This window comes from Streptosporangium sp. NPDC004379, assembly GCF_042873875.1.
Lineage (GTDB): Bacteria > Actinomycetota > Actinomycetes > Streptosporangiales > Streptosporangiaceae > Streptosporangium.
On record NZ_JBIAMC010000006.1, the window covers coordinates 1 to 56435 of the forward strand.

Annotated in this window: 53 protein-coding genes and 2 riboswitches (1 of these 55 running past the window's edge); of the genes, 20 read left to right on the plus strand and 33 right to left on the minus strand. The window is 71.3% G+C overall.

What is annotated here, in order from left to right; genetic code table 11:
• Nucleotides 1-95: 95 nt before the first annotated feature.
• From ACFYSC_RS14480 to ACFYSC_RS14505, 6 genes are all read right to left on the minus strand, one after another.
• Nucleotides 96-377, minus strand: coding sequence for a metal-sensitive transcriptional regulator (locus tag ACFYSC_RS14480; protein WP_362933598.1), 282 nt, complete (start codon nucleotides 375-377; stop codon nucleotides 96-98).
• Between the two features lie 18 nt (nucleotides 378-395).
• Nucleotides 396-1553, minus strand: coding sequence for a glycosyltransferase (locus ACFYSC_RS14485; RefSeq protein WP_389961141.1), 1158 nt, complete (start codon nucleotides 1551-1553; stop codon nucleotides 396-398).
• Nucleotides 1550-2344: a hypothetical protein gene (locus tag ACFYSC_RS14490; protein ID WP_362933592.1), complete on the minus strand. Its 795-nt coding sequence runs from the start codon at nucleotides 2342-2344 to the stop codon at nucleotides 1550-1552. The genes ACFYSC_RS14485 and ACFYSC_RS14490 overlap by 4 nt, the downstream gene beginning before the upstream one ends.
• A 311-nt stretch (nucleotides 2345-2655) precedes the next feature.
• Nucleotides 2656-4830 carry a (Fe-S)-binding protein gene (locus ACFYSC_RS14495; protein ID WP_389961144.1) on the minus strand — a complete coding sequence of 725 codons (2175 nt, stop codon included), beginning with the start codon at nucleotides 4828-4830 and terminating at the stop codon, nucleotides 2656-2658.
• A gap of 161 nt (nucleotides 4831-4991) precedes the next feature.
• Entirely contained in the window at nucleotides 4992-5648 is a 657-nt protein-coding gene (locus ACFYSC_RS14500) for a TetR family transcriptional regulator (protein ID WP_389961146.1), read from the minus strand.
• A gap of 38 nt (nucleotides 5649-5686) precedes the next feature.
• Nucleotides 5687-6499, minus strand: coding sequence for a sugar phosphate isomerase/epimerase family protein (locus tag ACFYSC_RS14505; protein ID WP_389961148.1), 813 nt, complete (start codon nucleotides 6497-6499; stop codon nucleotides 5687-5689).
• A gap of 238 nt (nucleotides 6500-6737) precedes the next feature.
• Between ACFYSC_RS14505 and ACFYSC_RS14510 the strand changes: the two genes are divergently transcribed.
• The 3 genes from ACFYSC_RS14510 (at nucleotide 6738) to trxA (ending at nucleotide 8329) form a co-directional block, all read left to right on the plus strand.
• Nucleotides 6738-7439 carry a class I SAM-dependent methyltransferase gene (locus tag ACFYSC_RS14510; protein WP_389961150.1) on the plus strand — a complete coding sequence of 234 codons (702 nt, stop codon included), beginning with the start codon at nucleotides 6738-6740 and terminating at the stop codon, nucleotides 7437-7439.
• Between the two features lie 183 nt (nucleotides 7440-7622).
• On the plus strand, nucleotides 7623-8018 hold the full coding sequence (locus ACFYSC_RS14515; protein WP_362933577.1) for a MerR family transcriptional regulator: 396 nt from the start codon (nucleotides 7623-7625) through the stop codon (nucleotides 8016-8018).
• Nucleotides 8015-8329, plus strand: coding sequence for a thioredoxin (gene trxA / locus ACFYSC_RS14520; RefSeq protein ID WP_362933574.1), 315 nt, complete (start codon nucleotides 8015-8017; stop codon nucleotides 8327-8329). The genes ACFYSC_RS14515 and trxA overlap by 4 nt, the downstream gene beginning before the upstream one ends.
• A gap of 128 nt (nucleotides 8330-8457) precedes the next feature.
• Here trxA and ACFYSC_RS14525 read toward each other — a convergent pair whose 3' ends face one another.
• Nucleotides 8458-9798, minus strand: a complete 1341-nt coding sequence (locus ACFYSC_RS14525; protein WP_389961153.1) for a hypothetical protein — start codon at nucleotides 9796-9798, stop codon at nucleotides 8458-8460.
• A gap of 137 nt (nucleotides 9799-9935) precedes the next feature.
• On the minus strand, nucleotides 9936-10676 hold the full coding sequence (locus ACFYSC_RS14530) for an SDR family oxidoreductase (protein ID WP_389961155.1): 741 nt from the start codon (nucleotides 10674-10676) through the stop codon (nucleotides 9936-9938).
• A 97-nt stretch (nucleotides 10677-10773) separates the two neighbouring features.
• Here ACFYSC_RS14530 and ACFYSC_RS14535 point away from each other — a divergent pair, with 97 nt between their 5' ends.
• The 3 genes from ACFYSC_RS14535 (at nucleotide 10774) to disA (ending at nucleotide 14093) form a co-directional block, all read left to right on the plus strand.
• Nucleotides 10774-11325 carry a TetR/AcrR family transcriptional regulator gene (locus tag ACFYSC_RS14535; protein ID WP_389961157.1) on the plus strand — a complete coding sequence of 184 codons (552 nt, stop codon included), beginning with the start codon at nucleotides 10774-10776 and terminating at the stop codon, nucleotides 11323-11325.
• Nucleotides 11326-11477: 152 nt separating this feature from the next.
• On the plus strand, nucleotides 11478-12878 hold the full coding sequence (radA, locus tag ACFYSC_RS14540; protein WP_389961159.1) for a DNA repair protein RadA: 1401 nt from the start codon (nucleotides 11478-11480) through the stop codon (nucleotides 12876-12878).
• Nucleotides 12879-13010: 132 nt separating this feature from the next.
• Nucleotides 13011-14093: a DNA integrity scanning diadenylate cyclase DisA gene (gene disA, locus ACFYSC_RS14545; protein ID WP_362933559.1), complete on the plus strand. Its 1083-nt coding sequence runs from the start codon at nucleotides 13011-13013 to the stop codon at nucleotides 14091-14093.
• Nucleotides 14094-14160: 67 nt separating this feature from the next.
• Here disA and ACFYSC_RS14550 read toward each other — a convergent pair whose 3' ends face one another.
• Complete coding sequence (locus ACFYSC_RS14550; RefSeq protein WP_389961162.1) at nucleotides 14161-14847, minus strand: hypothetical protein; 687 nt, start codon at nucleotides 14845-14847, stop codon at nucleotides 14161-14163.
• 229 nt (nucleotides 14848-15076) lie between these two features.
• On the opposite strand from ACFYSC_RS14550, the gene ACFYSC_RS14555 reads away from it, so the two are divergent.
• Nucleotides 15077-15952: an A/G-specific adenine glycosylase gene (locus ACFYSC_RS14555; RefSeq protein WP_389961164.1), complete on the plus strand. Its 876-nt coding sequence runs from the start codon at nucleotides 15077-15079 to the stop codon at nucleotides 15950-15952.
• 212 nt (nucleotides 15953-16164) lie between these two features.
• Here the strand turns inward: ACFYSC_RS14555 and ACFYSC_RS14560 are convergent, their stop codons facing one another.
• From ACFYSC_RS14560 to ACFYSC_RS14580, 5 genes are all read right to left on the minus strand, one after another.
• Entirely contained in the window at nucleotides 16165-17115 is a 951-nt protein-coding gene (locus tag ACFYSC_RS14560) for a TIM barrel protein (RefSeq protein ID WP_389961166.1), read from the minus strand.
• A gap of 420 nt (nucleotides 17116-17535) precedes the next feature.
• Entirely contained in the window at nucleotides 17536-20043 is a 2508-nt protein-coding gene (locus ACFYSC_RS14565) for an ATP-dependent Clp protease ATP-binding subunit (RefSeq protein WP_389961168.1), read from the minus strand.
• Between the two features lie 289 nt (nucleotides 20044-20332).
• A complete protein-coding gene (locus tag ACFYSC_RS14570) occupies nucleotides 20333-20662 on the minus strand; it encodes an Lsr2 family protein (RefSeq protein ID WP_362933544.1) in 330 nt (109 codons plus the stop codon).
• A gap of 1343 nt (nucleotides 20663-22005) precedes the next feature.
• Nucleotides 22006-23403, minus strand: a complete 1398-nt coding sequence (locus ACFYSC_RS14575; RefSeq protein WP_389961170.1) for an RDD family protein — start codon at nucleotides 23401-23403, stop codon at nucleotides 22006-22008.
• A gap of 88 nt (nucleotides 23404-23491) precedes the next feature.
• Nucleotides 23492-24136 carry an amino-acid N-acetyltransferase gene (locus ACFYSC_RS14580; RefSeq protein ID WP_389961172.1) on the minus strand — a complete coding sequence of 215 codons (645 nt, stop codon included), beginning with the start codon at nucleotides 24134-24136 and terminating at the stop codon, nucleotides 23492-23494.
• Nucleotides 24137-24473: 337 nt separating this feature from the next.
• A riboswitch (cyclic di-AMP (ydaO/yuaA leader) is annotated at nucleotides 24474-24627 on the plus strand.
• A 5-nt stretch (nucleotides 24628-24632) separates the two neighbouring features.
• Here ACFYSC_RS14580 and ACFYSC_RS14585 point away from each other — a divergent pair.
• Nucleotides 24633-25682, plus strand: a complete 1050-nt coding sequence (locus ACFYSC_RS14585; RefSeq protein ID WP_389961174.1) for an NlpC/P60 family protein — start codon at nucleotides 24633-24635, stop codon at nucleotides 25680-25682.
• Nucleotides 25683-25872: 190 nt separating this feature from the next.
• Here ACFYSC_RS14585 and ACFYSC_RS14590 read toward each other — a convergent pair whose 3' ends face one another.
• The 4 genes from ACFYSC_RS14590 to ACFYSC_RS14605 form a co-directional block, all read right to left on the minus strand.
• Entirely contained in the window at nucleotides 25873-26121 is a 249-nt protein-coding gene (locus ACFYSC_RS14590) for a LuxR C-terminal-related transcriptional regulator (protein ID WP_179822022.1), read from the minus strand.
• A gap of 677 nt (nucleotides 26122-26798) precedes the next feature.
• Entirely contained in the window at nucleotides 26799-28301 is a 1503-nt protein-coding gene (lysX, locus tag ACFYSC_RS14595; protein ID WP_389961177.1) for a bifunctional lysylphosphatidylglycerol synthetase/lysine--tRNA ligase LysX, read from the minus strand.
• 24 nt (nucleotides 28302-28325) lie between these two features.
• Nucleotides 28326-29108, minus strand: coding sequence for a type III pantothenate kinase (locus ACFYSC_RS14600; protein WP_362933530.1), 783 nt, complete (start codon nucleotides 29106-29108; stop codon nucleotides 28326-28328).
• Nucleotides 29109-29113: 5 nt separating this feature from the next.
• Nucleotides 29114-31663 (minus strand): L-aspartate oxidase, encoded by a 2550-nt coding sequence (locus ACFYSC_RS14605; protein WP_389961179.1) that lies wholly within the window; start codon nucleotides 31661-31663, stop codon nucleotides 29114-29116.
• 207 nt (nucleotides 31664-31870) lie between these two features.
• Between ACFYSC_RS14605 and ACFYSC_RS14610 the strand changes: the two genes are divergently transcribed.
• The 5 genes from ACFYSC_RS14610 to ACFYSC_RS14630 all read left to right on the plus strand — a co-directional run bounded on the left by ACFYSC_RS14610 (nucleotide 31871) and on the right by ACFYSC_RS14630 (nucleotide 35581).
• The gene (locus ACFYSC_RS14610; RefSeq protein ID WP_389961181.1) at nucleotides 31871-32599 is read left to right on the plus strand and encodes an SDR family NAD(P)-dependent oxidoreductase; all 729 of its coding nucleotides are present in this window, start codon (nucleotides 31871-31873) and stop codon (nucleotides 32597-32599) included.
• A 124-nt stretch (nucleotides 32600-32723) separates the two neighbouring features.
• Nucleotides 32724-33335, plus strand: coding sequence for an RNA polymerase sigma factor (locus ACFYSC_RS14615; RefSeq protein WP_389961183.1), 612 nt, complete (start codon nucleotides 32724-32726; stop codon nucleotides 33333-33335).
• A gap of 52 nt (nucleotides 33336-33387) precedes the next feature.
• Nucleotides 33388-34023, plus strand: a complete 636-nt coding sequence (locus ACFYSC_RS14620; RefSeq protein ID WP_389961185.1) for a hypothetical protein — start codon at nucleotides 33388-33390, stop codon at nucleotides 34021-34023.
• Nucleotides 34024-34167: 144 nt separating this feature from the next.
• Nucleotides 34168-35031, plus strand: coding sequence for an alpha/beta fold hydrolase (locus ACFYSC_RS14625; RefSeq protein WP_389961187.1), 864 nt, complete (start codon nucleotides 34168-34170; stop codon nucleotides 35029-35031).
• Nucleotides 35024-35581, plus strand: a complete 558-nt coding sequence (locus ACFYSC_RS14630) for a TetR/AcrR family transcriptional regulator (protein ID WP_389961189.1) — start codon at nucleotides 35024-35026, stop codon at nucleotides 35579-35581. Before ACFYSC_RS14625 ends, ACFYSC_RS14630 begins: the two co-directional genes overlap by 8 nt.
• A 205-nt stretch (nucleotides 35582-35786) precedes the next feature.
• Here the strand turns inward: ACFYSC_RS14630 and panD are convergent, their stop codons facing one another.
• From panD to ACFYSC_RS14645, 3 genes are all read right to left on the minus strand, one after another.
• Complete coding sequence (gene panD / locus ACFYSC_RS14635) at nucleotides 35787-36224, minus strand: aspartate 1-decarboxylase (protein WP_362933509.1); 438 nt, start codon at nucleotides 36222-36224, stop codon at nucleotides 35787-35789.
• A gap of 257 nt (nucleotides 36225-36481) precedes the next feature.
• Nucleotides 36482-37339: a pantoate--beta-alanine ligase gene (gene panC / locus ACFYSC_RS14640; RefSeq protein WP_389961191.1), complete on the minus strand. Its 858-nt coding sequence runs from the start codon at nucleotides 37337-37339 to the stop codon at nucleotides 36482-36484.
• The gene (locus ACFYSC_RS14645) at nucleotides 37330-38220 is read right to left on the minus strand and encodes a Rossmann-like and DUF2520 domain-containing protein (RefSeq protein ID WP_389961193.1); all 891 of its coding nucleotides are present in this window, start codon (nucleotides 38218-38220) and stop codon (nucleotides 37330-37332) included. Before ACFYSC_RS14645 ends, panC begins: the two co-directional genes overlap by 10 nt.
• Before the next feature lie 241 nt (nucleotides 38221-38461).
• Between ACFYSC_RS14645 and ACFYSC_RS14650 the strand changes: the two genes are divergently transcribed.
• Together ACFYSC_RS14650 and ACFYSC_RS14655 are read left to right on the plus strand one after the other, a co-directional pair.
• Entirely contained in the window at nucleotides 38462-39550 is a 1089-nt protein-coding gene (locus ACFYSC_RS14650) for an SAM-dependent methyltransferase (protein WP_389961195.1), read from the plus strand.
• 272 nt (nucleotides 39551-39822) lie between these two features.
• Nucleotides 39823-40326 carry a pyridoxamine 5'-phosphate oxidase family protein gene (locus ACFYSC_RS14655; protein ID WP_389961197.1) on the plus strand — a complete coding sequence of 168 codons (504 nt, stop codon included), beginning with the start codon at nucleotides 39823-39825 and terminating at the stop codon, nucleotides 40324-40326.
• A 26-nt stretch (nucleotides 40327-40352) separates the two neighbouring features.
• Here the strand turns inward: ACFYSC_RS14655 and ACFYSC_RS14660 are convergent, their stop codons facing one another.
• A complete protein-coding gene (locus ACFYSC_RS14660; protein WP_389961199.1) occupies nucleotides 40353-40859 on the minus strand; it encodes a DinB family protein in 507 nt (168 codons plus the stop codon).
• Nucleotides 40860-41250: 391 nt separating this feature from the next.
• On the minus strand, nucleotides 41251-41754 hold the full coding sequence (locus ACFYSC_RS14665; protein ID WP_389961201.1) for a hypothetical protein: 504 nt from the start codon (nucleotides 41752-41754) through the stop codon (nucleotides 41251-41253).
• A gap of 652 nt (nucleotides 41755-42406) precedes the next feature.
• Here ACFYSC_RS14665 and ACFYSC_RS14670 point away from each other — a divergent pair.
• The gene (locus tag ACFYSC_RS14670; protein WP_389961203.1) at nucleotides 42407-42661 is read left to right on the plus strand and encodes a hypothetical protein; all 255 of its coding nucleotides are present in this window, start codon (nucleotides 42407-42409) and stop codon (nucleotides 42659-42661) included.
• A 2-nt stretch (nucleotides 42662-42663) separates the two neighbouring features.
• Here ACFYSC_RS14670 and ACFYSC_RS14675 read toward each other — a convergent pair whose 3' ends face one another.
• Nucleotides 42664-43443: a GntR family transcriptional regulator gene (locus tag ACFYSC_RS14675; protein WP_389961205.1), complete on the minus strand. Its 780-nt coding sequence runs from the start codon at nucleotides 43441-43443 to the stop codon at nucleotides 42664-42666.
• Nucleotides 43444-45154: 1711 nt separating this feature from the next.
• On the opposite strand from ACFYSC_RS14675, the gene ACFYSC_RS14680 reads away from it, so the two are divergent.
• Together ACFYSC_RS14680 and ACFYSC_RS14685 are read left to right on the plus strand one after the other, a co-directional pair.
• Nucleotides 45155-45625 (plus strand): hypothetical protein, encoded by a 471-nt coding sequence (locus ACFYSC_RS14680; protein ID WP_389961207.1) that lies wholly within the window; start codon nucleotides 45155-45157, stop codon nucleotides 45623-45625.
• On the plus strand, nucleotides 45622-45975 hold the full coding sequence (locus ACFYSC_RS14685) for a hypothetical protein (protein WP_389961209.1): 354 nt from the start codon (nucleotides 45622-45624) through the stop codon (nucleotides 45973-45975). The genes ACFYSC_RS14680 and ACFYSC_RS14685 overlap by 4 nt, the downstream gene beginning before the upstream one ends.
• Before the next feature lie 155 nt (nucleotides 45976-46130).
• On the opposite strand, the gene ACFYSC_RS14690 is transcribed toward ACFYSC_RS14685, so the two are convergent.
• Nucleotides 46131-47330, minus strand: a complete 1200-nt coding sequence (locus ACFYSC_RS14690) for a cytochrome P450 (RefSeq protein WP_389961211.1) — start codon at nucleotides 47328-47330, stop codon at nucleotides 46131-46133.
• Between the two features lie 123 nt (nucleotides 47331-47453).
• Nucleotides 47454-47569: riboswitch (SAM riboswitch) on the plus strand.
• A gap of 242 nt (nucleotides 47570-47811) precedes the next feature.
• Between ACFYSC_RS14690 and ACFYSC_RS14695 the strand changes: the two genes are divergently transcribed.
• The gene (locus ACFYSC_RS14695) at nucleotides 47812-49092 is read left to right on the plus strand and encodes an aminotransferase class V-fold PLP-dependent enzyme (protein WP_389961832.1); all 1281 of its coding nucleotides are present in this window, start codon (nucleotides 47812-47814) and stop codon (nucleotides 49090-49092) included.
• Nucleotides 49093-49109: 17 nt separating this feature from the next.
• Complete coding sequence (locus ACFYSC_RS14700; RefSeq protein ID WP_389961213.1) at nucleotides 49110-50336, plus strand: NADH-quinone oxidoreductase subunit D; 1227 nt, start codon at nucleotides 49110-49112, stop codon at nucleotides 50334-50336.
• 145 nt (nucleotides 50337-50481) lie between these two features.
• Here ACFYSC_RS14700 and ACFYSC_RS14705 read toward each other — a convergent pair whose 3' ends face one another.
• The 8 genes from ACFYSC_RS14705 to hpt form a co-directional block, all read right to left on the minus strand.
• Nucleotides 50482-50946 carry a DUF3180 domain-containing protein gene (locus ACFYSC_RS14705; protein ID WP_389961215.1) on the minus strand — a complete coding sequence of 155 codons (465 nt, stop codon included), beginning with the start codon at nucleotides 50944-50946 and terminating at the stop codon, nucleotides 50482-50484.
• Nucleotides 50943-51440, minus strand: coding sequence for a 2-amino-4-hydroxy-6-hydroxymethyldihydropteridine diphosphokinase (gene folK, locus ACFYSC_RS14710; RefSeq protein WP_389961217.1), 498 nt, complete (start codon nucleotides 51438-51440; stop codon nucleotides 50943-50945). Before folK ends, ACFYSC_RS14705 begins: the two co-directional genes overlap by 4 nt.
• Complete coding sequence (folB, locus tag ACFYSC_RS14715; protein ID WP_362933467.1) at nucleotides 51437-51823, minus strand: dihydroneopterin aldolase; 387 nt, start codon at nucleotides 51821-51823, stop codon at nucleotides 51437-51439. Before folB ends, folK begins: the two co-directional genes overlap by 4 nt.
• A complete protein-coding gene (locus ACFYSC_RS14720; protein ID WP_362933464.1) occupies nucleotides 51820-52260 on the minus strand; it encodes a nuclear transport factor 2 family protein in 441 nt (146 codons plus the stop codon). The genes folB and ACFYSC_RS14720 overlap by 4 nt, the downstream gene beginning before the upstream one ends.
• A complete protein-coding gene (folP, locus tag ACFYSC_RS14725) occupies nucleotides 52257-53108 on the minus strand; it encodes a dihydropteroate synthase (RefSeq protein ID WP_389961219.1) in 852 nt (283 codons plus the stop codon). Before folP ends, ACFYSC_RS14720 begins: the two co-directional genes overlap by 4 nt.
• 382 nt (nucleotides 53109-53490) lie before the next feature.
• Entirely contained in the window at nucleotides 53491-54075 is a 585-nt protein-coding gene (gene folE, locus ACFYSC_RS14730) for a GTP cyclohydrolase I FolE (RefSeq protein WP_389961221.1), read from the minus strand.
• A gap of 2 nt (nucleotides 54076-54077) precedes the next feature.
• Complete coding sequence (ftsH, locus tag ACFYSC_RS14735; protein ID WP_389961223.1) at nucleotides 54078-56054, minus strand: ATP-dependent zinc metalloprotease FtsH; 1977 nt, start codon at nucleotides 56052-56054, stop codon at nucleotides 54078-54080.
• A 282-nt stretch (nucleotides 56055-56336) separates the two neighbouring features.
• On the minus strand, nucleotides 56337-56435 hold the 3' portion of the coding sequence (gene hpt, locus ACFYSC_RS14740; RefSeq protein ID WP_389961834.1) for a hypoxanthine phosphoribosyltransferase. It continues 444 nt past the right edge of the window; the window shows 99 of its 543 coding nt (coding positions 445-543); its start codon lies off the right edge, out of view; its stop codon occupies nucleotides 56337-56339.

Below are 56435 nucleotides of genomic sequence, written 5' to 3' on the forward strand. Positions count from 1 at the left end.
GCTACGACAAGCTCGCCGGCCGCTACCTCGCGGGCGTCACCATCGCTTCCCTGCTGCTCTGGCTCCGCCACGCCGAATTATCAGACACGCCTTAGTCACGACCGGACGAGACGGGCGATCGCCGCCGATGCCTCCTTGACCTTCTCCTCCGCCTCGGGTCCCCCGCCGTTGATGGCGTCGGCGACGCAGTGACGGATGTGGTCCTCCAGCAGGCCGAGCGCCACCGCCTGGAGCGCCCGGGTGGCCGCAGAGACCTGCGTCAGGATGTCGATGCAGTAGGAGTCTTCCTCGACCATCCGCTGCAGGCCCCGGATCTGCCCCTCGATCCGCCGCAGGCGGGTCAGGTAGGCCTGCTTGTCTCCGCTGTACCCATGCATGTCCCAACGGTACCCGCGTCAGGCGGGGCGGGCGGCGTCCGCGATCAGTTTCTCCCAGCGCTCGGCCACCGAGGAGGCCCGGTGCGGGGCGGCCGCGGCCAGCGCGCCGGCCGCGAGCTCCCTGCGCCGCCGCTCGTCGTCGATGAGGGCGAGCAGCGCGGACGCGTACGCCCGGACCTCGCTCTCCCCGGCGGATCCGGCGGATCCGGCGGGTTCACGGTCCCCGTTCTCCCCGGCGGGTCCGGCGCCGTCCTGGTCCCCGTCCGCTCCCGGGGGGACCAGCACACCGCTGCGGCCGTCGGTCACGAACTCCCCCGCCCCGCCGGGGCCGTCGAACCCGACCACCGGCACCCCGCTGGCCAGGGCCTCGATCACGGTCATCCCGAGTCCCTCGGTCCTGGCGGTCGTCGCCACGATCGACGCCTTGGCGAACTCTCCGGCGAGGTCGGGGGTGGTGCCCATGAAGTACACGTGGTTGTGCAGGCCCAGTTCGGCGGCCAGGGCGCGCAGCCGCCGGTCCTCCGGGCCCCCGCCGTACAGGCGGAGCCGCCAGTCGGGGCGTTTGTCGGCGACGGTGGCGAACGCGCGGATCAGCAGGTCGTAGGACTTCGCCGGCACCCAGCGTCCGCCCGCCACGACGAGGCGGTTGTCCATCCGCGAGCGCGGCCAGGGGCCGCCGGGAAGCGCGTCCGGGATCACGGTGACCGTGGCCGTCCCCCCGGCCACGTCCTCCCACTCGGCGCGGCCGGCCTCGGTGGCGGCGACGACCGCGTCCAGCCGGGGGTAGAACCGCCTGATCGACGCGACGGCCGGCGGACGGCCCCACTCGCGGGCGATCCGTACGGCGTCGCGGGGCGCGTGCCTGGCCGCCTGGACGCTCAGGCCCGGCCTGGTGCTGATCAGCACGTCGGTCTTGAGGGAGCGCAGCCGCCGCCACAGGGCGACGTCGGTGCGGACCTGTCCCGACGGGAGCAGGTGCCGCACGCCGGGCCGGTCGTCGACCACCCACGACAGCCGCACCCCGGCCCGCACCGGGAAGAACGGCCGCTCCCGATGACGGCGGACGCTGAGGATCTCCACCTCGTGCCGCAGGGAGAGCGCCTCCGCGAGGTTGACGACCGATCGGGCGTCGCCGCGCATGCCGTAGACGGAGGGGACAAGCAGGCAGATCCTCACCCGCCGACCTCGATCCTGAGCTCGTCGTCCAGCGTGTAGCGGGGCCGGATCGGCACCCCGTCGATCCGCGCGGCCGGGTAGTGCAGGCGGCGGCGCTTGCCGTCCACGTCGTCCAGCCAGGATCCCAGTCGGAGCGGCTCGGCCAGGTCGTCCACCTCCAGCGAGGGCTCCCAGGTACCGGGGTGCTCGGGCGCGGCGGCGAGCACGTCGCACAGGGACAGCGCGGCGTGGAAGCGCACCCCCTGGACCGTCGCACCGACCGTCAGCGCGGCGTCGGGCCGGTTGCGGCGAAGCGCGAGCCGCGCCTCGTGCCGTGACTCGTCGTCGTCGAGCCCGGTGAAGGCCAGTACCCCGGTGACCTCGAAGCGCCCCTCCCGGAACCACACCGCCCGCACCTCGGCCGCGGGCGCGGCCCGCTCCACCCGCAGCGCCAGGAACCCGGTGCGGGTGCGGTAGGAACGGTAGGCGAGGGTACGGCGGCCCAGCGCGTAGGTCTCCAGGCGATCGAGGGAGAAACCCGGGTCGACGCTGTGGATCCGGTCGCGCGTCTCGCCGCGTTCGAGGTAGGTGTCCCAGCGGCCGGGATCCAGCGTCAGCGGGGCGAGGGAGACCGCCAGCGTCGCGTCCCGCGTCTCCTCACCGAAGGGCCCCAGCGCCACCCGGCGCTCGGTCCCGGTGGCCCGGTGACGCAGGACCAGGTCGGCGTGGCCGGTGAGCGGGGCGTCGGCGGCCACGCGTAACGAGAGGACGTCGGCCAGCGTGACCTCGGCGTCGGTGACGATGACGCGCATCACTAGCCCCCTCCCGTCGAATGAGCTGTGCGACGTTGAGGTTACCGTGATTTACCCGTTATGTGGAGAAAGAGTTTAGGACCTGATGTCCTTTTCTCACCACCTTGACCGGTTGTCAGTGCGACCGGCAAACACGGACCGTGGTCACGTCGCTCTCAGACGGTGAAGGCCGGAACCCCGCCGGAGCGGGGTCCCGGGCCTCCACGGAGCATGATCCGGAAAGGCCCGGGAGCGTGACCCGGAGTCCCCCGGAGACTCTTCGGAGCGTGACCCGGAACCTCTCCGGAGCCGGAGAACCGCGGCGCCGCGCCTCAGACCGCCGTCCCCGCCGGCTCGGCCGGCGGCTCGGCGGGCTGTCCCTTGATGGACCTGATCAGGAGCTGGGAGACGTCCACGACCTCCAGGCTCTCCTTGGCCTCGCCCGCGTTCTTCTTCTCGTTGATCGAGTCGCCCAGCATGACCAGGCAGAACGGGCAGGCCGTGGAGATGGTGTCGGGGTCGGTGGTCAGCGCCTCGTCCACGCGCTCGGTGTTGATGCGCTTGCCGAGCCGCTCCTCCATCCACATCCGCGCGCCACCGGCGCCGCAGCAGAAACCACGGTCCTTGTGCCGGTGCATCTCCTGGGTCCGCACTCCGGGCACCTTGGCCATGATGTCGCGCGGCTGGGAGTAGACCTTGTTGTGCCGGCCCAGGAAGCAGGGGTCGTGGTAGGTGATCTTCTCGTCGATCGGCGTGACCGGCACCAGCAGGCCCTCGTCCACCAGCCTGGCCAGCAGCTGTGTGTGGTGGACGACCTCGAAGGTCCCGCCGAGCTGCGGGTACTCGTTGGCCAGGGTGTTGAAGCAGTGCGGGCAGGTCGCGACGATCTTCTTGACCCCGGCCTCGTTCAGCGTCTCGATGTTCTGCTTGGCCAGCATGTCGAAGAGGTACTCCATGCCCAGGCGGCGGGCCGGGTCACCGGAGCACGCCTCCATCGGGCCGAGCACGGCGAACTTCACGCCCGCGACGTGCAGCAGCTCCGCGACCGCCTTGGTGGTCTTCTTGGCCCGGTCCTCCAGGGCGCCGGCGCAGCCGACCCAGAAGAGGTACTCGGTGTCCTCGGGCATCTTCTCGTCGACGAGCTGGATCTCGATGGGGTCTTCCTCGCGGGAGGCGAGCTCCTCGATCCAGTCGGCCCGCTTCATCTCGGACATCCCCCAGGGGTTGCCCTTGTTCTCCAGGTTGCGGACCATGACGCCGGCCTCGGTGGGGAAGTTGGACTCCACCATCGCCTGGTAGCGGCGCATGTCGAGGATGTGGTCGATGTGCTCGATGTCCACCGGGCACTGCTCGACGCAGGCGCCGCAGTTGGTGCAGGACCACAGCACGTCCGGGTGGATGACGCCGTCCTCGCCGACCAGCGGCTTGTCCAGCAGGGCGAGCACGTCCTCGTGCAGGTCGGCGCGCTGCTCCTCGGTCGCCATGAGGTAGGGAGCGATCTTGAAGGCGTGGTCGCGCTGGTCGAGGATCAGCATCTTCGGCGACAGCGGCTTGTCGGTGTTCCAGGCCGGGCACTGCGACTGGCAGCGGCCGCACTCGGTGCAGGTGTAGAAGTCGAGGAAGCCCTTCCAGCCGACGTCCTTGATGCTGCCGCGGCCCAGCCGGTCACCGTCGAGGTCCTCGTCCTCGAAGTCGACGACCTGGCCGTCGATCCGCAGCGGCTGGGCGGGGCCGTTGCCGTCGGGGCGGCGGGAGAACATCACGTTCAGCGGCGCGGTGAAGATGTGCAGGTGCTTGGAGTTCACCACGATGACGAGGAACACCAGCATGACGCCGATGTGCAGCAGCAGCCCGACGCCCTCCAGCACCTCGTTGGCCGTTTCGCCCAGCGGCCGCAGCAGCGCGGCGGCCGCCTCGGAGGCGAACGCCCCGGAGGCGTAGGGCAGGTTGCCGGTGTTGAAGGCGGCGCCACGGAAGAGGAACATCGTCCAGATCACGTTGAAGATCATGAAGAGGACGAGCCAGGCGCCGCCGAGGTGCGAGCCGGAGAAACGCGACTTGCGGCCGAGCTTCCTGGGGGAGTTCCTGATCCGGATGACCGTGAAGGCCACCAGCCCGAGCAGGGCGGCGACCGCGATGAAGTCCTGCAGGAAGCCCAGGACGGGCCAGGTCCCGATGAGGGGGATGTGGAAGTCCGGCCTGCCGGTGACGCCGCCCTGGATCAGCGCGCCGTACGCCTCCAGGTAGACGGTGGCCAGGATGAAGAACGCCCACATGACGAAGAAGTGGGCGGTGCCCGACGGGGTCCACTTCAGCAGCTTCTTCTGCCCGAAGACCTCGACGAGCTGGGCCTTGATCTCCGCGCCCACGTTGTTCCTGGCGTACTCGATCCGTTCGGGCGCGGGTGGCCCGACGGTGGCGAGGTTGTACAGGAACAGCACGCGACGCGCGGCGAGCGTGACCGCGACGGCTGTCATGACCAGCCCGATGACCGCTACCCAGAGCACGGGGTCCTCCCACAGACGGCGTTGGCTGCCAGCGTACGACCGCCGGTCATCCACGGTGACGACGGGTTACCACAGATCCTACCCATCGGTAACATGTTGTCGGTCCCGGACCCGCGGCGACCGTGGCCACCATACGGTCAATCCGCGTCCAGAACAATGCTCTACGCAAGTGTCGGGCGAGCCGGTCGGTCCTCGTCCAGATACCGCTGGATCGTCGGCGCGAACAGCGCGACCAGCTCCTCGACCCCGGCCGAGGCGAGCGGATCGAGCCGCAGCACATGCCGCATCACGATCAGGCCGAACATCTGGGAGAAGGCCGCCTCCATCCGGATCCGCGGAATGCCGAGACCCCGGGCGGCCCGATCCAGCAGCTCCTCGGTGAAGAACTCCCGCACCGTGGCGGCCACCTGGTCGTTGGTCATCGCGGTGCGGATCATGGCCAGCAGCGGCTGGCGCGCCTCCGGGTCCGCGGTCAGCCCCAGGACGAACCGGACGATCCGCTCGCCGACCTCCCCGCGCGGCCCGCCGACGAGGACGGGGACGACCTCCTCGGGGTTCATCGGCAGGTCCATGACGGCGACGAAGACCCCCGCCTTGCTCGTGAAGTAGTGGTGGACCAGCGCCGGGTCCACCCCCGCCTGCCGGGCGATGCCCCGGACGGTCGTCCGGTCGAACCCCTTCTCCGCGAAGATCTGGCGCGCGGCCGCCAGGATCTGCCCCCGGGTGTCGGCCGACCCCGGCCTGCGCCCCGGACGCCGCCTGACCGCCGCCGCGTCCGCCACGCCGCCCTCACCGCCGGCGCGTCCCGCGCCCTCCACGCCCATGTCCTCGCGCCCTCCGCCCGGCCCCGCGCCCCTCAGGCCTTCGAGGGCGCGGCGAGGTGGCGGCGGGCGAAGGCCAGCGCCTCGGTGAGGTCGTCGATCCGCTCGGTACGGCTGGCCGCCTTGCGCGTGTTGATCTCCAGCACCACCAGGCCGCCGAAGCCGCCGGCCGACAGGCGCTCCAGGATCGGCGCGCACGGCTGGGTCCCCCGGCCGGGGACCAGGTGCTCGTCCTTGTTCGCCACCCCGAGCCCGTCGGCGAGGTGCAGGTGCGCGATCCGGTCGCCGAGCTTGCCGAACATCTCCATGGCGTCGACACCGGACACCGCCGTGTGCGACAGGTCCAGGGTCACCTGGGGGAAGTCGTAGTCGACCGGGTTCCAGCCCGGCGAGTAGGGGACCACCTCGTTGCCCCGGGCCCGCAGCGGGAACATGTTCTCCACCGCGAAGACGACGTCGGTCTCATCGCGCATCCGGGCCAGGCCGATCTCGAAGTCACGCGCGTAGTCGCGCTGCCAGCGGAACGGCGGATGCACCACGACCGTCCGCGCCCCGACCCGCTCGGCGGCCCGCTGCGCCCGCTGGAGCTTGGCCCAGGGGTCCTTGCCCCACACCCGCTGGGTCACCAGCAGGCAGGGGGCGTGGATGGCCAGGATCGGCAGCTGGTAGTGGTCGGACAGACGCTCCAGGACGTCGACGTCCTGGCTCACGGGGTCGGCGCCCACCATGATCTCGACACCGTCGTATCCGAGACGCGCGGCCAGCTCGAAGGCGTCCGGGGTGCGTTCTGGGTAAACCGACGCGGTGGACAAAGCGATCTTCGCACTGGGTTCCCGGACAACGCTCATCTGTCTTTCCCTCCGGCTCGGAGCTCGCGGAGCTCGCGCGAACGGGCGTCGCGGCGTCCGCCGGTCCGCACGTCCACCGGGGTCTCCGGGCCGCCTGCCCGGGACGCGCGCGGGCCTGCCTCCCCGCGCCCGGTGTCCCGTCCGCTTCGCTCGCTCACCTTGCCAGCCTAAGCGCGCCGGGCGACCTGTGGAGTCGGCCTCGCGGATGCGACGGAGAACACACCGCTACCGTGAACGCATGCCCAGGCCGTTGAGGGGCGTCGTCCCCAGCCCGAACATCTGGAACACCCCGCACGTCTACGAGCTGGAGAACCGCGCCGTGGACCCGGAGGGGCGCGCCGAGGCGGCGATGGCCGCCATCCGGCCGTGGGACGGCGCGACGGTCCTCGACATCGGCTGCGGAACCGGCTACCACCTGCCCTCCCTGGCGGCCACGGCCTCCCGCGTGATCGGCGTCGAGCCGCACGAGGGACTCGCCCGGCTCGCCCGCCGCCGCTGCCGGGCCCTGCCCGGCGTCGAGGTCCACGTGGCCGCCGCCCAGGACCTGCCGCTCCCGGACGCGTCGGTGGACGTCGCCTTCGCCCGCTGGGCGTACTTCTTCGGCCCCGGCTGCGAGCCCGGCCTCGCCGAGCTCTCCCGCGTCGTACGGCGGGGCGGCGCGGCCTTCGTCATCGACCTGGACGCCGGCCGCGGCGCGTTCGGCCGCTGGTTCGGCCGGTCGGTCCCCGCCGGCTACTCCGCCGAGGCCGTCGAACGCTTCTGGACCCGCCAGGGATGGCAGAGCAGGCCGCTGGACCTGCGCATGTCCTTCGAGCGCCGCGCCGACCTGGAGGCGGTGCTGCGCATCGAGTTCACCCCCGAGGTCGCCGCTCAGGCCATCGCCGAGACCCCCGGTCTGGAGATCGACTACCCCAACGTGCTGCGCTGGCGGCGTTTCTGACCCCTGGCCGGTGAGAACGAGGAGTGAGACCTCGGCGGGACCGGCCCCGTGCCGGAACGGGAACCACGACGGAACGGGAACCGTGACCGAACGGAGGCGGGGAACCGGGATGGGATCGCCCGCCGTACGGCTTGACCTTGACGCTGACGTCAACGCCTACCGTGACGGGGTGAGGAGGTCCGGATGCGGATCGGAGAGCTCGCCAGACGTGCCGGGGTCAGCACCCGGGCACTGCGCTACTACGAGCAGCAGGGGCTGATCACCGCGCGACGCGCGGCCAACGGCTACCGCGAGTACAGCGAGGCGGACCTGCGACTGGTCACCGAGATCAGGTCGCTGCTCACCGTCGGCTTCACGCTGGAGGACGCCCGGCCGTTCGTGGCGTGCCTGCGGGCCGGGCACGAGTCGGGGGCTTCGTGCCCGGAGTCGGTGGAGGTCTACCGGCGCAAGCTGACCGAGATCGACGACGAGATCCGCACGCTGCTCACGCGCCGGGCCGAGGTGGCCGCCCAGCTCGGCGCGGCGTGCCCGGGATGCATGTTCGGGCCGCCTCCCGACCGGAACGAGGGAGAATCATGATCAATCTGACCGCCGACAACTTCGCCGAGCAGGTGCTGGAGAGCGACAAGCCCGTCCTGGTGGACTTCTGGGCCGAGTGGTGCCCGCCGTGCCGGATGATCGCGCCGGTCCTGGAGCAGATCGAGGCCGAGTACGGCGACCGCCTCACGATCGCCAAGCTGAACTCCGACGAACACCCGGAGATCGCGGCCCGCTACGGCGTCACGGGCCTGCCCACGCTCAACCTCTACAGGGGCGGCGAGGTGGTCCGGCAGATCGTGGGCGCCAAGCCCAAGCGCCTCCTCCTCGCCGACCTGGAGGGCCACATCTGACCCGTTCATCGCGTTCCGCGGGGCCGTCACGACCGGGGCGGCCCCGCGCGCCGGGCGGCCCCGCGCGCCGGGCGGCTCAGCGCAGGCGGACGGCTCAGCGGGACAGGTGACTCGGCGGGCCGGATGACTCAGCGCCGCGTCCAGATCCAGGCCTCGCTGTCCTCGTCGTAGTCCGGGTTGCCGCCGACCGCGACCATCAGGTCGCCGTCCGGGGACCGCGCGAGGTCGTTCACGACGGGGCCCGGCTGGGTGCCGGGCGTCCTTCCGTACGTCCAGACCGCGCCGTCGAAGTGGAGGATCGTCCTTTCCCCGTCGTCCTCGTTCCCGTCCCCGATGCCCCGGCTCTCGCCTCCGGCCCAGATCCCGCCGCGCCCGTCGGACTCCAGGGCGGTGAGGCGCGTGTCCTCCGGGAGCGGTCCGGCCGTGCTCCACCGGCTCCCGTCCCAGCGCAGCAGGAGCTGATGCCTCTCGCTGTCGGACACCTCGGCCGTGCCCAGCGCCCACGCCTCGTCCGGTGACACCGCGAGCACGCGGTCCAGGACCGTGCCCCGCGCGCCCGGCACGGGCGGCGCCGGCACGGGATCCCACCGCTCCCCCGCCCAGTGCATGATCATGGCCTGGCCGCCCGTCCGGCCCACGGCCCACGCGTCGCGGGGCGACGGCGCGCCGAGATCGTTCACCTCCGCGCCGGGCGGCAGCGGGAGCTCCGACCAGGCCGAGCCGTCCCACCGGCCGAGGAACGGGCGTGCGGGGTCGCCCCGGGTCGTGCCGGCCACCCACACGTCGCGCGGTCCCGCGACGGCCGCGGCCCGCAACCAGAGCCCGCCGGCCCCGGCCGTGCCGTTCGTGCCCGCCGTACCGTTCGTGCCCGCCGTACCGTTCGTGCCCGCCGTACCGCCCGGGCCGTTCGTACCGGGGCCGGCCGTACCGTCTGTGCCGTCTGTGCCGTCTGTGCCGGCCGTACCGTTCGCACCGGGGCGGGCCGTACCGTCGGTGCGGGCCAGGCCGCCCCGGGGGGCCCACCCGGCGCCCGTCCAGCGCCAGGCGCGCGCGTCGTCGGCGAACACCCACAGGTCGTCGCGGGACGACGCCGCCAGCAACCGGAAGCGGACCTCCTCCGACGCCCTGACGGGCGGGGCCACCTCGCGCCAGGCACGGCCGTCCCAGCGGGTGATCAGGGTGTCGCCCTCGTCCACCCCGCCGACCGCCCAGGCGTCGTCGGCGGCGAACGCCACCGTGCTCGTCATCGACCCGCCCCGCTCGCTCACCGGGGTCTGGGCCCACGGGGGCGCGGAAGGGTCGGGCGACGGCGACGCGACCTCGGTCCACGGGGCCGCCGTCACGCCGGGCGAGCCCCGGCCCGAGCCGGTCGCGCCGGGCGTCTCCCCGGCCGAGGGCCGCCGGTCGGCCGAACCGCACGCCGCCAGCAGCACGACCAACGTCACGATCGTCACCAACCGTCCGGACATGGCCAGATCGTACGCGCCGCCACCCGGCCGCGGCAGCCCCGGCCGTACGGGACCGGTCCGGACGCGGGGCGGCCACGTGGAGCACCCTCCCGAAGGGCGGTCCCAGGCGGAGCCTGTCCGGACGCGGGGCGGCCGGCTCAGCCCTGGACCGTCGGACGGATGACGATCTCACCGATCTCCACGTCACGCGGCTGCTCGACGGCGAAGGCCACGGCGCGGGCGACGGCTTCCGGCGCGATGGCGTACCGGTCCATGTTGCGGCGGATCTCCTCGCGGATCCCGGGGTCGTCGATGGAGCCGGCGAGTTCCGTGCGCACGTAGCCCGGGGAGACCGCCGTCGTCCGCAGCACGCCGTCGGTCGACTCCTGCCGCAGCCCTTCCAGGAGGGTGCGCACGGCGTTCTTGGTCGCGGCGTAGACCGCCATCGTGGGCGTGATCTTCAACCCGGCCGTCGACACCGTGGTCACGAGGTGGCCCTGCCCCTGCTCGCGGAACACCGGCAGCGCGGCGGCGATGCCGTGCAGCACGCCGCGCAGGTTGACGTCGATCATGGCCGACCAGCCGGCCACGTCCAGGTCGGCCACGGGACCGATCCTGCTGATTCCGGCATTGCCCACCAGCACGTCGAGCCGTCCGAACTCCGCCACGGCCAGGCCGACGAGCCGTTCGAGGTCCTCGCGGGCGGTGACGTCGACGGCGAGGGTGACGGCGCGCCCGCCACGGGCGCGGATCTCCCGGGCGATCGCGTCGAGCCGGTCCGTCCGCCGCGCGCCGAGCACGACGGCGGCGCCCCGCTCGGCGAGCAGGCGCGCGGTGGCCTCGCCGATCCCGCTGCTCGCCCCGGTGATGGCCACGACCCTGCCCCTGATGGCTGACATGGGATTTCCTCCGCAATAAAATGGACACGTGTCCGCTTGGATGCCCCCACCGTAACGGACACGTGTCCGCTTAGCCAATCCGTCCTGCGGAGGACCGATGAACGCACCCCGTCGCCGAGCCGACGCCACCGAGAACCGCGCGCGGATCCTCCAGGCCGCACGAGAGGTCGTCGCGAACGCGGACGAGGTGAGGCTCAACGAGATCGCCAAGCGGGCGGGCGTCGGCCAGGGAACCCTCTACCGCCACTTCCCGACCCGGGAGGCCCTGCTCGCCGAGGTCTACCGCAAGGACGTTGACGACCTCGTGGCCGCCGCGCCGGAACTGCTCGCCGCGCACCCGCCGCTTCCCGCCCTGGCCGGCTGGCTGGACCGGGTGGCCGAGTACGCGAAGGTCAAGCGCGAGGTGTTCGCGGCCGTCGAGGTGGGGGTGTGGCAGGACCTGTCCGCGCACAGCCTCGGCCCGATCGGCGAGGCCCTGACCACGCTCCTCGACGCGGGCAAGGCGGAGGGCGTCGTCCGCCCCGACGTGGACGCCCGTGACGTCATCCTGCTCATCGGCTGCCTGACCCGCCTGGAACCCGCGGAGTGGGACACCCGCGCCCACCGACTCCTGGGCGTCGTCCTCGACGGCCTGCGCCGTCACGCCTGAGCGGGCCCACGGCCGGACGCCTCCCGCACCCGGCGGAACCGCTCCCGCACCCGGCGGCGGCGCCGCTCCCGCCGACCACGGCGAAGCCGCTCCCGTACGGCGCGTGCCGCGGACGGGTGAAAGTTGTCGGTCGATGCCGGTAGCGTGCGGCCATGGCTAAGAAGGTCGGCTATCGCTGTGGTGAGTGCGGTTGGCAGACCGCCAAGTGGGTGGGTCGCTGCGGTGAGTGCCAGGCCTGGGGCACCGTCGAGGAGGAGAACGCGCGTGCCGGCGTGCACGTGGCCTCCGCCGGTGCGGTGTCGTCCCCGGCCGTCCCGATCGGGCAGGTCAAGGCCGAGGTGGCGCACGCCCGCGGCACCGGCGTCTCCGAGCTCGACCGGGTGCTCGGCGGCGGCGTGGTGCCCGGCGCGGTGATCCTGCTGGCCGGGGAGCCCGGCATCGGCAAGTCCACGCTCCTGCTCGACGCCGCGGCGAAGATGGCCAGGCAGCAGACCGTGCTGTACGTCACGGGAGAGGAGTCCGCCGCCCAGGTTCGGGTCCGGGCCGACCGGATCGGGGCGATCCAGGAGCACCTCTACCTCGCGGCCGAGACCGACCTGGGAGCGCTGGTCACGCACGTCGAGAAGGTCCGTCCCGACCTGCTCGTCGTCGACTCGGTGCAGACCATCGGCTCGGCTCAGGCCACCGGCGTCCCCGGCGGCGTCACCCAGGTCAGGGAGGTCGCGGGCAACCTCGTCCGGCTGGCCAAGGAGCGCGGCATGTCCACGGTCCTGGTCGGCCACGTCACCAAGGAGGGCTCGATCGCGGGCCCCCGCACGCTGGAGCACCTGGTCGACGTCGTGCTCCATTTCGAGGGCGACCGCCACTCCCGGCTCCGCATGGTCCGCGCGATCAAGAACCGCTACGGCCCCGTCGACGAGGTCGGCTGCTTCGACCTGCACGAGGACGGCATCGAGGGCATAGCCGACGCCAGCGGCCTGTTCGTCTCCCACCGCACCGACCCCGTGCCCGGCACCTGCGTCACCGTCACCCTGGAGGGCACCCGGCCGCTGCCCGCCGAGGTCCAGGCCCTCGTCGCCCGGACCGAGGCCCAGCAGCCGCGCCGCTCCACCTCCGGGCTCGACGCCTACCGCGTCACGATGGTGCTGGCCGTGCTGGAGCGGCGGCTCAACGCCAAGCTGGGCGGCTGCGACGTCTTCACCGCCACCGTGGGCGGCATCAAGCTCAACGACCCGGCGATCGACCTGTCGGTGATGCTCGCGGTGGCGAGCGCGGCCGGAGACAAGGCGCTGCCACCCGGGCTGGTCGTGATGGGAGAGGTGGGCCTGGCCGGGGAGCTGCGCCCGGTGCGCGACGTACGGCGCCGCCTGTCGGAGGCCGCCCGGCTGGGCTTCACCCGCGCCCTCGTCCCGGCCGGTTCCCTGGACAGCGGGCGGCGCAAGGGCGCGGACCGCTCCCTCGTCCCGGTCGGCGGCCGGGCCGCGGGCTTCGCGCCCGGCTTCGACGTCATCGAGGCGGAGAACGTCTGGGACGCCCTCACCCACGTCACCTGAGGCTCCCTCGCGGCCTCCACCTGAGGCTTCGGTGCGGGCCGGTGCCTGAGGCCCCCGGTGAGGACCCGCATCCCGGGTTCCGGAGAGGCTTCGTGGGTAAGCTGGGGCTGACGCGCAGACCACGGGGGTCAAGTGGCAACGACGTACAAAGGACTGGACGAGCGCCGCAGAGCCGTCCTGGCCGCCGTCGCACCGGGCACCGCCCTCCGCGACGGCCTGGAGCGCATCCTGCGCGGTCAGACGGGCGGCCTGATCGTGCTGGGCTACGACCGCACGGTCGAGGAGATCTGCAGTGGCGGCTTCGAGCTCGACGTCGAGTTCTCCGCGACGCGGCTGCGTGAGCTGGCCAAGATGGACGGCGCCATCGTGCTCAACTCCGGTGATCTGCGGATCGTCCGCGCGGCCGTGCACCTGATGCCCGACCCGTCCCTCCCGACCGACGAGTCCGGCACCCGGCACCGCACCGCCCAGCGGGTGGCCGTGCAGACGTCCCTGCCGGTGATCACCCTCAGCAAGTCCATGCGGATCATCGCCCTCTACCTCGACGGCGTCCGCTACGTGCTGGAGGAGTCCGCGGCGATCCTCTCCCGGGCCAACCAGGCCCTGGCCACGCTGGAGCGCTACAAGCACCGCCTGGACGAGGTCTCCGGCACGCTCTCGGCCCTGGAGATCGAGGACCTGGTGACGGTCCGCGACGTCGCGGTGGTCGCCCAGCGCCTGGAGATGGTCCGGCGCATCTCCGAGGAGATCGCCGGATACGTCGTCGAGCTCGGTACCGACGGCCGCCTGCTCTCCCTGCAGTTCGACGAGCTGGTGGCCGGCACCGAGACCGACCGCGAGCTGATCGTGCGCGACTACCTCCCCACGGGGGGCCGCCGGCGCGGGTTCGCCGAGGCCCTGCACGACCTCGACGAGCTCTCCTCCAGCGACCTGCTCGACCTCTCCGTCGTCGCGCGGGTCCTCGGCCACCCGGGCAGCGACGCCCTGGACGCCTCGGTGAGCCCCCGGGGCTACCGCCTGCTGGCCAAGGTCCCCCGGCTGCCGGGCACGGTCGTCGACCGCCTGGTCGACCAGTTCGGCAGCCTGCAGAAGCTCCTGGCCGCCAGCATCGGCGACCTCCAGGAGGTGGGCGGCGTCGGTGAGGCGCGGGCCCGTCACATCCGCGAGGGCCTCTCCCGCCTCGCCGAATCCTCCATCCTGGAGCGCTACGTCTGACGCCGTCCTGGAGCCGTCCTGGAGCCCTACGGCTGACGCTTCTCCGTCGCCCCAGGACACTTCTCCGTCACCTCAGGTGGAAGACCGTCCTGTCGCCCCTGAGGCCCGGGGTGCCGACCGCGGCGACGTACGTGCCCGGCCGGGCCACGGCGCCCGCGGCCGCGCACTCCGTGTCCGACCGCCGACGGTCCCAGACGACCTCCCGGACGTACGGCACGCCCCGCTCCAGCCGGTGGAAGTCGTCGGTCCCGCCGCTGACGCAGTCGGCTGAGGACCACACCCGGTCGGCGCCGGAGGTGATCCGCACCTCCATCGCCCGCGGCCCGACGTCGGCCCGGCACGACGCCTCGCCGGTGTTGACGAGGGTGAGCAGGAACCTCGGCCGATCGCCCGGCCCGTAGATCTCCCCCGTCCCGCGCACGCTCAGCACGAGATCGGCCGGGGAGCAGGAGCCGCCGGGCCTCCCGTCCGCCGCGGCCGAGGACGACGGCGACGCGTACGGAGACGGAGACGGTGATGGTGGGGACGGTGTTCCCGGGGAGGAGGTGACCGTCACGGTCGGCAGCGCGGCCGACACCGCGTCCGGACCGGCCGGCCGGTCGGCCGCGCCTTCCTTCCGTGGGCGCTCCGGCTTGCTCGACGAGCAGGCCCAGGCCACGACGGCGACCACCACGAGCACGCCGATGAGCGCGACCACCCGGCGCCGCCAGTAGACGTCCGCCCCTATTCCGCTACGGAAAGTGTCCGGGTCCATGCGTACAGTATGGGGACCCCCGATGGAGCGGCAGGGGCGACCCGCCGCTGTCCCGCGTTTCACGTCGCCGGGAATCAGGAAGGCGACCCCGGGAGGCAGGGAGGCGGTGACGGGAGGCAGGCAGAGGGCCGCGGGAGACAGGCACGCGGACGCAGGCACGCGGACGTGGGAAGCGGGCAAGGGGCCGCGGGGGTGAGCGGGGGTCGTCGTCCCGCACTATCGTCGAGGCGTGCCCGAGTCGAACCCTCTCCTGGACCCCGTGCTCGGCTGGTACGCCGACCACGCCCGCGATCTTCCCTGGCGGGCCCCCGGGGCCTCCCCCTGGTCGATCCTGGTCAGCGAGATCATGCTGCAGCAGACGCCCGTGGTCCGGGTGCTGCCCGTCTGGACCGAGTGGATGGAGCGCTGGCCCACGCCCGCCGCGCTCGCCAAGGAGTCCGCGGGCGAGGCCGTACGCCACTGGGGGCGCCTCGGCTACCCGCGCCGCGCCCTCAACCTGCACGCCTGCGCGCGGGCGATCACCGATCGGCACGGCGGGGAGGTGCCGTCGGACCACGCCACCCTGCTGGCGCTGCCGGGCGTCGGCGAGTACACCGCGGCCGCGGTGGCCAGCTTCGCCTTCGGGGGCCGCCACGCGGTCCTGGACACCAACGTCAGGCGGGTCCTGGCGCGGGCCGTGCGTGGTGAGGAGTATCCGCCGAAGGCGACCACGCCGCCCGAGCGCAGGCTCGCCGAGTCGCTGCTGCCCGGCCCGGACGAGGCGCCCGTCTGGGCGGTCGCCGTCATGGAGCTGGGCGCGCTGGTCTGCACGGCCCGAGCCCCGCGCTGCGCCGACTGCCCGGTCAGCGCGCTGTGCGCCTGGCGTCTGGCGGGCAAGCCGCCCTACGACGGGCCCGCCCGCCGGGGGCAGTCCTACGCGGGCACCGACCGCCAGTGCCGGGGACGACTGCTGGCGGTCCTGCGCCAGGCCCACGGCCCGGTCCCCAAGACCGCCCTGGACGCGGTCTGGGAGAACGACACGCAGCGGGAGCGCGCCTTGGACGGCCTCGTCGCCGACGGCCTGGCCGAGGTCCTGGACGACGGCACCTACCGCCTGCCCGGCTGAACCGCCGACCGGCCGGAGCCGGTCGGCGACGCCGGCCGAGCTGACCGGGCAGGCGGAGACGGTGGGGCCGGTGGAGCCGGTGGAGCCGACCTGTGTGGAACGGCCGGCGCGGGAGGCGCCGGGACCGGGAGACCCGCCGGGTCCGATGGGGTTCGGACGGATTCGGACGGGAGCCCGGCGGGATCCGGACGGGACGGCTTCCCGGACGGCCCTCAGGCGGCCAGGCGCAGGCCGAGCGCGGTGAGGTTGGTGCGAGCCCAGTCGAGCTCGTCGGCGAGCGCGGTGACCAGCGCGCCGGGACCCTTGGCGCGGACCGGAACGGCCAGGTCGTGGGTCTCGACCTCGATGTGGGCGGTGCCGTTCACCGCGCCGGAGAGCATCGCGGTGAGGGTGTCCTCCAGGACCGGGCGGGTGCTCGGAAGCTCCCGGCAGGCGTCGCTCACGTGGTTGTGGACGTGACCGAGCTTCACCACCGGAGCGCCGGCGGCGGCCAGGCCGCGCAGCGCCATGCCCGGCTCCTCGGAGCCACCGGCGAGGTGGCAGGCGTCCAGGCAGACGCCGAGGTGCTCGGAGTCGATGTCGCAGACCCGGTCGAGGGCCTGCTTGGTGGTCTCCAGCACGCACCCGGGCCACGGCTCGAAGCCGACCCTGATCGTCTTGCCGGTGACGCTGTACAGGCCGCGCAGCTCACGCGAGAGGCGCTCCAGGCGGCGGGTGGCGATCGCGTGCAGGTCGGACGGCCAGTCGCGGCGCCAGCCGATGGGGATGGTGGAGATGCTGCCGAAGCGGACGTCCTCCGGGAGCAGGAAGGCCAGGATCTTGGCCAGCGCCATCGTGTAGCGGTAGCGCTCGGGCTTGGCCCAGTCGGGACCGGGGGCCTCATGGTTGCGCCCGCCGGTGCCGTTGAGGCCGACGACCTCCAGGCCGCGCTCCTCCAGCGAGCGGCGCAGCCGTACCAGTTCGATCCGGTCGGCGATGAGATGGTCGGCCACCGCCGGCGACAGCCAGAGGCCGACGCCCATCCGGTCGACGCCCAGGCGCTTGCGCACCGGGACCGCGTACCGGGTCAGGTGGGCGATGAGGTTCTCCAGGTCCTCAGCGGGATGCACGCCCGCGTTGTAGGACAGGTGAACGAGTGTCCCGTCCTCGTGCCGCAAACGCATCCGATGCCTCCAAGGCGTGCTCTGTACGGCGATCCCGGACGCCCGCGTGGAAACCCGGGCCACGGGCCGGCGGGTCCTTTGCCGCCGAGGGTTCGACCGGATCCGCCGAGCTTCCCGCCTGGGCACCGGTCCCCGCGTCATCCCCGGAGCCGATTCGTCGGTACGCCGGCGGGGTGACGTCGGGACCGGTCTCGCCGTGACCACCGAACCGGGTCACGCCGGTGAGCCGGCCGAATCACTCTACAGAGTGTAGTACTACCTACGGTGGTGGCACACCTTCTTCGGAAACAAATGAGCGGACCCCGCCGTGAGACTGCTCACGGGGGGTCCGCTCAGAGTCGTGCCATCACGCCGCGCTGTCACGCCGCGTCGTCGCACCACCGCCGGATCGGCGCCGGGCCGACGCCGATCCAGACCGGATCAGTGCTGGATCGGCTCCGCGATCGCGGCCGCCGAGTCGGGGACCCGGTCGGCCGGCGCGGCCTCGCCGGCGAAGACGAACTTGGCGGCGTCACCCTCACCCTCGATCGAGATCTTGACGATCTGACCGGGACGGAGCTCGCCGTACAGGATCTTCTCCGACAGCGTGTCCTCCAGCTCGCGCTGGATCGTCCGGCGCAGCGGCCGGGCGCCCATCACCGGGTCGTAACCGCGTTCGGCCAGCAGCTGCTTGGCCTCCGGCGAGACCTCCAGGCCCATGTCGCGGTCCTTCAGACGCTCGGCGACCTGCGCCAGCATCAGGTCCACGATGCTGATGATCTCCTTCGGCGTGAGCTGGTGGAAGACCACGATGTCGTCGACGCGGTTGAGGAACTCGGGCCGGAAGTTCTGCTTGAGCTCCTCCTGCACCTTCGCCTTCATCCGGTCGTAGTTCGACTCGGCGTCGTTGGACTTCGCGAAGCCCACCCCGATGCCCTTGGAGATGTCCCGGGTGCCGAGGTTGGTCGTCATGATGATGACGGTGTTCTTGAAGTCCACCACGCGGCCCTGGGCGTCGGTCAGGCGACCGTCCTCCAGGATCTGCAGCAGCGAGTTGAAGATGTCCGGGTGGGCCTTCTCGATCTCGTCGAAGAGGACCACGGAGAACGGCTTGCGCCGCACCTTCTCGGTGAGCTGGCCGCCCTCCTCGTATCCGACGTAGCCGGGAGGCGAGCCGAACAGCCGGGAGACGGTGTGCTTCTCCATGAACTCGGACATGTCCAGCATGATCAGCGCGTCCTCGTCCCCGAACAGGAACTCGGCCAGCGTCTTGGACAGCTCGGTCTTACCGACGCCGGACGGGCCGGCGAAGATGAACGAGCCACCCGGGCGGCGCGGGTCCTTCAGACCGGCGCGGGTACGGCGGATCGAGCGGGACAGACCCTTGATGGCGTCGTCCTGGCCGATGATCCGCTTGTGCAGCTCGTCCTCCATGCGGAGCAGCCGCTGGGACTCCTCCTCGGTGAGCTTGAAGACCGGGATGCCGGTGGCGGTCGCCAGCACCTCGGCGATGAGCTCCTCGGTGACCTCGGCGACGACGTCCATGTCGCCGGCCTTCCACTCCTTCTCCCGGCGCTCGCGCTTGAGCTGGAGCTGCTTCTCCTGGTCGCGCAGCGCGGCGGCCTTCTCGAAGTCCTGCGCGTCGATCGCGGACTCCTTGTCGCGCCGCACGTTGGCGATCTTCTCGTCGTACTCGCGCAGGTCCGGCGGCGCGGTCATACGGCGGATGCGCATGCGCGAGCCGGCCTCGTCGATCAGGTCGATCGCCTTGTCGGGCAGGAACCGGTCGCTGATGTAGCGGTCGGCGAGCTGCGCGGCGGCGACGAGTGCGCCGTCGGTGATCGAGACCCGGTGGTGGGCCTCGTAACGGTCGCGCAGGCCCTTGAGGATCTCGATCGTGTGGCTGAGGCTGGGCTCGGCCACCTGGATCGGCTGGAAGCGGCGCTCCAGCGCGGCGTCCTTCTCCAGGTGCTTGCGGTACTCGTCGAGGGTGGTGGCGCCGATGGTCTGCAGTTCGCCGCGGGCCAGCATCGGCTTGAGGATGCTGGCGGCGTCGATCGCGCCCTCCGCGGCGCCCGCGCCCACGAGCGTGTGCAGCTCGTCGATGAACAGGATGATGTCGCCGCGGGTGCGGATCTCCTTGAGCACCTTCTTGAGGCGCTCCTCGAAGTCACCGCGGTAGCGGGAGCCCGCCACCAGCGCGCCGAGGTCCAGGGTGTAGAGCTGCTTGTCCTTGAGCGTCTCGGGAACCTCGCCCTTGACGATCTTCTGGGACAGGCCCTCGACGACGGCGGTCTTGCCGACGCCGGGCTCACCCACCAGGACCGGGTTGTTCTTGGTCCTCCGGGAGAGGACCTGCATGACCCGCTCGATCTCCTTGTCACGGCCGATGACCGGGTCGAGCTTGCCCTCGCGGGCGGCCTGCGTCAGGTTGCGGCCGAACTGGTCCAGGACGAGGGAGGTCGACGGCGCCGACTCCTGCGGGCCGCCCGCGGCGGCCGGCTCCTTGCCCTGGTAACCGTGGAGCAACTGGATGACCTGCTGCCGGACGCGGTTGAGGTCCGCCCCCAGCTTCACCAGCACCTGGGCGGCGACGCCTTCGCCCTCACGGATGAGGCCGAGCAGGATGTGCTCTGTGCCGATGTAGTTGTGACCCAGCTGCAAGGCCTCACGGAGCGACAGCTCAAGGACCTTCTTGGCGCGCGGGGTGAAGGGAATGTGCCCCGAAGGCGCGGACTGTCCCTGGCCGATGATCTCCTCGACCTGCTGACGCACACCTTCGAGGCTGATGCCGAGGCTCTCCAGAGCCTTGGCGGCAACGCCTTCACCTTCATGGATCAAGCCAAGAAGGATGTGCTCCGTACCGATGTAGTTGTGGTTGAGCATCCGGGCCTCTTCTTGGGCCAGGACGACAACCCGCCGTGCGCGGTCGGTGAACCTCTCGAACATCTCGTCGCTCCTCACAGAGCGGTCAGGCAGGTCCGGGATATCCGGGCCCTGTCATCCCGCATGGTAGCCCTGCCCAGACGACCGCTCTATGAACGAGACGTTCCCCGGGAGCAGGGCGTTCACCCTCCATCCAACTACTTAACGGGGGTGAGATGTTCCCGCTACGCCGCAAGCGAACGCCGTTTATAGACGATCAAACGCGTCATGCGGTCATGGCCGCCACCGGACCCCACCGTGGCCGCCATAACCGCATGATTCAACGATCCCGCGAGCAGTCGCGCGACTCCCGCTAGTGAGCCGCTTCGTACTGCTCGACGATCTTGGAGGCGATACGGCCGCGCTCGCTGACATTAAGGCCGTGCGACTTCGCCCAGGCCCGGATGTCGGCACTCTTCTCCCGCGTGAGGGCCCTGCTGCCGCCCGCGCGGCGGCGACGCGGAGCCGCACCGGAACGGCGGGCGCCCTGCACGAAAGGCGACAGGGAGTCGCGGAGCTTCTTCGCGTTTACTTCACTGAGATCAATCTCGTAGCTCGTGCCGTCAATCGCGAAGGCGACCGTCTCATTGGCCTCGCCCCCATCGAGGTCGTCGATGAGAATCTCCTGGATCTGCTTGGCCATCTACGCAATCCTTTCGCGGAGTATTGTTTCATTCGCTAGCCAAACATATACCCGCCATCGGGGGGCGGCAATTCCGGGACCCCGGCGATTCTCCCGGGAACCCGACCGGAACCGGACGGCGGGCGATCATCCGTCCTGGGGGCCGGGGACGTCCTCCCGTTTTGCCGGGCGCCGACCGGCGGCTTCACTGCGAAGAAGCTTGACCACTCCGTAGATGAAGGCCCCGCCGACGACCACCGGGGGTATCAACGCGGACAATACGTCGTTCATTCGTCCTCGCTCCGCACCGTGGGTGACTTTTGGGGACCGTGGAATTCCGGGGGCGGCGTGCCCGCCCGCGGGCCGGGAAGCCGCTCGGGCCATGGGCGTCCGCCCAGGCACGACCTTAGCGTCACCGGCGGGCGGCACGGGCCCCCGGGACCGCCCGTCTCCACCTTAATGCTTCTCTCCAGCCGTCTTACCGGTTGCCGTCTGTAAAGCCCCTGGGAAAAAACCGACAGGGCGATCATCTGATGATCACTCTGCCGAAAAACCAATGTCAACTGCGGCCACTTGACAGCCGCCCCCTCCCGGCAGCCCCGGAAACCCCCTGCTCACAAGGGTTTTTCGGCCGCAACAGAAAAGATCTTGCTGAAGCTCCGGATCATCATCGCCGGGTCGGCGGCGGTAATGTCAAGAGGACGGGAACGCTCGGGTGGAGCCCCGTCGGACCTCGCCCTCTTCGGCGGGCGGCGGGTTCCGCGGCACGCCTTCGGCCCGCGGAACAAGACGGATCTTCGTCGCTTTCTTCCCAAGCCTACGGCCCTCAGGCGCAAGGAACATAGTCGTAGCCCTTATAACCACCAAACCACCGGGCAGGCGGTGTACCGGCTAACCCGGGCCGGATCCGCGAGAACGCCTTCCCGGGCATGCAGGGAAGGCGAACCCGCATTCCCCGCCGCTCCGGGAGAAGACGCGGGAAGTCGCCGGAGGCCACGGTGCGGCCCGCCCGCCGGACGCCATTCGCCGGATGTCACGGAAGTTGCCCGGGTAACTGTCACCCCATTGACGTCCTATAGGCACCCGGAGTGACGGCACAGCCGATCCGCGGGGTTTGTCGTGACCCGGAAGCACCCCTGGAAGGCTCCATAACGCCCTCTCCGGGGATCCCGCCCGAGAAGTGGCCGGAAGAAGGCCATAACGCCCCCGAGGGCGCGTACGGGTTCATGGCCCGCCGCAGTCGTCTCCGAACGCCGTTACCGTCCCTTCCGGGGGTACCGCTACCCCTCTCGTTTCCCTCCACACACGAAAAAACGGGGCCGGCGGTTCAACCCGCCGGCCCCGTTTTTGGGGAAGTTCCGGAACTACTTGGTCTTCACGACCGTCGTCGCGGCCGCCTTGTCGTGCAGGCACTGGCGCAGCGGCTTGTCCCACAGCTGCCAGAGCACGTTCACCAGAGAGAAGATCCCGATGATGTAACCCACGACGGGGATGCCGCGCAGCATGCTCGGACCCCACAGGACGCCCGCCCGGCTCATGGCCTTGTTCGAGGGGAGCCCGCGGGACTGGGGCGCCCCGCCGATCGGGACGACCCGGATGCCCATGACCATCTTGCCGACGGTCTGCCCCGTCGCCTTCAGCATCAGGAACTCGTAGACGAAATAGATCAGCCCGCCGACGAGACCGATGAGGAAGGTCGCGAGGAACAACCCGCTGCCGAGGCTGTACTCCCCGGTCTCCATGTTGAAGGACGGCTGGGTGACCAGGATCCCGGTCAGCACGAGCGTGACGATGAACGTGGGGATCGCCAGGATCACACCGTCGACGATGCGGGCGACCAGGCGCTGCCACCACTCGGCGAGCGGGGCCGACACGCCCGGCGCGTGGCCGCCGTCGCCCCACTGCGGGGTGTAGCCCTGCTGGCCGTAGCCCTGCGGCTGAGCGCCGTAACCGGGCTGCTGGCCGTACTGGGCGCCGCCGTAGCCGGGCTGGCCGTACGCCTGCTGCTGGTCGTAGGAGGGCTGCTGGCCGTAGCCCGGCTGCGCGCCCTGCTGGCCGTAGGCGCCCTGGTCGTACGACGGCTGCTGCCCGTAGGCGCCCTGGTCGTAGGAGGGCTGCTGGCCGTAACCGGGCTGCGCGCCCTGCTGGCCGTACCCCGGCTGCGCGGCCTGCTGGCCGTAACCGGGCTGGGCGGCCTGCTGGCCGTAGCCCTGCTGCTGGTCGTAGGAGGGCTGCTGGCCGTAACCCGGCTGCGCCCCCTGCTGGCCGTAGGCGCCCTGGTCGTAGGACGGCTGCTGCCCGTACCCCGGCTGCGTCCCCTGCTGGCCGTAGCCCGGCTGGGAGTTCTGCTGGCCGTAGGCGCCCTGGTCGTAGGACGGCTGCTGCCCGTAGCCGGGCTGCGCGGCCTGCTGGCCGTAACCGGGCTGGGCGGCCTGCTGACCGTAGCCCTGCTGCTGGTCGTAGGAGGGCTGCTGGCCGTAACCCGGCTGCGCCCCCTGCTGGCCGTAGGCGCCCTGGTCGTACGACGGCTGCTGCCCGTACCCCGGCTGCGCGCCCTGCTGGCCGTAACCGCCGGGCTGGCCGTAACCGGGCTGGTTCTGCCCGGGTCCGGTGCCGTCCGTCCGGTACCCCACCACCGTCGCGTCGGGGTCGAGACCCCCGGGGCCCTGACCCGTGTCGTGCGAGCCGTATCCGGAGTGTCCCGACGGGGTGCGATCGCGGTCGGGATCATCCTGCGGATACGGCGGCTGTCCGTTGGTCACCGCGTCACCTCACTTCGACTACGCATGCGGCGCATTCGAGACTCACATGCACGTTGAAGCACAAGGTATCGAGATAGTCGTCCGAGAGTCACCTTTTGTCACAGTCACAACTGCGGTCATCACGCTTGACCAGGGGCGGTAGATGAAGCAGCATCCGCGTGTTCCCCAGGGTGTTCGGCTTCACGTGCTCCAGGTCGAGGAACTCGGCGACGCCCTCGTCGTAGGAGGCGAGCAACTCGGCGTAGACCTCGGGCGAGACGGGCGTGCCCTGGATCCGCCGGAAGCCGTGGCGCGCGAAGAAGTCGACCTCGAAGGTGAGGCAGAAGACCCTGCGCAGGCCGAGTTCGCCGGCCGTGCGGATCAACGCCGAGACGATCATGTGGCCGATGCCCTGGCCCCGGCACGCCGGATCGACGGCGACGGTGCGGATCTCGGCGAGGTCCTCCCACAGGACGTGCAGCGCCCCGCACCCCATGACGGCCCCGTCCCGCTCGGCCACCCAGAACTCCTGGACGTCCTCGTACAGGGTGACCGTGGCCTTCTCCAGCAGTCGCGGCCCGGCGCCGCCGTAGGTGTCGACCAGCCGCCGGATCGCCCGCACGTCCGGCGTGCGGGCGCGCCGGACCGTGACCTCGCCCGTGGCCCCGGCCGTGACCCCGCTCGCCGACCCGGCCGTCGCCCCGGTCCCGTCCGTCAGGGCGTCCGCCGGGGAGGGTTCCGCAACCTGCTCCATGACCGATCAGCGTACGTCCTCGGCGCACCCCCATTACGGCCCAGCCGTAACTTCGGTCACAACGGCACCGCCCGGCTCCCGGTGTCACCCCCGTCGCGCCCGGCCGGAAACCCCGGTGACGGCGGCCGTTCGCCCTCGGCATGGACCGGGGCCTGCGGCTACATGGGTGGTATGCCGCTCATAGCGACATGGATCCAGGTTGACAGGCATGAGGATCATGAAAGTATGTGATCTGCCTGTGACTTTCCGGTTGTGAAAGCTCTACCGACTTTATGGTTCTGGTTGAGCATGAACCTCCAATTGCACTAATGTCCGTGCTCGATGTCAGCTTCCCCGAAAAGCTGACCCGCCGAATCCCCGGACCCGGGGAGCCGGGGACCCACCCTCCACGCGTCCCCAGGGGTGAATCCGAGCCGTCACCGGCGTGCTCGGTAGGGCTGCCTCCGGCCCGAACCCGTCAGCTAACCCGGCAGGCGGCCGAGAGAGGAGCCCGTTGGTGAAGCGCACGCCGCGCCGTGGCAGTGGACGTCCAGCCGGACCCGTCCCGATGCGGGAGCGCGCCTCCCGTCGCCTTTCCGGCCGGACGGCCTCCATCGGGCTCGCGTTCACCCTCCTCGCGGTCGGCGCTCCCATGACGTCCGCCGGTGCGGACCCGAAACCGGACCTCCGGCAGCTCGCCAAGCAGGTCGAGAAGCTCCACGTCGAGGTCGAGACGCTCGCCGAGCAGTACAACGGCGCACGGGTGAAGCTCAAGCAGGCGCAGCGCGCCGCCGAGGTGGCCAAGAAGAACCTGTCCACCAGCGAGACGGAGCTGGAGTCCCGGCGCACCAAGGCGACCCTCCTCGCGCAGAGCACCTACATGTCGGGGGGCCTGGGCTCCACGCTCGCCTTCACCCAGTCGAGCGACCCCGACACCTTCCTCGACCAGGCCGCCACCAGCTACGCCCTCCAGCAGCGGCAGAGCGAGGAGGTCGCCCAGGTCGCCCAGGCGCTCAAGGTCGCCGAGCAGGCTCGGGCCAGCGCCAGCGCCCGGTCCACCGAGGTCAAGAAGCTGCTGGGCGAGCTCGGCGACAAGCGTTCCAAGATCGAACGCCTGGTCGGCAAACTGGAGGGCAACCTCTACCGGGAGGTCCGCGACCGCGCCCAGAGCATGCAGGGCCGGGCGACCAGGCTCACCGTTCCGGTCGTGGGCCAGGGCAAGGCGGCCGAGGCGGTGCGCTGGGCGCTCACCCAGCAGCTCAAGCCGTACGTCTGGGGCGCCGAGGGACCCAACTCCTTCGACTGCTCGGGGCTGGTCCTGTGGGCCTACCAGAAGGTCGGCATCAGCCTGCCCCACTACACCGGTGACCAGTGGACCGCCGGCACCCACGTCTCCCGCGACCAGCTGCGCCCCGGCGACCTGGTCTTCTTCTACAGCGACCTGCATCACGTCGGGATCTACCTCGGCGCCGGCCTGATGATCCACGCCCCGCAGACCGGTGACGTGGTCCGCATCGCCCCCATGGGCAACCGGCCCTTCGCCGGGGGCGTGCGCGTCGCCGACTGAATCGGCCGGCGTACGGCCGGACCGGACGGACACGGGCACACGATCAGCCGGATGCACGGCCTGACCCGACGGGCGTATGACCGGCCGGATGCACGAACCGGCCGGACGGACACACGACCAGCAGGGTGCACGGCCTGACCGGGCGGACCACGACCGGCCGGTGCACGGCGGACCGGCCGGGTGTACGGCGTCAGATCAGGCGGCGGCGGGCGGCCCAGGCCACCGCCTCGATTGCGGTGGCCACGCCGATGCGGTCACAGATCCCGCGCAGCCTGCGCCGGACCGTCCGGCCGCTGATGTCGAGGCGGCGGCCCACCCTGTCGACGGTGACGCCCTTGGCCAGCTCGGCCAGGAGCACGAGGTCCTCCTCGCTGAGATCGATGTCCTCAGTGCCCGGAAGACTTTCGCCGCGGCGGGAATCCACTTCCGGATATGCCATCTAGCAACTCCCCCCGCAACGGGACTCAGGCGTGAGCACGCTGGAATCGATGTCGCCCGTCAGGAACGGTAAACGCCCCGTTCAAAGGTCGTCAAGCTCTGCTCTTCATAGAGATGGCCCACACTATTGACAGAGTGGGCGTTACATGAAGTACTCATGATATGTCGGGCCCATTGTGATTAAGCAGCGGCCGAGCCGGAGGGCGCGCCGCCGGACCGTCGTCGCGCCCGGGGCCCGCGCCAGGCGTGTCCGCGGTCTGTCCGCAGCCTGCCCGCGGCATGAGCCGAGGTCATCACCGTGATCCACCCCGAAGCCGCACCGCGGGGCCATGCCGTGGACCACCGCGGGTCCTCCGCCGGGACGAGCCGTACGGTCGGCGCCCGCCGCATTTCCCACAGAAAACGATCGGTCCGGCGGGCGTCGCGCATCCCGTCGACCGCGGCCCCCGGCCACGCCCCTGACGGCGCCGAGAAAATCATCACGCAATGGCCGTCGGATGAAACCGGCTTTCCGGCATTCCGCGGGGAGCTGATCGCCGGCCGCCCGGATCATCGGGGAAATGGCGTCTCCGCTCAGCGGGAGGAACGGAACGAGCCCGCGGTCCACGGGACCGCGGGCTCGTCAGGCGGGGCCGGAGGGCCTGGCGGACCGGGCCCGCGGGGCGGACCCGGTGGCGCTCAGCCGGTGGGCTTCACCAGCGGGAACAGAATGGTCTCGCGGATGTTCTTGCCGGTGAAGGCCATGACGAGGCGGTCCACACCGACCCCCACGCCGCCGGTGGGCGGCATGCCGTACTCCAGGGCGGTGAGGAAGTCCTCGTCGAGCTGCATGGCCTCGGGGTCGCCGCCCGCGGCGAGCAGCGACTGCTCGGTGAGGCGGCGGCGCTGCTCGATCGGGTCGCTCAGCTCCGAGTAGCCGGTGCCGAGCTCGGTGCCGAACCCGATGAGGTCCCACTTCTCGGTGAGCAACGGGTTGTCCCGGTGCGTCCGGGCCAGCGGTGAGGTCTCCAGCGGGTAGTCCATGACGAACGTCGGCTGGATCAGGGTGTGCTCGACCAGCTCCTCGAAGAGCTCCTGGACGAGCTTGCCCTGGCCCCACTTGGGGTCCCAGCGGATGTCGCGCGCGTCGGCGAGCTTGCGCACGTGCTCCAGCGGAGTCTCGGTCGTCACCTCCTCGCCCAGCGCCTCCGAGACCGATCCATAGACGGTGACGCGCGGCCACTCGGGCAGGCCCAGGTCGATCTCCTGCCCCTCGTGGACCACCACGGAGTGGCCGAGCGCGGCCACGACCGCGTTCTGGATCATCCGCTGGGTCAGGTCGGCGATGCCGTTGTAGTCGAGATAGGTGCCGTAGGCCTCCATCATCGTGAATTCGGGGTTGTGGGTGGCGTCCGCGCCCTCGTTGCGGAAGTTGCGGTTGATCTCGAAGACCTTCTCGATGCCGCCCACCACGAGCCGCTTGAGGTAGAGCTCGATCGCGATGCGGAGGTAGAGCTCCATGTCATAGGCGTTGATGTGCGTCCTGAACGGCCGGGCCGAAGCGCCGCCGTGGATGCGCTGCAGCATCGGCGTCTCGACCTCGAGGTAGCCCTCGCCGTGCCAGAAGTCGCGGATCGCCCGCACGACGGCGCTGCGGACGTAGGCCATCCTCCGCGCCTCGTCGTTGACGACGAGGTCGAGGTAGCGCTGACGGACCCGGGCCTCCGGGTCGGTCAGGCCGACGTGCTTCTCCGGCAGCGGGCGCAGGCACTTGGAGGTGATCGCCCAGCGGTCGGCGAGGATGGACAGCTCGCCCCGGCGGGAGGTGATGACCTCGCCCTCGATGCCGACGTGGTCGCCGAGGTCGACGTCGCGCTTCCACGCGGCCAGGGACTCCTCGCCGACCCTGTCCAGGGAGATCATGACCTGGAGATCGGCCGAGCCGTCGCGGATGGTGGCGAAGCAGAGCTTGCCACCGGTCCGGGACAGCATGACGCGGCCGGTGACGCCCACTTTGTCGCCGGTCGCGGTGTCAGCGGCGAGATCGGCGTATTTCTCGCGGATCTCGACGTTGGTCGCGGTGCGCGGGAAGGTCACCGGGTAGGGGTCGACACCCTCGGCACGGAGGCGATCGAGCTTCTCCCGGCGCACGCGCATCTGCTCGGGCAGATCGTCGGCCGGGTTCGTCAGGTCAGCGGTCACAGAGCCAAGGGTACCGATGTCCGGCTACGGAACGTTTCTGTTATAGATCAGCCTGAGCCCGATCAAAGTGAGCCACGGCTCGTGGACGTCGATCGAGCGGGCCTCCCCCACCACGAGCTGCGCCGCGCTGCCGGTGGCGACGACCGTGACGTCGTCGGGGTCGTCGGCCAGCTCTGCCGCCATCCGCTCGACGATCCCGTCCACCTGGCCGGCGAAGCCGTAGATGATGCCGGCCTGGAGCGCCTCGACGGTGTTCTTGGCGATCACCGAACGCGGCCGGACCAGCTCCACCTTGTGCAGCTGCGCGCCGGCCGCCGCCAGGGCGTCCACCGAGATCTCGATGCCGGGCGCGGTGACCGCGCCGACGTACTCGCCCTTGGCGGAGACGGCGTCGAAGGAGGTCGCGGTGCCGAAGTCGACGATCACGCAGGGCCCGCCGTACAGGTTGATGGCGGCGAGCGCGTTGACGATGCGGTCGCTGCCGACCTCCTTGGGGTTGTCCATCCGGACCGGCACGCCGGTGCGGACGCCGGGCTCGACGATCACGGCGTTGACGTCGCCGTAGTAACGGCGGCACATCTCCCGCATCTCGTTGAGCACCGACGGCACCGTGGAGCAGATGACGATGCCATTGACGTCGGTGCCCTTGAGCAGCGGTGACTGGCCGAGCAGGCCCTGCAGCACCACGGCTATCTCGTCGGCCGTGCGCCGGGCGTCGGTGGCGATGCGCCAGTGCTCGATGACCTCCTCGCCCTCGAACAGGCCGAGAACGGTGTGGGTGTTGCCGACGTCGATGGCGAGCAGCATCAGTATCAGTTCCCTCGAAGGTCCATGGCGATGTCCAGCGCGGGCGCCGAGTGGGTGAGCGCGCCCACGGCGAGATAGTCGACGCCGGTCGCGGCCACCTCACGCGCCGAATCCAAGGTCAGCCCTCCGCTGGACTCCAGTCGTGCCCTGCCGCCCACCAGCCGTACGGCCCGCGCCAGGTCTTCCACGCTGAAATTGTCCAACAGGATCTCCTCGGCTCCTTCCGCGAGCACCGGCTCGATCTGGTCGATCCGGTCGACCTCGACCTCGATCGGCAGCCCGGGGTACGCGTCGCGGACGGCCCGGAACGCCTCCGCCACCCCGCCGGCGGCCACGACGTGATTGTCCTTGATCAGGGCGGCGTCCGAAAGCGACATGCGGTGGTTGACCCCGCCGCCGCAGCGGACGGCGTACTTCTCAAGGGCCCGCAGGCCGGGCAGCGTCTTGCGGCTGTCCCTGATCCGCGCGCCGGTGCCCGCCACGGCCTCGGTCCAGCGGCCGGTGAGGGTCGCGACGCCGGACAGGTGGGTGAGCAGGTTGAGGGCGGTCCGCTCGGCGGTCAGCAGGTCGCGGGTGGCGCCGGTGACCGTCATCAGGACGTCGCCGCGGGAGACCCGCTCGCCGTCCTTGACGCGGCGCTCGACCACGACGCCGTCCCCGCCGACGCGGGAGAAGACGGCCTCGGCGAGGGCCAGCCCGCAGACCACCCCGTCCGCGCGGGCCACCACGTCGGCGGTGTCGGTACGGCCGGCGGGGATGGTGGCGGCGCTGGTGACGTCGCCGGCCTCCTGGAGGTCCTCCCGCAGCGCGGCCTCCACGACCGCCTCCACCCCGGCGGGGTCGAGGCCCGCCTCGGCGAGTTCGGCCGCCGCCCGCGGCGGCAGCCCGGTCGTGCGCCGCTCGTGGGGCACGTACGTCATCGTGATTCCCTCCGATGTCAGGGTCAGGTCCAGGTGGCCCAGCCACCAGGCATCATTCCGGTCGGGGAAGTCCTCGCGCCAGTGCGAGCCGCGGGTCTCCTCCCGGTTGCGGGCCGCCGCGACCAGTGCCGACGCGACGGTCAGCAGGTTCGTGGCCTCCCACGACTCGGTGCACGGCTCGACCGCCACCGGGGTCCACCGCGCGCCCAGCAGGGCCTTGGCGACCTCGGCCAGCGACTCCTCGCCGCGCAGCACGCCCGCGCCCCGGCTCATGTGCGCCTGGATCCGGGGGCGGGTCCGGGGGTCGGCGAGGCCGGCCGGCCGCCCGTCGGGCACGGGCACGGGCGGGGGGACGGAGTCGCCGGGCGCCGGCCGTACGGCGTGGATGTCGGCGGCGATCCGCTCGGCGAAGACCAGCCCTTCGAGAAGCGAGTTGGAGGCCAGCCGGTTGGCGCCGTGCACGCCGGTGCAGGCCACCTCGCCGCAGGCGTACAGGCCCGGCACGCCGGTACGACCGCGCAGGTCGACGCGGACGCCGCCGCTGGCGTAGTGGGCGGCGGGCGCGACCGGGATGGGCTGCGTCACCGGGTCGATGCCGTGCTCCAGGCAGACCGCGTGGATCGTCGGGAAGCGGGTGCGCCACTTGTGCTCGCCGAAGTGGCGGGCGTCGAGGTACATGTGAGCGGCGCCGGTCTCGCGCATCCGCCGCATGATCGCCTTGGCCACGACGTCGCGGGGGGCGAGGTCGGCCAGCTCGTGGACCCCCCGCATGAAGCGGGTGCCGTCGGCGTCGACGAGCACCGCGCCCTCGCCGCGGACCGCCTCGGAGATCAGCGGCTGCTGGCCGGTGGCGTCCTCTCCCAGCCAGAGCACGGTCGGGTGGAACTGGACGAACTCCAGGTCGCGCACGACGGCTCCGGCCCGCAGCGCGAGGGCCACGCCGTCGCCGGTGGAGACGACGGGGTTGGTGGTCGCGGCGTAGACCTGGCCCATGCCGCCGGTGGCCAGCACCACGGCGCGGGCCCGGACCGCGCCCACGCCGTCGCGTTCGCCCTCGCCCATGACGTGGAGCGTCACCCCGGCGGTCCGGCCCTCGGCGTCCTTGAGCAGGTCGAGCACGAGGGCGTGCTCGATGACCTCGATCGCCGACTCCCGGATCGCCTGTACCAGGGCCCGTTGCACCTCGGCTCCGGTGGCGTCGCCGCCCGCGTGGACGATGCGGTCGCGCCGGTGGCCGCCCTCGCGGGTGAGCTGGAGCTCGCCCGCGGCGTCGGTGTCGAACCGCGCCCCGGTGGCGATCAGCCGGCGCAGGGCGTCCGGGCCCTCGGTGACCATGGCCCGCACCGCCTCGGTGTCGCAGAGGCCGACCCCGGCGAGGAGGGTGTCGGACAGGTGCTCCTCCGGGGTGTCGGCGGGGTCGAGCACGGCGGCGATCCCGCCCTGCGCCCAGCGGGTGGATCCCGACGACAGCACGTCCTTGGTGACGACCAGGACCCGGGCGGCGGGTTCGAGGGCCGCGTACCGCAGGGCCAGGGTCAGGCCCGCGACGCCGGAGCCCACCACGACCACGTCGGCCTCGACCGTCCAGCCGGGCGGGGGCGCGGTCAGCCTCTGGGGGATGGCCGGGATCGTCATTGCCGCCTCCTTGTGGGATGGGTAGAGGCACCTGATTTCGTCAATGTGACGATAACGCCTGCCGGATGACGCTTCTTCCCCGGGGTGCCTCCAGGCCGCCCCGGACCCTGGCCCACAGAAGGTCTTTCATGGGATGATCAGATGATCTTTTTTCATCGAGGCCGCCTCGGAGAGTCCGGGCGCGGTCCGTCGTCCTGGAGGTCCGACATGCACCAGCCCGTCACCGTCGTGACCGGGGGCAGTCGCGGCATCGGCGCCGCGATCTGCGCCCGTCTCGCCGCCGACGGCCACGACGTCGTCGTGGGCTACCGCTCCGACACCGACGCCGCGGAGGCCGTCGCCGGGACCGTCCGCGCGGCCGGCCGCCGCTGCCTCACCGTCCCGGCCGACACCGCCGACGAGACCTCCGTGGAACGCCTCTTCGACGCCGCCGCCGAGCTCGGCCCGGTCACCGGGCTGGTCAACAACGCCGGGATCAGCGGCGGCAACGGCCGCCTCGCGGACGCCGACGCCGACGGCATGCGCCGCGCGCTGGAGGTCAACGTGCTCGGCTACCTGCTGTGCGCCCGCCGTGCCGTACGGGACATGGCGCGGACCGGCGGCGGGGCGATCGTGAACATCTCCTCGGCCGCGGCCACCCTCGGCAGCCCCGGCCAGTACGTCCACTACGCCGCCACCAAGGCCGCCGTGGACGCCATGACCGTCGGCCTGGCCAAGGAGGTCGCCGCCGACGGCATCCGGGTCAACTGCGTGGCCCCCGGCATCATCTGGACGGAGTTCCACGCCGACCCGCAGCGCCCGGCGAAGCTCGCCGGAACCATCCCCATGGGCCGCGCGGGGAGGCCGGAGGAGATCACCGGAGCCGTCTCCTGGCTGCTCTCGGCCGACGCCTCCTACACGACGGGGGCGGTCCTGCGGGTGGCGGGAGGCATGTAGGCCCCCCACCGGGCCCCTGAGGGGCACGCCGCCGGGGACGCGGAGGGACACCGGGGGCACGGAAACCGCCCGATTGCCGAACCATGACGTTCCCGCCGGACAGTACATAGGCGTGGAAACAGATATGCATGCCCGGGTGCGCGCCGGTGACGCCGACGCGTTCGGGCAGCTCTTCGACCAGTGCGCCGGATCGGTGTACAGCCACGCCTTCCGCCTGACCGGCGACTGGTCGGCCGCCGAGGACATCGTCTCGCTGACCTTCCTGGAGGCGTGGCGGCTGCGGGCCAGGGTCGACGCCGTCGGCGGCTCGCTGCGCCCCTGGCTGCTGGGCATCGCCACGAACGTCGCGCGCAACACCACCCGCGCCGCCCGCCGGTACCGGGCCGCCCTCGCCAGACTCCCCCCGGGCACGGCGGAGCCGGACATCGCCGACGAGGTAGCGGGCCGCCTGGACGACCGGCGATCCCTGGACGAGATACGGGCCGCCCTGACCGGGCTGCGCCGTTCCGAGCGGGAGGTCCTCGCCCTGTGCGTGGGGGCCGGCCTGGGCTACGCCGAGGCCGCGCGGGCACTCGGCCTGCCGGTGGGCACCGTGCGCTCCCGGCTGTCCCGGGCCCGCAGGAAGCTCGCCGCCCTCACCGGTACGGCGAAGCCCCCGGAACCGCGCGCCGGCCGCGGACAGACAGATGGTGACCGCGGAACCGCGGTCCGGTCCGTCCGGGAGAACACCGCATGACCCCCTTCCCACGTCCGAAGGCGGGGGTCCCCGCCCTTTTCGAGGAGAGCCGATGAACGCCGATCCCGGCCCCTGGGCGAACGCCGAACGTGCGCTTCCGGCGGACCGCCATCAAAAGATCAAGGAGTTCCTGATGCAGGAGATCCAGCAGGACCCGCGGCCCGTTCCGGCCCGGCGTCTCCCGTTCCGCCGCCCGGTCCTCGCCCTCGCCGCCGCCGTGGCCGCCGCCGCGGCGGTCGCCGTACCGCTGGTGGTCGGCGGGGCCCCGGCCTACGCGGTGGACAGGACCCCGGACGGCTCGATCCGGGTGCAGATCAAGGAGTTCAGGGACGCCAAGAAGCTGGAGGCCGACCTGAAGGACCTCGGACTCAACGCGGTCGTGGACTATGTGCCGCCGGGCAAGCGGTGCGAGGGGACGCGCGGCGACTTCCTGCCGAGAAGCGAGGCCGATGACCTCCTGACCCTGGACGGTGAGCAGGCCGGGACCGTCGACACCCTCGACGAGACCGCCGTACTGCTCCACCCGTCCGTCCTCAAGCCCGGCCAGACGGCGATGCTGCAGTTCGCCGAGATGCGGGGCAACCCCCACGGCGTCGTCATGGCGTCCCTGGCCCGGATCACGAACGGGACCGTGGCGCCGTGCGTCCTCGTCGACTCCCCGACCCCCGGGTTCGACGAGTACCGCTGACCGGCCGGCCGCCGGTGCGGCCCGCAGGGCCGTGCCGGCGGGTCCGCCCGGCGGGATCCACGCGCCGCCGTAGCCGACATGGACGGATTTTTCAGTGAAAATCGCTGCTTGACCCTGTCGGCTAATTGCATTAGCTTTCAGGCTATGGAGATTAGCCGACAGGGACGGGCGATGGACGAGACGCTGAAGATCGACGGTGGCGAGATCGCGTACCGGGTGGCCGGAGAGGGCCCGCTGGTCGTCCTGTCGCACGGCATGGGCGACAGCAGAGAGGCGTACCGCTTCCTCATCCCGCGGCTCACCGCCGCCGGATACCGGGTCGCCACCGCCGACCTGCGCGGGCACGGCGATTCCACGCTCGGCTGGTCCTCCTACAACCGCACCGACACCGCCGGCGACCTGATCGCGCTGATCGAGCACCTGGGCGGCCCCGCGGTGATCGTCGGCCACTCGTTCTCCGGCGGCGCGGCCACCATCGCCGCCGTACGGCGGCCCGACCTGGTCGGCGCCGTCGTCGAGATCGGCCCGTTCACCCGCCCGCAGAAGCTCGACCTCGGCGGCCTGCTGCGCGTCCGCCGCCACCGCGCGGGCATGCTGCGGCTCATGGGCGCCGCGATGTTCAAAAGCCCCGGCCTGTGGAAGCGCTACCTCGACGTGGCCGTCCCCGGGGTCAAGCCCGCCGACTGGACGGACTACCTCGCCGCCCTGGAGGCCGACCTGAGCAGGCCGGGCCGGATGGCCGTGGTCTCCGCGATGGGCTTCGCCGCCCCGAACGACGCCGGCGAGGCCCTGCCGGAACTCCGGCGGCCCGCCCTCGTCGTGATGGGCGCCCTCGACCCCGACTGGGCCGACCCCGAGGCCGAGGCCCGCGCCATCGTCGCCACCATGCCGGAGGGACAGGGGTCGTACGTGATGATCGACGGCGGAGGGCACTACCCGCACGCCCAGTTCCCCGAGGAGGTCGCCGCCGCGGTGCTGCCCTTCCTCGAAGAGCACACCCGTGCCTAGGGCCTCCCTGTCCCGGGAGGCCGTCGTCGGCCTCGCACTGCGCGTCGTGGACGAGGAGGGCCCCGCCGCGCTCACCCTGGCGGCGGTGGCCGCCCGCGCCGGGGTGGCCACGCCGTCCCTGTACAAGCACGTGCGGAACCTCGCCGAGCTGCGCGAGCTCCTCTCCGCACACGTGATGGGCGAGATCTCGGCCCGCGTCGGCGACGCCGTGCTCGGCCGGTCGGGCGACGAGGCCCTGCGCGCCCTGATGACCGCCTGGCGCTCGTACGTCCGGACCCACCCCGGCCGCTACGCGGCCATGATCCAGAGCCCGCAGCCGGGCGTGGCCGAGGCGGGAAAACACCTGGTGGACGTCCTGTTCGCGGCCGTGCGCTCCTACGACCTGACCGACTCCGAGACGGTCCACGCGGTCCGCTGCCTGCGCGCGGTCGTCCACGGCTTCACCCTGCTGGAGGCCGCGGACGCGTTCGGCCTGCCCGAGTCGCTCGACGACACCTACGAGCTGCTCACCCGCATGGTCATCGCCGGCCTGCGCGAGCCCCGGCCCTGACCCCGGGACGTCCCGCGCGGGGATCGGGACCCCGAGGCCGGCCGGAACACCCGCATCGGGAGGTACGGCCCGCCGCCGCGCGGAAGAGCCCGGAGCCGGTCACGGGACCCGCGGGGACGGGGCGTCGGCGTACCGCGTGCTCAGCGGTGCGGGCGACCGGTCCCGGGATCCGCGGGAACGGAGGTCCCGGAACCGGCCGGAACGCCTACGCCGGGACGTACCGCTCGTCGCCGCGCAGGAGGTCCCCGGCCCCCGGGACGGCCGGCTCCGGCGCCTCGGCGGGGTCGTGGCCGAGGCCGGTGATCCGGTTGCCGCTGTCGACGTGGACGATCCGGGGCCGGAAGCTCCTGGCCTCGGCGTCCTCCATCTGGCCGTACCCGATGATGATCACCAGGTCGCCCACATGGACGAGCCGGGCGGCGGCGCCGTTGATGCCGATGACCCCCGAGCCGCGGGGGCCCGGGATCGTGTAGGTCACCAGCCGGGCGCCGTTGTCGATGTCGACGATGTGCACCTGCTCGCCGGGGAGCAGTCCCGCGGCGTCCAGCAGGTCCTCGTCGATCGTCACCGATCCCACGTAGTGCAGGTCGGCCTGGGTGACGACGGCCCGGTGGATCTTGGAGGTGAGCATGGTCCGGAACATGCCTGAAGAAGCCCTTCCGTGTGGTCGCGCCGCCCCGTGGCGTGCACGCCTGATGCGGAATATATCCGAGCCCGTCCCGGGATCTGTTCGCCGTGTGCTCCGTTCCCACCGGATTCCCATCGGATTCCGCAGGGGCGTCCGGTCCCGTCACGTGACGGGACCGCGGGCCGTGCTCGGGAGACGCGCGGAGATCTCCCGCACCCACCGCGCCGCCGCCCCGACCACCGCGGGCCGCCGCCGGGAGACGCGCGGAGGCGTCAGAGCGTGACGGTCACGTTGTCGATCAGCCGGGTGGAGCCGACCTTCGCCGCCACGGCCAGGATCGCCTCCCCCTCGTGGTCGTCGCCGGCCTCCTCGAAGGTGGCCGGGTCGACCAGGACGAGGTAGTCGAGGGACACCGCGGGCTCGCCGTCCAGGACCTCCCGCGCGGCCCGGCGGATCTCCGCGGGCGTCCGCCGCCCAGCCCCCGCGAACAGCGCCCGGGACAGGCTCAGCGCGGCCCGCCGGTCGTCGCCGGACAGGTACCGGTTGCGGCTGGACAGCGCCAGGCCGTCGGCCTCGCGGACCGTGGGGCCGCCGACGACCGCGACCGGCACGTCGAGGTCGGCGACCATCCGGCGGATCATCGCGAGCTGCTGGGCGTCCTTCCGGCCGAACACCGCCACGTCCGGCCGTACCAGGTTGAACAGCTTGAGCACCACGGTCAGCACGCCGTCGAGGTGGCCGGGCCGGAAGGCGCCCTCGGCGATCGTGCCCATCCGCCCCGCCGACACGCCGACCTGCCGGTCCGGCAGGTACATGTCGTCGGCGGAGGGCGCGAACACCACGCTCACCCCCTCGGCGGCGCACACCGCAAGGTCCGCGTCGAACGTCCGGGGGTAACGGGAGAAGTCCTCGGCCGGGCCGAACTGCAGGGGGTTCACGAAGACGCTCACGACGACGTGGTCCGCCCGCTCCCGGGCCAGCCGCATGAGCGAGCGGTGCCCCTCGTGCAGCGCGCCCATCGTCGGCACCAGCGCCAGCTCCGCCGTACCCCGGGAGATCCCGCCGTGCGCCCCGAGCGCCCGGCGCGCCTCGGCCAGCTCGGCGCGGTTGCGCGCCACGATCACGTCCATATGTTGCCTCCCAGCGCGTCCAGGAGGCGCTCGGCGGTCTCGGGCTTGAGCAGCCCGGCCGCCAGCGCCCGGTCCGCCGTGAGCCTAGCGAGCGCCACGTAGGCGTCCGCCGCCTCGGGAGCGGCCAGGATGAGGGCGTCGATGTGCTTGCGCACCGTCCCGGCGTCCCCGCGCACCACGGGCCCGGTCAGCCCCGCGAGGCCGAGCCGCAGCACGTTGTCCAGGGCGGCGCCCAGCAGCGGGCCGAGCATCCTGCCCGGCTGCTCCACGCCGATCCGCCCGAGGAGGTCGGCGGACTCCGCGACGAGCGTGACCATGTGGTTGGCGGCGCCGGCGAGGGCGGCGTGGTAGAGCGGCCGGTCGGCGTCCTCGATCCAGACCGGCTCGCCCTCCATCTCGATGACCAGCGCCTCGGCGACCGGGCGGAGCGGGCCGGGCGCGGTGACCCCGTAGGAGATGCCGACGAGGCGGCGCAGGTCGTCGTCCCGGCCGGTGAAGGTCATCACCGGGTGGAGAGCCAGCGGCAGCGCGCCCGCCTTGGCGGCCGGGTCCAGCACGCCCAGGCCGTACGCGCCACTGGTGTGGGCGACCATCTTGCCGCGCAGGTCGGCGCCGGTGCCGGCGAGGCCGGAGACCAGGTCCGGCAGGACGTCGTCGGGGACCGTCAGCAGGACGAGGTCGGACTGCGCCACCACCTCCTCCGGACGGCACGGGGTGACGCCGAGCCGCTCGACCGCCCGTTCCCTGGAGGAGTCGGAGACGCCGCTCGCCGCGACGATCCGGTGGCCCGCCCGCGCCAGGGCCGCACCGAGGGCCGAGCCGACCCGGCCGGCCCCGACGACCCCGACGGCAAGGCGCGCCGGATGATCACCTGCGTCCATGTTGTCCTGTCCTTGACCGCATCGGGGGCTCCGTGTCCAGTTGACCAGAGTAACGGGCCCGGCTTTCCCGGCCACGCACCGGCACATTCAGGAACGCCCGCGCCGTACGGCCGTGCGCCCGGTGGATCATCGGCTACCGGCCCGTACCGGCCGATCACCGGTCCACCGGCCCGGCGCCGCCGTCGCGCCCGGCCTGTCATCGGCCCTCGTGGAACCCCGCCGGACCTGTAGCGTCGTGGGCGTGTGGCTCACCTGGCGCGTCGCGATGGAGCAAGCGCTCTACGGAGAGAACGGCTTCTACCTGCGAGAGCGTCCCTCCGGGCACTTCCGGACCTCCGTGGGCGCCTCCCCCGTCTTCGCCGAGGCGGTGCTGCGCCGGCTGGTGACGGTGGACGACGCGCTCGGCAACCCGCCGGTGATCGACCTGGTGGACGTCGGCGCCGGTGAGGGCGAGCTGGCCGCCCGGGTGCTCGCCGCCGCGCCACCCGGCCTCCGCGAGCGGCTGCGGGCGACCGGGGTGGACCTCGCGTCCCGGCCGCCCTCGCTGCCGGCGGAGATCCGGTGGGCGCACGCCGTACCGGACGGCGTCCGCGGCCTGGTGATCGCCAACGAGTGGCTGGACAACGTGCCCCTGGACGTCGCCGAGCAGACGGCGGACGGCCCCCGGCTGGTCCTGGTGGACCCCGTGGACGGCGCGGAACGCCTCGGGGAGGCCCCCTGCGACGCCGACCTCGCCTGGCTGAACCGCTGGTGGCCGATGCGGTCGCCCGGCGAGCGGGCCGAGATCGGCAGGCCGCGCGACGAGGCGTGGGCCTCGGTGATCGTACGGCTGGCCGCCGGGGAGGCCGTCGCGATCGACTACGCGCACTCCCTTGCCGAGCGCCCGCCGTACGGCACGCTGACCGGTTACCGCGACGGGTCCCTGGTCCCGCCGGTGCCGGACGGGTCGTGCGACGTCACCGCCCACGTGGCCCTGGACGCCTGCGCGGCGGCCGGTGAACGCGCCGGGGCCGGCGGGGATGCCGGCGACACGGGGAAGGCCGGGGGCACCGGAGAAGCCGGGACCACCGCCGGGGCGCGGAGCACACACGCCGGGGGTGGCGGAGGCGTCGGGGGCGTCGAGGGCGTCGAGGGCGTCGTCACGACGCTGACCACCCAGCGCCGGGCGCTCCTCGCCCTCGGCGTCACCGGTACCCGCCCGCCTGACGAGCTCGCCCGCACCGACCCGCGCGGCTACCTCCGGGCCCTCGCCAGGGCGTCCCAGGAGGCGGAACTGATCGCCACGGGCGGCCTGGGTGACTTCGGCTGGCTGGCCCAGTCACGCCTCTGAACGGGCCGACCGGCCCTGGCTCGCCTCCGGCTGAGCCGGTCAGACCTTTGTCCCCGAACGGACCGGTCGGCTCTGACCCACTCCCGAACGGACCGATCGGCTGTGGCCCGTCCCTGAGCGGACCGGTCGGTGAACCGCGGATTCGACGCCATGACTCATGATCGATACGGAGCCTGCCGGGCAGGGGGCCGCTCTGGAACGATGAGTTCTCCTCCGCCGGGCGGTCTGTCCCCGGGTAGGGACGCACACGCCCGGAGAAGGAGGACATTCCCATGTTCGAGCCGATCACAGAGCTGCACGAGGGGTTCAGCGAGCCCGGCGCCGAGGCGCGGCCGTGGCGGGAGGTGGCCGGCGTGCTGTCGGCGGCGGAGATGTTCTGGCTGTCGACCGTACGCCGTGACGGGCGTCCGCACGTCACGCCGCTCCCGGCGATCTGGCTCGACGGGGCGCTGCACTTCAGCACCGGCCCCGGCGAGCAGAAGGCGAGGAACCTGGAGCACGAGCCCCGCTGCGTCCTGACCACCGGCACCGACCGGCTCAGGTCCGGGCTCGACGTCGTGGTGGAGGGGACCGCCGTCCGGGTGACCGACGAGGGACTGCTCGGCAGGCTCGCGGAACGATGGAAGAGCAAGCTCGACTGGGACTACGCGGTCGCCGACGGGGCGTTCCGCGGCGGCGACGGCCGGCGGGCCCTGGTCTTCGGCGTCACCCCGGCGAAGGTGCTGGCCTTCGGCAAGGCGCCCTACAGCCAGACCCGCTACCGCTTCCCCGCCTGACCGTCACCGGTTCCCCCGGCGGCGGCTCAGGCGCCGACGGTCCCGTCCACGCCCTCGCGCAGGAGGTCGGCGTGCCCGTTGTGGCGGGCGTACTCGTGGATCAGGTGCAGCATCACCAGCCGCAGCGACACCTTCTCGTCCCACCTGGGGTTGTACGCCGTCACGTCGAGCGACTCGGCCTCCCGCTCGATCCGGCGGGAGTGCTCGACCTCCGCCTGCCAGGCGGCGAACGCCTCCGCGCGGGTGGACGCGCTCGCGTCGTAGGCCACCTGGTAGTCGTTCTCGTCCGACCAGACGAGCGGGATGTCCTCGCCGTTTATGATCTTGCGGAACCACGTGCGCTCCACCTCGGCCATGTGGCGCACCAGGCCGAGCAGCGAGAGCGTCGAGGGCGGCATCGACCGCCGCCGAAGTTCCTCGTCGGACAGCCCGTCGCACTTCATGGCCAGCGTCGCTCGGTGGTAGTCGAGGAAGGCGCGCAGCGTCTCGCGCTCCCCCGCGGTCAACGGCGGCCCGATCCGCTCTGTGGTCACTGCCTGTCCCCTCCGATCGGCGATTCCCTGCGCCGGGCCGTACCGGCGTCGCATTCCGGCAGGCACCCGTGCTGCTCCGGGGAACATAGCGGGTACGCCGCCACGCCGCCACGCCGCCCGGGGCTCGGGGCTCGGCCTGGGTGACAGGGGCAGAGGACCGTTAGGGCCGTTTCGAGGGCGGCGACTGGAACCGCGGGCTGGAGAGGTCCTTGCTGTCGCGGCTCGCGACGACACCGGGCAGGTTCGTGGCGGCCTCGGCGCAGTCGCCGCTGATACAGCCGCTCAGGCTGCTCTTATGCCGCTCAGCGGCGAAATCAAATGCTTGAATGAACGCTCCTTCCTTTTCGACCGCAGAAACCGAAAAGGAAGGAGGAATTAACACGCGCCGATGTCAAAGCTTCAAAAGCTCCGGACCACCGGGAAGCTCCGATCGCGCAGCGTCAAGTCCGGCCATCTTGGCGCGGATTCTACTGGCGGTGTCTTCGACACGATCTAAACTTTGAATGACGGCGGTAAGGAACGCATCTGCCGCCTCCAGCAGGCCAGAGCCAACGTGCATCCGTGTCCAACGGGATCCGATTCTGTCTTCTCGGACGATCGCGAGGACAGCCTCTCGACCCAGAAACTGATCATCGACCCACTCGTCCAACGTCTCAAGTGACTCGAAGGTCAAACCGGACAGACCGGCTACCACCTCTTCGTCCAACTTGACGTAAGCCCAGATCGATAGCTCTCCATCCCCCTCGAAGACCATCGTGAAGAGAACCGTCTCCTGGTCCATTTGGAAGGTACCGGTGAGGGGAATCTCATACCGATGGAAGACCTCCAGGCCCTCTGACCGAGCGTTCGGGCGCCACGGCAGACGGCCTCCCTTCACCAGGGAGTCAAGGTTCATGGGAACCACCTCCGCCTAAAAATGCCCAATAAAACAGTCAGCGAACCTTGCGGCCACATGATCCGGCCAGGGAATGTCCTGCCTCTCCAACGGGTCGTCGGCTGGCCATACCACTGAAACATGGGGGCCATTGACCTCACTTCCCGGTGTATGCACCACCGCGAAGCCCGCCTCTCGCAATCGACCGGCTGTGGTGTAGCGGGCACCCGCCTTGTCGGCTGCCGCCTGTATGGCTGCGGCACTGGCTCGCCTGCGGCGGTAACGGGTAGCCTCTTCAACGGTCAGCTTCCCCCGAAGAACGGATACCTCGCGTTCAGTCTCGATGCGGGGCGCATTAAGAAACTCGCCCGCAACCTTCGCATGATGGGTCAACACTTCATCATCCGCTACACACTCATCCGAGGGTGGTCCACATCGACATGCCCCTTGGCGCACATAACCCTGACCTGCCTGACCCATGCCGTGAACGTTAGCCAGCGATGGCTAGAATCACTGAAGAATCTCCATGGATCACTCAAATCGTTATTTCCAAACAGGATATTTAAAGTCTTCTAGGTGTATTTGTATCACTTTGCGAAGTTTGTCCGTTTATTACAACTTCAACCTCTTGTTAGCATACGCGCACTTATTGCCAAATAATAGAGGATTATCAGTGGCGACACTACTCTCAGTTGCCAAAATACTACTGATTGAAACTCTGATGCATGCGATTTGCTTCCCGGGACCATCGCAGGCAAAGAGCGATCAACGGCTGCTGGGTACCCACATGCTGCTTCGCTTCGGCATCCACCGGCGCCGGGCCGCACCGACGCCGGCCCCCGCACGCGCCCGCGCACCGTTTCAGGAGCAAATGGCGGCACACCACCGCGCCATCCGGCCCGAACGCCGTTCCGGCACCATCCCGTGAGCTCAGTCGGGGATGGTATAGGTGTACGACCACACGAACCGGCTCGCCGCGTGCACACCACGCGCGTACTCGACCGCCTGACCGTCGGCCGTACGGGTGACACGCCGCACCTCCACGACCGGTTCCCCTGACGGGAGATCGAGGAGGAGGGTCTCCTCGGCCGTGGGCATGCGGGCCTGGATGTCCTCGGTGATCTCATGCGGGGGAAGACCCCGGTCGGCCAGCACGCGGAACCCGCCGCCCGGACCGGCGATCCCGGGCGCGGGATCGACCAGGGGCGTGCCCTCGACATGGGCGGGGAGATAGTACGAGGTCATCGTGTGGGTGGGGACGCCGTCACGGGTCATGACGCGTGCCCGTTCGTACACCGGAGAGCCCGCCTCGACACCGAGCGCGACGGCAACCGTTTCGTCGGCGGTCACCAGGGACACGTCTTGTGTCTGGCGCCCCTGCTGCCGGGTGGAATCGCTGCCCGGCGCGCCGGTGGCGAACGCCTCGACGTCGGTCCGCTCCCAGCGGTGCCGCGCGTAGCGATCCGGCCCCAACCGGCGTATCGGATACGACTCACGCACGTAGGCGCCCGAGCCATGCCGGGTGACCACCAACCCTTCGTTCCTGAGCAGGATCAGCGCCTTGCTCGCCGTACTGCGTGACACGTCGTAGCGCTCGGCGAGATCCCGGACGGAGGGCAGCTTGGCTCCGGCGGGCAGGCGACCAGCCGCGATGTCGTCGCGCAGATCGGCCACGATGCGCTGCGCGGGTGACTGAGGATCTGGATGCATATGAGCACCCTACCGAAGTGTCGTAGGCCATTTTCTTGACGACAAGCCTGACCGGCCTTAACTTTATGTGTCCTACGACACTTAGACGGGCCCGCCAGGACGCTCGCAACGTCTGACGAGCCCTTGATCAGGAAGTGGCTCCTGACCCATGACGAACACTAGTGCTCCGGTCCTCGACCGGGTCGCGGTAAGCGGATGCGGCTGTTTCGCCGACGGGCCGCCGATGCCGATGGGGTGTGCCCACTGCGGGCACCCGCCGTACGCGCATGGCTGCCCCGGCCGAGCCGCCGACCACGACTACGCGCAGCCGTCCGGTGAGCTGATGGCCGCGCGGATGGAGGCGCGTCACCGGCTGGGGCCGAGGCGCGTTCCGCGCTTCGCGCCGCCCTCCGCCGTGGCGCCGGCCGAGGTGATCCCCCTGGTCCCCGCCCAGCGCCGCCCCGAGCCGGGCGTCCCGGCGGTCCGACGGCCCCCGGCCCCCGTACGGCGGGCCCCGACGGCCGGGCGCGCCCCGGATGCGCGGCTCGTCCTTCAGGAACCCGTCCCGCAGGAGTCCCGGAGCCCGGAGGTCCCCGTTCCTCCCCGTGCCGATGGGAACGGCGAGACCAATGCGACCACCGACACGAACGGTGAGACCCGCATGAGCAGCAGGACCCGCACGACCCCTGGAACCGATCCGTCCGGCGTCACCGACGTGCGGACAGGCCCTGGACGCGATGACGGAGGTCCGACCCGTGGAACAGCCCGAGACCGCACGATCCCGACCGGCGATTCCCGGGTGGCGGATCATCCGCAGCGACGCCGGACGGTTCTGGGCCAGCCGGGAGCGCCCCTTCGCCGAGGGGTCGCGGTGGGACGGCCCGCCGTACCGGACCGTGGACGCCGACACCTTCGAGGAGCTTCGGGCCGAGGTCGCCCGGCAGGAGGAGGCGGCTCGGATGCCCGGCCCGCGCGGCATCGCGGAAGGGACGGCCGAGTCATCCGGCCCGCTCCGAGGTGTTACGGGCCGTGGGCTTCCCGGAACGGGCCTTCCGCCTTCCCCGGCGGGTTCCACGACCCCTTGAGTGGGCTTGGCGCCCGCTCCACCGGCGTGATGCCACCCATGAACGGACGCGGCGGCGGGCCGGCCTTCGGGTGCGCGTCACCGCGTCGCCGACGTGCGGCCTGGGGCGGAGGGGCTCCGGGCCGCACCCGCCGCCGACTCCCTGGCTCCCGCTCCAGCGCGCCGATCCGGGGATCGGCGCGGCGGCACGCCGTACCGAACCGCCGGGATGACGTGGCCGCACCCTGAACCGGCATGGCGGTGCGGAGCGCCCCCGTCCCGCACCGCCATGCCCTGGCGGCCGGTCCGAGAACACGGTCCGGGCCGCTGGTACTCCAGTGGGGCCCGTACACATAACGGAGGATCTCAGTCAGGGGCTCAGCCAGCGGATGGTCGGAACAATGGGCGGCGCCATGCTTCGCATAGAGCGAATACATCTTCGGTCATACCGAATGCCGAAAGGGTTGCGCGGAGAGCCGCAGGACAATCGACCGGCCCAGGTAGTCGATCACCGATCCGAGCCGAGTAACCCCGCAGCCAGCAGGAGCGGGGGCTCCCGGCCGGTTCACCCTCCGCAGGGACGCGCTCCCAGAACTCGGCACCGATCAACAGGCGACCTCCCGGGTTGACCGACTGACATCAGAATACGTTCTGATGTACATTCGAGAGGTGAGCACCAGCCAGGCCGACGCGGTGACCTTTTCCGATCTCTCACGGAATCCCCGCGCGGTCGCCGAGCGCGCGGCGCGCCTGGGGCGCGTGCGCGTCACGCATCGGGACGCCCCGGATTTCTACTTGACCGCGGCGGACCGCGAAGAAGAGCGCGAACAAACGCTGGCCACCGCGTCCCGGTTGTTCCTTGCGTTGATCAAGCATGACCCCACCGCACGCGCACTGGTCATCGCCATGCCGGAGGTCTTCCCCTGGGTTCGCCATCTGTCGGTGGACGAGCTTCGCGCCTTCACCCTGGAACTGGTCGAAGCGCTGTCCGACGCGGCTGAGCTGGATGTCGACACCACAAGCCAGGAGGTCATCGCGGGCTGGCGGGCCACCGCCAGGATCAAGGCCGACCCCGCACTCCACGCCGAAGCCCGAAAGCCCACGAGCGGCGACTTCGGCCCCGTGCGGGTTTCGGCGTGAGCCCCAAGCGCGGAGACCGGGTCACGGTGCCACCACCGGATGGCGAGTGGGATGTTCGATTCGGTACCGGTGACGCGGTCAGGGGCTGGGAAGAGCTGTGCCGCCACGCTCTGGCCAATACGCGCCGATGCTTCGAGGTACTGCGGGCCGACCCCCGTTCGCGATCCAGTCATGATCGTCAGCATCGCCTACGCGGTGATCTCGCGACTCATCGCCACAACGGCAAGGATCTGGAACAGTGGGAATTCGAAGTCACCAGCGGCGGGCGGGTGCGCTATGCCATCGATGACGACACCCGCACCGTATGGGTGATCTACGCCTCACCTCGACATCCCAAGGACACCGAGTAGTCGGCGACCGCCGGGCGAAACCAGACGTCATCGCAGGCAGTCGGCCTGATCCGAGTCGGTTCATGTCCTTGGGCCGAGTCTCCGGACCGAAGCCGGTCCCGCCCTTCCGTGAAGGTGCGAGTCCGGTTCGACCTCCGCAGGGCGTACGGACGGGTTCAGATCCTCACGTCGAGGGCCGTGAGGCCGCGGATGACGTAGCCGGGGCCCCAGGTCGGCTCGGCGGTGAGTTCCATCTTCGGGGCCCGGCGCAGCAGGGCGCCGAACGACTCGATCAGCTCGATCCGGGCGAGGGGCGCGCCGAGGCAGAAGTGGATGCCCGCGCCGAAGGAGATGTGCGGGTTGTCCACCCGGCCCACGTCGAGGCGCTCGGGGTCGGCGAAGACCTCGGGGTCGCGGTTGGCCGAGCCGAACAGCAGCGCCACCTCCGAGCCGCGCGGGATGTCGATCCCTCCCACGGTGATGTCCTCCAGCACCCAGCGCTCGAACATCTGCAGCGGGGTGTCCCAGCGCATCAGTTCCTCGATCGCGCTGGGCAGCAGGCCGTGGTCGGCGCGCAGCCGTTCCAGCTCGGCCGGGTTGCGGAACAGCGACCACCAGCCGTTGCCGGTGACGTTGACCGTGGCCTCGTGCCCGGCGTTGAGCAGCAGCACGCAGGTGCCGACCAGCTCCTCCTCGGTGAGCCGGTCGCCCTCGTCGGCCACCTGGGCGAGCGCGCTGATCAGGTCGTCGCCGGGGTCGGTACGGCGGGCACGCGCCAGCTCGACGAGGTAGGCGGAGAACTCCTCGGCCGCGCGTACGGCGGTGTGCTGGGCCTCGACCGAGGGGTTGAGTTCGTACATCCCGCAGATGTCGGCCGACCAGGGCCGCAGCAGGTGCCGGTCGGCCTCGGGCACGCCGAGCATCTCGGCGATCACGGTCACCGGGAGCGGCTCGGCCACCTCGGAGATGAGGTCGCCGCCGCCGCGTTCGGCGAACGCCTCGACCAGCTCTCCGGCGATCCGGGCGACCTTGGGGCGCAGCGTCTCGACCATGCGCGGGGTGAACGCCTTGGAGACCAGCCGGCGCAGCCGGGTGTGCACCGGCGGCTCGACGTCGAGCATCCCGGCCCTGATCACCCGCCAGAACGGGTCCTGGAACTCCGGGTCGTCCGGCCTGCCGAACTCGGCGTGGGTCGCCACGTGCAGGTAGGACCGGCCCAGCCGGCGGTCACGCAGCAGCGCGTTGACGTCGGCGTGCCGGGCGATCAGCCACTGGCCCGTCGGCTCGAAGAAGCCGACCGGCCGCTCGCGTCGCAGCTCGTCGTAGACGTCGTAAGGGTGGGCGACGAATTCCGGATTCCAAGGATCAAAGCGCACGTAGACATCGTAATGTCCCAGGTGGCCGGGCCCCAAGGCCCCGGAGATCCACGAGACATCTGTCCGCATTCCGAGACACGGAGCTTGCGGCGGGGCCGCTGTCGTCGGTTATAGTCCCCGGTAGGTCATGAGTGCCAGCGACAAGCCCCGGCTAGCTGGCCGGCAACCCTCGCGTCCGCGGCGGGGTGCCCCGGGTGAGGACCTGGTCCGGCGCGAGGTGCGCCGGGCAAGCGCGGACTCCACGCATCGACGCCGTGGCTTGGGGTCCGATGACCTCCTAAGGAGCACGGGCGTGTCCACCCTGACGATCTTCGCCTCCACCGCCCCCGCCGACACCGCTTCCGGCGACGTGGCCGACCGCACCACGCGAACCGCCGCCGGAAACGCCCCGGCCGCCCCGGAAACCGCCGCCCCCGCCGCCGGAAGCACCCCGGCCGTCCCGGGAACCGCCGTACCGGGAAGCACCCTCCCCGGGACCCGCGTGCCCGAGGCCCGGCGGATCCCGGCGGTGCTCGGCGCTGACCTCGAAGTCCCGGTCCGCGGCGGCCGGCTGGTCCCCTACGCCAACTTCGACTACGCCGCCAGCGCGCCCTGTCTGGAGCCGGTGAGCGCCGCCGTCGCCGCCGCGCTCCCGGCCTACTCCAGCGTCCACCGCGGCGCCGGCTACGCCTCCCAGCTCACCACCGCCCGCTACGAGCGGGCCCGGCACACGGTCCGCGCCTTCGCCGGGGCCCGCCCGGACGACGCGGTGGTCTTCACCCGCAACACCACCGACGCCACCAACCTGCTGGCCCGCTGCCTGCCCGAGGGGACCACGGTCGTGGTCTTCGACACCGAGCACCACGCCTCGCTGCTGCCGTGGCGGCGTGCCGTACGGCTGGCGCCGCCGGCGTTCCCGGGTGAGGCGGTCCGCGCCGCGGACCGGGCGCTCGCCGAAATCGAGGGCCCCAAGCTGCTGGTCGTGACCGCCGCCTCCAACGTCACCGGGGAGCTGTGGCCGATCGCCGCGCTGGCGCACATCGCCCACCGGCACGGCGCCCGCGTCCTGGTGGACGCCGCCCAGCTCGTCCCGCACCGCCCGGTCAACCTGACCGCGCTCGACCTGGACTACGTGGTCTTCTCCGGTCACAAGCTCTACGCGCCGTTCGGCACGGGCGCGCTGATCGGCCGCCCGGACTGGCTGTCCGGAGCCGAGCCGTACCTGCGCGGCGGGGGTGCGGTGCGGGCGGTCGCGGACGGCGGGGAGGCCGACTGGCACGACGACCCCGAGGCCCGCCACGAGGCCGGCACCCCGAACGTCCTCGGCGCCGTCGCCCTCGCCGCCGCCTGCGACGCGCTGACCGCGACCGGCTGGACCGCGCTGGTCCGCGAGGAGGAGCGTCTCCTCGCCCGGCTGCGTGCCGGGATCGCCGGGATCGAGGGGGTTCGTGAGCTGTCCCTGTGGGACCCCGCCCATCCCCGCGTCGGCATCGTCTCCTTCACCGTGGCCGGCCGTACCGCCCGGGAGGTCGCCGAGATACTGTCCTCCGAGTACGGCATCGGCGTCCGGGACGGCAGGTTCTGCGCCCACCCCTTCGTCCGGCACCTCCTGGACGCCCACCGCCCGGACGCCGACCGCGACCCGCGGCGGCCGGACGCCGCCGACGGCGGCTGCGACGACGGGACCGCCTCGGCCGTCCGCGCGTCGATCGGCATCGGCACCGTCGACGAGCACGTGGACCGCTTGGTGTCCGCCCTGCGGGAGATTGCCGCGCGACGCTGACGTGGGAGCATAGCCCTATGAGTGAGCGTCGCACCGAAGGGGCGTCCCGGGAGCTGCACGTGGGCATCGGGGCCGGGGCGGAGGCCGTACGGCCGGCCCCGGCTGACGGGCCGGTGGCTCCCGGCGCGCAGGGCAAGGAGCTCGCCACCGAGGACATGGTCCTCAACATCGGACCGCAGCACCCCTCCACCCACGGGGTGCTGCGGCTGCGGCTCACCCTGGACGGAGAGCTGATCAGCTCGGCCGAACCCGTCGTGGGCTACATGCACCGCGGCGCGGAGAAGCTGTTCGAGGTGCGCGACTACCGGCAGATCATCGTGCTGGCCAACCGGCACGACTGGCTGTCGGCGTTCGCCAACGAGCTGGGCGTGGTGCTCGCGGTGGAACGGATGATCGGCATGGAGACGCCGCCCCGGGCCGTCTGGACCCGCACGCTGCTGGCCGAGCTGAACCGGGTGCTCAGCCACCTGATGTTCCTCGGCTCCTACCCGCTGGAGCTCGGCGCGATCACCCCCGTCTTCTACGCGTTCCGTGAGCGCGAGACCCTCCAGGCCGTGATGGAGGAGGTCTCCGGCGGGCGGATGCACTACATGTTCAACCGGGTCGGCGGCCTGAAGGAGGAGCTGCCCGAGGGCTGGTCGGAGCGGGCGGCGCGGGCCGTCGCCGACGTGCGGCGGCGGCTGCCCGACATCGAGAACCTGATCGTGGACAACGAGATCTTCCTCGCCCGCACCCGCGGGGTGGGCGTCCTGGACCGCGAGACGATCATGCAGTACGGCGTGAGCGGCCCGATCGCCCGTGCCTCCGGCGTGGACATGGACCTGCGCCGGGACGAGCCCTACCTCGCCTACGGCGAGCTGCCGGTGCGGGTCGTCACCCGGGAGGCCGGCGACTGCCACGCCCGGTTCGAGGTGCTGCTGGAGCAGGTGAAGGTCTCCCTCGACCTGGCCGACGCCTGCCTGGAACGGCTGCGCGAGCTGCCGCCGGGGCCGATCAACCAGCGCCTGCCCAAGGTGCTCAAGGTCCCCGAGGGCCACACCTACGCCTGGACGGAGAACCCGCTCGGCCTCAACGGCTACTACCTCGTCTCACGCGGCGAGAAGACCCCGTGGCGGCTGAAGCTCCGCTCGGCCTCATACAACAACGTCCAGGTGCTGCGCGAGATGCTCCCCGGCCACCTGGTCTCCGACATGGTGGCCATCCTCGGCTCGATGTTCTTCGTGGTCGGCGACATCGACAAGTGACGCCGCCGCCGGACCCGGCGTCCGGGTCCGGCGTCCCCGGTGAAAGACGGACCCCGGAGACGGTCCGGCCGGTCACCGCTCCCCGGCCGCTCCCGGCCTCCGGACGGTCACCGGGTGGCCGACCGGCGGGAAAGGCCGGGACTCCTCAGTGCCCGGCCTCCCGGCCCTTCTCGGTGGGGTCCTTGGGCACCCGGCAGCAGTGCTCCAGGTACAGCGCCGCGCAGACCAGCACCACGCAGCCGACGAACGAGCCGCCGGCGATGAAGAAGTCACGGCGTGGCACGCCCTGTTCCAGCAGGTCCGCGGTGTAGAAGGCGAACCCGGCGAAGACGCCCGCGAAGACGGCTCCGCCGTACGCCGACGCCTGGGCCAGGGCGGCCAGGCGGGCCACCGCCATCGGCTCGACGGGTTTGGTGTCCGGCCTGCGCTCGATCCGGGCCCTGGTCATCCATCCGGTGTACGCCTCGCCGAGCGCCAGCAGGAAGACGGTCGGGATCGCCGTCCACGGCACGGTCGGCAGGGACGAGTAGAACGGCTTCAGCGCGACCCAGGTGAGGACGCCGAACACGACGATGAGCCCGACGATCACGTCGGGGCGGCTGGGCCTCACTCGGGCCTCTGCAGCGTCAGATCCGCGCGCGGCCGCACGCCCTCCTGGTCCAGCCCGGCCAGCAGGTCGGTGACCCGCCGCCCGGCCAGCGTCGCCTCCGGATCGACCCGCGACCACGGAACCAGCACGAACGCCCGCTCGTGCGCCCGGGGGTGCGGCAGCGTCAGCTCCGGGTCGCCGGAGACGACGTCCCCCACCGTGATGAGGTCGACGTCGAGGGTGCGGGCGCCCCAGCGTTCCATCCGGATCCGCCCGAAGGCGTTCTCCACGTTCTGGGCGCGTTCGAGGATCGTCCGGGGGTCCAGGGAGCTCTCGGCGATCACCACCGCGTTGAGGTACGGGCCCTGTTCGGGGCCGCCGACCGGGTCGGTCTCGTAGACCGGCGACACCGCGACGAAGGCCAGCCCCGGCGCGTCGAAGAGCGCGTCCAGCGCGCCCTGCAGGGTGTCGAAGCGGTCGCCCAGGTTGCTGCCGAGCGCCAGCACGACCTTCATCCGCGGCCCTCCCGGCTTCTCCTGATCGTCACGACCACGTCGTCGAACGGCAGCGGGATCGGCGCGGCCGGTTTGTGGACGCTCACCTCGGCCGACTCCACCGGCTCGTACGCCAGGCAGACGTCGGCCAGACGCCGGGCGAGCGTCTCGATCAGGTCTACCGGCTCGCCCTCCACGACCTTCACCAGTTCCTGGGCGAGCTCACCGTAGTGCACGGTCCTCGTCAGGTCGTCCGCTGCCGCCGCGGGGGCGGTGTCGAGGAAGAGCGTGACGTCCACGACGAACTCCTGACCCAGCTCCCGCTCGGCCGCGAGCACGCCGTGCCGTCCTCTCGCCCGCAACCCCCGCACGCTGATCCGGTCGGTGCCTGTCGGATCTGTCACGCCGCCTCGTCCTCCTCCTCGTCGTCGTCGCTCTGCAGCACGGGCGAACCGTGGTGCAGCCAGAGCCTCCAGCCCTCGGCCGTCCTGACGAAGGTGTTGCTCGCCACCACCTTGCCCGCGGCGAAGCTGGAATCACCTTCGTCGCCCGCGGTGAGGATGTTCTCCTCGCAGGTGAGGATGGCGACGTCGCCCATGACCATCACCCGGACGTCGGTCAGCACGAACTGGATGTAGGGGGTGTTGGCCATGAGCAGCGCCCAGGAGCGCAGCACCTCCGGGCGGCCCGACACGATCGGCCACCCGGGATGCACGCAGCTCACCTGCCGGCCGTCCATGTCCTCGGCCCAGATCTCGGTCATCCGGTCGAGGTCGGCGTTCTCGATCGCGGTGTAGAACGACTGGTTGACCGTCTCGACGGCGGTGGTGTCGACGCTCATGCTCTCGCTCCCTGGACGGCTGCGGCGATGCGGACGGCGTCCGCGTTCGGGCGTACGTTGTGCACCCGCACACACCACGCCCCCTGCCGGGCGACGATGGCCGTCACGGCGAGCGTGGCGTCGTCGCTGCGGTCGAAGGGCCGTGGCGTACCGTCCGGATCGGCGAGCAGCCTTCCCAGGAAACGCTTCCGGGACGCTCCGATGAGCAGTGGGTAGCCGAGCGTGGCGAGCCGGTCGAGCCCGCCGAGCACGGCCCAGTTGTGCTCGGCGTTCTTGGAGAAACCCAGTCCCGGGTCGAGCACGATCTGCTCCTCGGCGACGCCTTCGGCCAGCACCGAGGCCACCCGCTTGGCCAGTTCCTCGCGTACCTCGGTCACGACGTCGCCGTAGACCGCGCGGTCGTTCATCGCGTGGCTGTGGCCGCGCCAGTGCATGACCACGTACGCAACGCCGGTCGCGGCGACGACCCTCGGCATCTCCGGATCGGCCAGCCCGCCGCTGACGTCGTTGACCAGCACGGCCCCGGCGTCCACCGCGGCGCGGGCGACCTCGGCCCGCATGGTGTCGACGCTGACCGTGACGCCCGCGCGGCTGAGCTCCCGGATGACCGGCTCGACCCGGGCCAGCTCCTCGTCGAGCGGCACGCGCGCCGCGCCGGGCCTGGTGGACTCCCCTCCCACATCGACGATGTCGGCGCCCTGCTCGACCAGCTCGAGACCGTGCCGTACGGCGACCTTCGGGTCGAACCAGCGGCCGCCATCGGAGAACGAGTCGGGGGTCACGTTGACCACGCCCATCACCAGGCACCGGCCGCGACCGGGCACCCCCGGCACCTTCCACGTAGTCATGCCGACAAGCCTAGGCGTTCCCCATGCTTCGCCCATATCGTGGGTCCGGCTTGCGAGAGGACGGGTCCGTTCCGGCCGGTCGGGGGGACGGGCGGCGCCGGGACGGCGCACGGAGCGGTGGACGGCACTTCTCGCGATCATCTCCCGCGTGGGTCGCCTTTCCCGGCCAGCCGATCGAGGAAGCGCTCGGAACAGGAACTCGGAGCATGCCGGACGGCCGGCAAGTGTGGCGATACTAACCCGATCCGGGGAGGCCCGACAGGTCTTTCCGCCCGGCCCGTACGGCGAAGCCCCGCCGGAACCGCGAGAGCGGCGCCGGCGGGGCTTCGAGGGCCGGGCCCGGTGGACGGGCGGCCCGATGGGTCCAGTGGGTCCGACGGACTCAGCGGATGATGAGCGCCATCGCCTCGGCGCGGGTCTTCTCACTGTTGCGGAAGTCGCCGCGCACCGCCGAGGTGATCGTCTTCGCTCCGGGCTTGCGGACCCCGCGCATGGTCATGCACAGGTGCTCGCACTCGATCACGACGATGACCCCCCGGGGCTCCAGCACCCGCATGAGCGCGTCGGCGATCTGGGAGGTCATCCGCTCCTGCACCTGCGGGCGGCGGGCGTACACGTCGACCAGCCTGGCCAGCTTGGACAGGCCGGTGACCTGCCCCTTCTGGTTGGGGATGTAACCGACGTGGGCGACGCCGTGGAACGGCACCAGATGGTGCTCGCAGGTGGAGTACACCTCGATGTCCCTGACGAGCACCATCTCGTCGTGGTCGACGTCGAAGACCGTGGTCAGCACGTCCTCCGGCGTCTGCCGCAGCCCGGCGAACTGCTCGGCGTAGGCGCGGGCGACCCGGGCCGGGGTCTCCTGAAGGCCGTCCCGGTCCGGGTCCTCACCGATCGCGATGAGGATCTCCCGGACGGCCTTCTCGATCCTGGCCGAGTCGATGCTCGCCGACTGTTCGGGCTCCACGCTCAGCTACCGTCCCTCGGGGCGGTGTCCGGGTAGGCGCCCGAGGTGCCCGCCGGGAGCGCGCCGTTACCGGACTGCTCCTTGGGAGTGAGGATCGGCGGGCGGTTGGACGGCAGCCGCTTGCCGTAACCGGAATAGGAGGGACGCTTCTCCCTGACGACCACCGGGGCGAAGATCTGGAGGACCTGCTCCCGGGAGAGGGTCTCCTTCTCCATCAGCTCCAGCACGAGGTTGTCGAGCACGTCGCGGTACTCGACGAGGATCTCCCACGCCTGGTCGTGCCCGGACTCGATGAGGCGGCGGACCTCCTCGTCGATCGCCGAGGCGATCTTCTCGGAGTAGTCGCGCTCGTGACCCATCTCACGGCCCAGGAAGACCTCGGCCTGGCCGCTGCCGAACTTGCGGGCGCCGAGCTGCTCGCTCATGCCGTACTCGGTGACCATGCGCCGGGCGATGGAGGTGGCCTTCTCGATGTCGTTGGAGGCGCCGGTGGTGGGCTCGTGGAACACGAGCTCCTCCGCCGTGCGGCCGCCCAGCAGCATCGCGAGCTGGTCCATCATCTCCGAGCGGGTCGCGAGGAACTTGTCCTCCATGGGCAGCGTCATCGTGTAACCGAGGGCGCGGCCGCGGGACAGGATCGTGATCTTGTGGACCGGGTCGGAGTTGGGCAGCGCGTGCGCGACCAGGGCGTGACCGCCCTCGTGGTACGCGATGATCTTCTTCTCCTGGTCCGACATGACCCGGGACTTGCGCTCGGGGCCGGCCATGACGCGGTCGATGGCCTCCTCGAGGGTCTCCATCGTGATCAGCTTCTGGTCGGCGCGGGCGGTGAGCAGCGCCGCCTCGTTGATGACGTTGGCCAGGTCGGCGCCGGTGAAGCCGGGGGTACGGCGGGCGATGACGTCGAGGTCGACGCCCTCGGCGAACGGCTTGCCGCGGCCGTGGACCCTGAGGATGCCCTTGCGGCCCTCCAGGTCCGGGCGGTCGACGGTGACCTGGCGGTCGAACCGGCCGGGACGCAGCAGCGCCGGGTCGAGGATGTCGGGCCGGTTGGTCGCGGCGATGAGGATCACGCCGCCCTTGACGTCGAAGCCGTCCATCTCGACGAGGAGCTGGTTCAGCGTCTGCTCGCGCTCGTCGTGACCGCCGCCGAGACCGGCGCCGCGGTGACGGCCCACCGCGTCGATCTCGTCGATGAAGATGATCGCCGGGGCGTTCGCCTTGGCCTGCTCGAACAGGTCGCGCACCCGGGAGGCGCCGACGCCGACGAACATCTCGACGAAGTCGGAACCGGAGATCGAGTAGAACGGCACCCCGGCCTCACCGGCGACCGCCCTGGCGAGCAGGGTCTTGCCGGTTCCGGGCGGGCCGTACAGCAGGACGCCCTTGGGGATCTTGGCGCCGATCGCCTGGAACTTGGCCGGGGCCTGCAGGAACTCCTTGATCTCCTGGAGCTCCTCGATGGCCTCGTCCGCGCCGGCGACGTCGGAGAAGGTGGTCTTGGGGGTGTCCTTGGTGATGAGCTTGGCCTTCGACTTGCCGAAGTTCATCACCCGCGAGCCGCCACCCTGCATCTGGTTCATGACGAACAGGAAGATCAGCACGATGAGGATGATCGGCAGGAAGCTCACCACGAGGCCGACGAGGATGTTCTCCTTCGGCACGTCGACGGTGTAGCCCTTGGAAAGCTTTCCGGCGTTCTGCGCTGTCTGGAGCTGGTCGGCGAGCTGGACGCCCTGCCCGGTCACCCACGAGGAGTAGTAGCGCTTGCCGTCGGCCAGTGTGACCTCGATGCGCTGGTCCTTGTCGATGATCTTGGCGTTGGCGACCTTGCCCTCGTTGATCCAGCTGACGATCTGGGACGTGTCCCTCTTCTCGAAGCTGCCGTCGCCACCCCACATGGTGCTGACGAGCAAGAGCAAGACGACGATGCCCAGGATCCACAGCAGTGGCCCACGTGTAAATCGCTTGAGATCCATCCGATGCGGAACCCCGGCGGGCCCGTCCCTTCCTGACCATGGCCTGGAGACCCCGGGCGAGCCCGGGGTTGCGGCATCCCTAACCGCTTCCAACTGACTACCCAGAGACGGCGCTATAGACCTTCTCTTAGAAGTCCGAAGGTACACCGACGTGCCGTGCGGGGTAACCGCTGTGGCAGCACCGGCTTTGCCCTACCAACGTACGTCAGGTGGGTGTGTGTTCCCTGCCGCGGTGGGCGATGTCGCCTTTTCGGACGGCCCGCTTCGCGCAGGGCGTACTTTTCAGGCCTCTCCGTACACGTGCGGCGCGAGAGTCCCGATGAAAGGGAGGTTCCGGTAGCGCTCGGCGTAGTCCAGCCCGTACCCGATCACGAACTCATT

Coding starts and splice junctions, on each gene's coding strand:
- ACFYSC_RS14605 (WP_389961179.1), bottom strand. CDS start 31,663: ATGACGATCCCGGCCATCCCCCAGAGGCTGACCGCGCCCCCGCCCGGC.
- folP (WP_389961219.1), bottom strand. CDS start 53,108: ATGACTACGTGGAAGGTGCCGGGGGTGCCCGGTCGCGGCCGGTGCCTG.
- ACFYSC_RS14535 (WP_389961157.1), top strand. CDS start 10,774: ATGAACGCACCCCGTCGCCGAGCCGACGCCACCGAGAACCGCGCGCGG.
- ACFYSC_RS14525 (WP_389961153.1), bottom strand. CDS start 9,798: ATGTCCGGACGGTTGGTGACGATCGTGACGTTGGTCGTGCTGCTGGCG.
- ACFYSC_RS14610 (WP_389961181.1), top strand. CDS start 31,871: ATGCACCAGCCCGTCACCGTCGTGACCGGGGGCAGTCGCGGCATCGGC.
- trxA (WP_362933574.1), top strand. CDS start 8,015: ATGATCAATCTGACCGCCGACAACTTCGCCGAGCAGGTGCTGGAGAGC.
- ACFYSC_RS14570 (WP_362933544.1), bottom strand. CDS start 20,662: ATGGCCAAGCAGATCCAGGAGATTCTCATCGACGACCTCGATGGGGGC.
- radA (WP_389961159.1), top strand. CDS start 11,478: ATGGCTAAGAAGGTCGGCTATCGCTGTGGTGAGTGCGGTTGGCAGACC.
- ACFYSC_RS14625 (WP_389961187.1), top strand. CDS start 34,168: ATGGAGATTAGCCGACAGGGACGGGCGATGGACGAGACGCTGAAGATC.
- ACFYSC_RS14620 (WP_389961185.1), top strand. CDS start 33,388: ATGAACGCCGATCCCGGCCCCTGGGCGAACGCCGAACGTGCGCTTCCG.
- ACFYSC_RS14510 (WP_389961150.1), top strand. CDS start 6,738: ATGCCCAGGCCGTTGAGGGGCGTCGTCCCCAGCCCGAACATCTGGAAC.
- ACFYSC_RS14700 (WP_389961213.1), top strand. CDS start 49,110: ATGAGTGAGCGTCGCACCGAAGGGGCGTCCCGGGAGCTGCACGTGGGC.
- ACFYSC_RS14655 (WP_389961197.1), top strand. CDS start 39,823: ATGTTCGAGCCGATCACAGAGCTGCACGAGGGGTTCAGCGAGCCCGGC.
- ACFYSC_RS14560 (WP_389961166.1), bottom strand. CDS start 17,115: ATGCGTTTGCGGCACGAGGACGGGACACTCGTTCACCTGTCCTACAAC.
- ACFYSC_RS14565 (WP_389961168.1), bottom strand. CDS start 20,043: ATGTTCGAGAGGTTCACCGACCGCGCACGGCGGGTTGTCGTCCTGGCC.
- ACFYSC_RS14590 (WP_179822022.1), bottom strand. CDS start 26,121: ATGGCATATCCGGAAGTGGATTCCCGCCGCGGCGAAAGTCTTCCGGGC.
- ACFYSC_RS14600 (WP_362933530.1), bottom strand. CDS start 29,108: ATGCTGCTCGCCATCGACGTCGGCAACACCCACACCGTTCTCGGCCTG.
- ACFYSC_RS14490 (WP_362933592.1), bottom strand. CDS start 2,344: ATGCGCGTCATCGTCACCGACGCCGAGGTCACGCTGGCCGACGTCCTC.
- ACFYSC_RS14645 (WP_389961193.1), bottom strand. CDS start 38,220: ATGGACGCAGGTGATCATCCGGCGCGCCTTGCCGTCGGGGTCGTCGGG.
- ACFYSC_RS14720 (WP_362933464.1), bottom strand. CDS start 52,260: ATGAGCGTCGACACCACCGCCGTCGAGACGGTCAACCAGTCGTTCTAC.
- ACFYSC_RS14615 (WP_389961183.1), top strand. CDS start 32,724: ATGCATGCCCGGGTGCGCGCCGGTGACGCCGACGCGTTCGGGCAGCTC.
- panC (WP_389961191.1), bottom strand. CDS start 37,339: ATGGACGTGATCGTGGCGCGCAACCGCGCCGAGCTGGCCGAGGCGCGC.
- ACFYSC_RS14505 (WP_389961148.1), bottom strand. CDS start 6,499: ATGAGCGTTGTCCGGGAACCCAGTGCGAAGATCGCTTTGTCCACCGCG.
- ftsH (WP_389961223.1), bottom strand. CDS start 56,054: ATGGATCTCAAGCGATTTACACGTGGGCCACTGCTGTGGATCCTGGGC.
- ACFYSC_RS14665 (WP_389961201.1), bottom strand. CDS start 41,754: ATGAACCTTGACTCCCTGGTGAAGGGAGGCCGTCTGCCGTGGCGCCCG.
- ACFYSC_RS14480 (WP_362933598.1), bottom strand. CDS start 377: ATGCATGGGTACAGCGGAGACAAGCAGGCCTACCTGACCCGCCTGCGG.
- ACFYSC_RS14550 (WP_389961162.1), bottom strand. CDS start 14,847: ATGGACCCGGACACTTTCCGTAGCGGAATAGGGGCGGACGTCTACTGG.
- ACFYSC_RS14530 (WP_389961155.1), bottom strand. CDS start 10,676: ATGTCAGCCATCAGGGGCAGGGTCGTGGCCATCACCGGGGCGAGCAGC.
- panD (WP_362933509.1), bottom strand. CDS start 36,224: ATGTTCCGGACCATGCTCACCTCCAAGATCCACCGGGCCGTCGTCACC.
- ACFYSC_RS14515 (WP_362933577.1), top strand. CDS start 7,623: ATGCGGATCGGAGAGCTCGCCAGACGTGCCGGGGTCAGCACCCGGGCA.
- folK (WP_389961217.1), bottom strand. CDS start 51,440: ATGAAGGTCGTGCTGGCGCTCGGCAGCAACCTGGGCGACCGCTTCGAC.
- ACFYSC_RS14580 (WP_389961172.1), bottom strand. CDS start 24,136: ATGGAGCAGGTTGCGGAACCCTCCCCGGCGGACGCCCTGACGGACGGG.
- ACFYSC_RS14675 (WP_389961205.1), bottom strand. CDS start 43,443: ATGCATCCAGATCCTCAGTCACCCGCGCAGCGCATCGTGGCCGATCTG.